Source organism: Chlamydia crocodili, from assembly GCF_018343815.1.
GTDB lineage: Bacteria > Chlamydiota > Chlamydiia > Chlamydiales > Chlamydiaceae > Chlamydia > Chlamydia crocodili.
This window is the reverse complement of the sequence record NZ_CP060791.1, coordinates 922,744-980,414: the sequence shown is the minus strand read 5'-3', so window position 1 is coordinate 980,414 and position 57,671 is coordinate 922,744. Positions and strand designations below refer to the sequence as shown.

The following is a 57,671-nucleotide window of genomic DNA, read 5'->3' as shown; positions in this document are numbered from 1 at the left end:
TTCTTATTGTTGGGAAACATGGAGCTTGGGCCCCTGCAAGATTCTTTATTCCAGCCTATAGACAGCTATTCCTTGGAGGTTTAGCCTTCGGTCTTGTATTCATGGCTACAGACCCCGTATCATCCCCAACCATGAAATTAGCAAAATGGATTTACGGACTATTTATTGGTTTTATGACAATTGTTATCCGATTGATAAATCCAGCATATCCCGAAGGAGTTATGCTTGCCATTCTTCTTGGAAATGTATTTGCTCCTCTTCTTGATTACTTTGCTGTAAGAAAGTATAGACGAAGGAGAATATAAAACTATGTCTTCAGAGAAATCTAAATCCCATCTGAATCAAACATGGTATGTTGTACTTTTCATTTTCGCTTTAAGTTTTTTCTCTAGCGTTTTCCTTTCTACCGTATATTATATCCTAGCCCCTTTCCAAGAAAGAGCGGCTATTTTTGATCGCGATCAGCAAATGCTAACCGCAGCACATGTTTTAGATTTTTCTGGAAAATTTCAGATCTATGAGAAAGGTTCTTGGCAACCCGCTATATATGATAAAATCTCGCACCTACTTAAAGTTGCAGATAAACGTGCGCCTGTTGTCACGAGCTCGGTTTTAGATTCGTACGCACAAGGGTTTGTTCGTCCCTTACTCGCGGATAAACATGGTCAAATGTTTTCCTTCGAAGAAAAAAACATTAATGTTACAGAATTTGTTGAAAAACATCAAAACGGCCATTTTTATCAACAACCCTTACTATTATTCTATGTAATCTTAGCAAATACTGAACAAGCTAGGGCAATGAGTGCTACTGATGTTATCAAAAATCCTTCAGTAGTACGCGCTATTATTATTCCCATTTCTGGATTTGGTTTGTGGGGACCTATTTACGGTTATCTCGCTGTAGAAAATAACGGTGATACCGTTTTAGGGACAGCGTGGTATCAACAAGCAGAAACCCCAGGATTAGGAGCAAATATTGCCAACCCTCATTGGCAAAAGCAATTCTATGGAAAGAAAATCTTCTTACAAGCAGCGTCAGGAAATACAGATTTCGCTACAACACCTCTAGGTCTTGAGGTAATTAAAGGATCAGTACAATCAGCATTTGGAACATCTCCAAAAGCACTATCATCTATCGATGGTATTTCTGGAGCAACATTAACATGTAATGGTGTTACCGAAGCTTATGCACGATCTTTAGCTCCCTATCGTAGTTTGTTAATGTCTTTTGCTAAGCTTAATAACCAGAGAGATCACAATGGCAGCAAATAAATCATATAAGAGTTATTTCCTTGATCCTCTTTGGGACAATAACCAACCTCTAATTGCTATTTTAGGGATTTGTTCAGCACTTGCTGTAACAACAACAGTAAACACAGCCATTACTATGGGGCTTGCTGTAAGCTTTGTTACAGGATGTTCCTCATTCTTTGTATCCTTATTACGAAAAGCTACTCCTGACAGCGTTCGTATGATCACTCAGCTAATTATTATTAGTTTATTCGTGATTGTTATTGATCAATTTTTAAAAGCCTTTTTCTTCAATATCTCAAAAACTCTGTCCGTATTCGTTGGGTTGATTATCACTAACTGTATTGTTATGGGAAGAGCTGAAAGTTTAGCAAGGAACGTACCCCCTATTCCAGCATTTTTAGATGGTTTCGCATCGGGATTAGGCTATGGCTGGGTATTAGTTTCTGTGAGTATAATAAGAGAGTTCTTCGGCTTCGGTACTATTCTAGGATTACAACTAATCCCAAAATGTTTTTATGCTTCTGAAACTCATCCTGATGGCTATGAAAACTTTGGTTTGATGGTTTTAGCTCCCTCAGCATTTTTCCTTTTGGGCATTATGATTTGGGGAGTGAATATTCTTAGATCTAAGAAGGCAAAAAGGTAGCTTTATGTGGTTAGGCGAATATACATGGCTAAATGTCTTTGGCATCTTTTTACAAGCAACCTTCATCCAAAATATCCTTCTATCGAATTTTCTTGGGATGTGTAGCTATCTTGCTTGTTCAGCACGAGTTTCTACGGCTAACGGCTTAGGAATGTCTGTAGCATTGGTTCTGACAGTTACTGGAAGCATTAACTGGGTAGTACATAAATTTATTACAGGACCTAAGGCTTTAACTTGGATATCTCCTTCATTAGCGAATGTAAATTTAAATTTCCTTGAGCTGATTATCTTCATTGTAGTTATTGCAGCCTTCACACAGATTCTAGAATTACTTTTAGAAAAGGTATCCAGAAATCTCTATCTCTCCTTAGGAATCTTCTTACCATTAATTGCTGTAAATTGTGCAATTTTAGGGGGTGTGCTCTTTGGAATCACACGCAACTATCCATTTATCCCTATGATGATATTCTCTTTAGGTGCGGGATGTGGTTGGTGGTTAGCTATTGTCTTATTCGCAACTATTAAAGAAAAACTCGCCTATTCTGATATTCCTAAAAACCTCCAAGGAATGGGGATCTCTTTTATTACCACGGGACTTATAGCTATGGCCTTTATGAGTCTTACAGGTATTGATATCTCTAAGCCATCAGCAACAACGCCAGTATCTGATATCTTAGAAACATCCAATGTTTCTTCTGTAGTAGTAAAAGATCTGAAACCTATGAAAAAAGTACGAACAGTACAACAACAACGTGCAGCTAAAGCCAAAGCAACAAATATAAAGAAGGGGAAATCTCAATAGATTAACTATTAGAGGAGATCTCAATAGTATCTTTAGCAATTTCTGGAAACTGACATAATACGTGTTTCACCATAAACATTGCTATACATACAAGAGTACAGCAGGCAAAGAAAATTGCTGTATACAACGCTGCGGGAGTGATTGTTGGTGATTGAATGGTGAATACTATCATGACAAGTATTGCTAGGGAGGTCATAAGCGCTGATAATACTCTACGAAAAGTACGCAATCCTTCTGATTCACCTAAAGGTCCCTCATGCAGCCGATACAATAGAGTTGCTGTATTCGGAGTGTCTGGAGAAGGTCGTTGAAATCTTTGAATGTTAATCATCATAAGTCATAATTCCTTGTATCTATTCCTGTATCGGCTCCCCGCTACTAAGGAGGTTTTTTTCATAACGACGAAGAAGATGGTATTTCGCACAAGAACAAATCAATGCCACTAAAGTCATAGAGGCACTCATAATCCATATCATTAATTGTGTTGCTATCAGGGGAGTTCCAAAAAGCCCGTAACAGGCAAGACCTATCACAGCTAAAGCCAATAATACCGTAATAGCGGTTAATACCTTAAGCTGCATTGAAAGCCTCAACTGAATACTCTTTATCTCTATAGGAGTAGAGACACTACCTACTATTAACGAGGACATGATAAAATGTGTGTTAAATTCTTTTAGGGAAAAATTTTACTCCTTCAGCAAATAAAAAAAAACTCTTATCAAAACTCAAAAAATATAACTAATGTAAGACTTTTTTTTAAATACTAACCTCACTACTCTCTAAGAGAAAGATTTTCCGTATTCAATTTTTGATTGAGTTTGACAATCATAAACCATCCAGATTCCTCTGGAGAGTTATTAAGAAGCTCTATGTTCTCTTTAAGATTTTCATTAACTTCTATAATTTCTCCCGAAACAGGGCTTAAAACTTCGATAGCAGATTTTGAAGACTCTAGGACAACAAGAATCTCACCTTCCTTACAGAAACTACCTATCGCAGGTAAATCGATATGAAGAATTTGGCCTAAGTTTTCTCCCATCCTAGCTGTCAATCCCAAACGGACAACATCATTATGAATCGGTAGAATCCACACATGATAATCAGAATCCCACATTATCTGACTCCTTCCTCAATAAAATGTTCTATATAATTCCCTAAAATTTCTTCATTTAAATGCCCCTTAGCTAGGAATAGTTTCCCTACACTAGCAGGCTCACCACATATTTGATGTGATAAACATTTATAGAAAAATGGGCCTTCTTCAGGATTGAATTCAATATTTGATAACGTCCCCTCTTCCATAGAAGCTAAAATAGGATAGGATTGAGGGATATTTTGATCTCCACGAGTAAATACTTTTATAGACTTTTCAAGATTCCAGGATAAGGTTCCTGATTGATACGTTCCGTCTTTATATTCTTCTATCAAAGACCATAGACGTTTTTGCCAAAGATCTTTGCCCTCTTCCTCTGGATATCGAGATTTTAAAGCAGAAATCACCTTATCAATATGTGAGGAATTTTTATGTGAAGAAATTAAGGTTTTAGCTAGATCTTTACGCAACACTTCACGATAAGGGATTACTTCTTCACCTTCAAAACACGTATCCACGATAAATGTGTAGTAGTGCTCGCCATCCTGACTGTAGGCTTCTAAAATCTCATTATCTAATAGTAATGTGGCTAGCTCATTTCCATCCAAAATTCCTTCTAAGACACTATCTTTCCCACAAGAAAGGAAAACTTCATGACTCTCGTGCTTACACTGTGCTAGACCTTCCAAAATTCTTTTAGGATGCGCTCTTAAAATCTCTTTTCTGGTAAAGGAATAGATCTTTTCCACAAGAGAAGGTTTAAAAGCTTGGAAATCCTTACTCGAATTACATGTTTCAATTTTAGGAAACTGTTGAAGTAGAATTTGGAAATTCTCAGGATTTTGTTGCCACTGGTGTACTTCCACCATAGGCACCTTCGTTTCCAGATCTTCAAGTTTTATACTCTTATATGAAACTAAAAATCTTCGACCCACTAACTTGGGTTCTTTGGCCTTTATAGTTTTAACAGGCAAAGCAAAACGTGGAACATCAAGACAATCCTTAACTGGAACACCTACGAGATTGATATAAGTTTCAAAAACTTCTAGATCTTCTCTGTTCTTAAATTGGTATTCACGAGGAAGCTTAACCATTTCTACAGATGTAGAATCTTTCCCCATAGAGAAAAATTCTTGCAGAGGACGATAATCAAAAGTTACACTACCCTCTAATTGTAAAAAGGCTCTCTTACACAAAAGTATCTCACGATACATTTTAAAAAATTCTGATTCATTCACTCCAAGGAAATTGAAATAAGAGGCCACAAATTGGTCAAAACCTAAAGTAAGGCCAGCGTGTTTACTCAATTTAGTAAACGCATGTTGAGCTTTATCGTGAAAATCTTGTTGAGCCTCTTTTAAAGAAGGCATAGCAATATTTTTTTTCTGCTCATTGACAAAACGAAGTAAAGCTTCGATAGCAGCAGAAACATACGCATCTCCAAACCAGTCGGCAATATTCTTATAACCAAATAACCGTAGATCTTTCCCTTGAGCCAAGGCAGCATCTTGAGGAAGATTAAACATCTGTCTACGGTATTCAAGCATCTGCTTAAGAATATAATGAGGAAATTTTTTCTCTTCTAAAAAAAGTTGAACTCTGGCAACAAACCCTTCAGGAGACACAGGATTATCTATTTCTTGCAAGGTCGTCAAAGCTTGATATAAGCGAGGAGCTGAAGACTTCCAAACTTCTTCAGAAGAAATAAATGGGGTATCAAATCTTCGATAAGCTTGATATCGCTTCTCTTTACTGAAAGCCGGATAATCTTGAGAGTAGATTTTTAAAAAGAGCTTTTCCCCAATTTTATTTGTTAAAAAGCGCTCTGTAAGTAATCCTTCATTTAAAAAATTCCATTCCTGAGGATTTCCTGTGAAGGGATAAGCCTCATTTATAAAGAATCTCTTAATAGCTAGAAACTCTCTCTCGGAATATTTTTTCCCAGGTACAGAAAATACAACTTTCCTAGAACTATTACGCGCAGATTCTCCTGGATAGCGTCCCCAGCCTATGCCTATTCCAGATACGCATACACCAACAACAACTAAACCAATGAATTTTTTCTGATGCTTATAAAAGAACGCTAGCAAAGCCACCCTCTTGGAATAAACAGTAAAAAACTTAGTGTAAACTATTGATCGGAAAAAACCAAGAAGGATCCCCTGAGAAACAGAAAAGAGAGAACTTCTCTCTTTTCGTTATGGAATTTTATTTGAAGATTAAGCAGGCATAAAATTAATTTGTAAATGACCCATAAGATTGCGAACAGGATTGAAATACCAATCAAAAATCTCAGAATTATCTACAGGTTTGGACAATCTTAAATCTTTTTTAAAGACAATATCGGCTTTTTGAGCAACCTCTGGAGAATCAATTACAACAATACTTTCGTAGTCAAAAAGATCACTTTTCTTACCAAAATTGTAGCTCCCTATTACAAAAACACAATCGTCTACAATCATACATTTCTTATGTAACTGCGTATCCCGAACAAAATATTCACTCACAAAAAAAGAACTATTAGGTTGTCTTTTAGAAAATATGAATTTTTTCCATAGTGAAGGACGCTCGCCATAAGATAAAAAGAAATAGTTCATACGATTGCCCCAAGCATATACTGCTGTAAGATCGGGACTATTTTCCGTACATCCATTGGTAATGATTTCCAATCGGATACCTCGATCAAAACACGCAGATTTTAAACTCTCAATAATCTCATCTTTAGGAATGAAATACATATTTGCAATTTTGATAGATTTCTCTGACCTATTTATTAAATCCACATATTCTTGAGTAATCATATTTTTACTTTCATCAGGACCAGAAAAAATCACACGAATATTTTTAAGATCTGTCGTTACAAGATCAGGACTTTCTTCAATGGCATTGCAATATATAGATTCAGCTTCTTCAATGGTTAATTCAGGATAAGAAAGTGTCCGAAAATCATTGAGATTTTTATTAAACCAGGGTTTTTTTGCGTAGGCATTCCAAAGAGCGTAATGCGCATGAAATTCCTTTCTTAGTTCTGTCCCGAGTTGCGCAGAGCTTATAGTGATATCTTGATCACGAAAAGCTCTAGGTCTTTGAGTTCCCGCTATAACTAAACGTGAAGACTCTACAGGTTCAGGAATCGCATCTCCCTTAGTACACATAAAATCTTCGAAATTCGTTCCCCCCATAAAAATGTACTTCCCATCCACAATAGAAATTTTAACATGACTTTCTATAACATTGGGTGCAAGAATACTCGACCCTGGAGGGCATCCAGTAAATAAATAAAAAAATCTATCGGGCCAATTGACTCTTGCAGTTTCAAGGATTTGTTTATCCTTACTATCAATAAATGTAGGCTGAATAAGGATATAAGCACACAGCTGAGGAGCCTCAGACATACGCCTATCTAGATGCTCAATGATCTCCTCCAGTAAATTTCCACCAGCCATACAGGGACATAATTCAACATAGTGTTCGGCAACATCTATTGCTGATAAAAGCTTTTCATAAACCTCAATACTATTATCATGAACAATAACACCCACATGTTCCTTAGAGGCAGGAAAATGCACCGTAAAGGCAAAAGCATCTTTTGTTATAAATGAACAAAAGAGTGCAATAACTAAACCCCATCGTATTTTATTCATAAATAGCCACTTGAAAATCTTTGAATTAACCCTTCTTTTATTTCTTTTCTTGCCTCTGAAAGATCTGAAGAAGGCGCTGTCAGACCTAGAGGGAAAAATGCCCGTTTTTCAATTGCTGGAACTATAATATCAATAACCCCAGGCAAAAGAAACTTTTGGTAAAACTCTAAAGAACTCCCAGATAAAAATATGGATCCTTGATGCAAGAATCCTTGTTTTACTGTACGCTGAGCAGCGCCCCCCACCTTTCTATCACCCATTAAAACATCATATTTTGAAGCTCTAGCCATACAAAAATTAGATGTCTGAGGATGATGTGCATCCTCGTCAAAAGAGAGCTTACCCTTGATACGGAAAACCTTATTCAAAACCTGCAACACCATCTGATTTACAGTGTAATAATTCTCCAATACAGTTGGTGCGTACATAGGATGTTCCGATGACATTAATAACGAAAATGCGTAGTCTCCGTGATGAAAAACAAAGCCTCCTCCCGTAGGTCGGATAGCTGCATCCATGCCTAAGTCGGCTCTATTATCAACTAAAAATTTTTCTGGACGCATAAAATAGCCATAAGTGAGAGGGTATTGGCTATCCCACTCATAAAGATGCAGGATCACTTCTCCTCTTTTGAGGTGTTCTAGCAAATACTTATCTCTGGCCATATGGGCCTCAGAACTTCCTTTTCCTGAATCTACTATGCTAACAGTCATAATGAAATGGGGAGATGTATCAAAGGTGAATCATTCGTTAAAAATGTAGAAGTAGTATAGCATAGGAGATGGATTCTTTACTATTTTCGTAAAAAAAAATCTTTCGTCTCAGTAATACTTTATCTATTTATCGAAGAGTTGCATCATTATTTTAAATTTCGTATATGCTTAAGGAAAGTTCTACCCGGTCTTTTAGGTTTTTATGTTTGAGAAGTTTACTAACAGAGCAAAACAAGTCATTAAATTGGCTAAAAAAGAAGCTCAGAGGTTAAATCATAACTATCTAGGCACAGAGCACATACTCTTAGGCCTACTCAAACTAGGCCAGGGTGTAGCTGTAAATGTGTTGCGTAATTTAGGAGTGGATTTCGACACTGCAAAGCAAGAAGTCGAGAGATTGATCGGTTACGGACCAGAAATTCAGGTTTATGGTGACCCTGCACTTACTGGCAGAGTAAAAAAATCTTTTGAATCAGCAAATGAAGAAGCCGGTGTTTTAGAACATAATTATGTGGGTACTGAGCACCTTCTTTTAGGGATTTTAAATCAAGCTGACGGTGTTGCTTTACAAGTTTTAGAAAACTTACATATTGATCCTAGAGAAGTTCGCAAAGAAATTCTTAAAGAACTGGAAACATTCAATCTTCAACTCCCTCCCGCATCTTCTTCTAATCCTCGAGGTTCCTCCTCCTCCTCCTCTAAATCTTCTTCTTTAGGCCATACCCTAGGTGGAGAAAAAAGTGATAAGCTATCAGCATTAAAAGCCTATGGTTACGATTTAACGGAGATGTTTCGCGAATCTAAGCTTGATCCTGTTATTGGCCGTTCTACGGAAGTTGAACGTTTGATTTTAATCCTTTGCCGCAGAAGAAAAAATAATCCGGTGCTTATCGGTGAAGCTGGTGTTGGGAAAACTGCTATTGTTGAAGGATTAGCGCAAAAAATCATTTCTAATGAAGTTCCTGACACTTTACGTAAGAAGCGTTTAATTACTTTAGATCTTGCTTTAATGATTGCAGGAACGAAATATCGCGGTCAATTTGAAGAACGTATCAAAGCCGTTATGGATGAGGTACGCAAACACGGAAACATCCTTTTATTTATCGATGAACTTCACACTATTGTAGGTGCTGGAGCTGCTGAAGGCGCTATTGATGCTTCAAACATTTTAAAGCCTGCATTAGCACGTGGAGAAATTCAATGTATTGGAGCAACAACAATTGATGAATACCGCAAGCATATTGAAAAAGATGCAGCTTTAGAACGTAGGTTCCAAAAAATTATTGTCCAACCACCTAGTGTAGATGAGACTATTGAAATCCTACGTGGTCTGAAAAAGAAATATGAAGAGCATCACAACGTTGCTATTACCGAAGAAGCTTTGAAAGCTGCGGCCACATTATCCGACCAGTATGTTCATGGACGTTTCCTTCCTGATAAAGCTATCGATTTATTAGATGAAGCTGGAGCTCGCGTACGCGTAAATACTATGGATCAACCTACAGAGCTAATGAAACTCGAAGCTGAGATTGAAACTACGAAACTTGCTAAAGAACAGGCTATTGGAACTCAAGAATATGAAAAAGCTGCGGGTTTGCGTGATGAGGAAAAAAAGCTTCGAGAACGTCTTTCCAATATGAAACAGGAATGGGAAAATCACAAAGAAGAGCATCAGATTCCAGTAGATGAAGAGGCTGTCGCTCAAGTAGTCTCATTACAAACAGGAATTCCTTCTGCAAGACTCACTGAAGCAGAAAGTGAAAAACTACTTAAATTAGAAGATACTTTACGCAAAAAAGTTATTGGTCAAGATCAAGCTGTAGCAAGTATTTGCCGCGCTATTCGTCGTTCTAGAACAGGAATTAAAGATCCTAATCGTCCTACAGGTTCCTTCTTATTCTTAGGCCCCACAGGAGTTGGAAAAACATTACTTGCTCAACAAATTGCTATTGAAATGTTCGGTGGCGAGGATGCTTTAATTCAAGTAGACATGTCTGAGTACATGGAAAAATTTGCCGCCACGAAAATGATGGGATCACCTCCAGGATATGTTGGTCACGAGGAAGGTGGTCATCTTACAGAGCAAGTACGTCGTCGTCCTTATTGTGTTGTTCTATTCGATGAGATTGAAAAAGCTCATCCCGATATTATGGACTTAATGTTACAGATCTTAGAGCAGGGACGTCTTACAGACTCATTCGGCCGTAAGATTGATTTCCGTCATGCAATTATTATCATGACTTCTAACTTAGGCGCAGATTTAATTAAGAAAAGCGGAGAGATTGGATTTGGATCTCGATCGAATTTTGATTATAAAGTGATTCAAGAAAAAATTGAAAATGCTGTGAAGAAACATCTAAAGCCAGAATTTATCAATCGTTTAGATGAAAGTGTTATCTTCCGTCCTTTAGAAAAAGATGCCTTATCTGAAATAATCCATTTAGAAATTAATAAACTGGACTCTCGTTTGAAAAATTACCAAATGGCATTAAGTATTCCAGACTCTGTGATTTCTTTCTTGGTCACGAAAGGACATTCTCCAGAAATGGGTGCACGACCTTTACGTCGTGTTATTGAGCAATATCTTGAAGATCCTCTTGCAGAACTTTTACTTAAAGAATCTTGCCGTCAAGAAGCACGAAAACTTCGCGCTAATCTTTCCGAAGATCGCGTTACTTTCGAACGTGATGAAGAACAGGCTACTGAAAGTATTGCAGCAACTATACCAAACGGGGAGTCATAGAAACTTCTATGACCCCACCCCCTAGGCACTTCTCCCCATCATAAAAGGCAATTGTTTGCCCAGGGGTGATTGCCTTAATGGGGGAAGAAAATCGCACTTGCACTTCACCATTCTCCTCTGAATAAAGAATTTCACATTTTTCATCGGCAGAACGATAGCGTACTTTTGCACTACATTGCATTATAGATTCTGGAGATACAAACCAGTTCAATTCTTTAGCTGTAAGTTCTTTTTGATAGAGTAAGGGGTGATCTTCTCCACGCACTATATATACAATGTTTTTCTCTATATCCTTACCAACAACATAACAAGGTTTTTCTGAGCCACCCAGATCTAACCCACGTCGTTGCCCTATCGTGTAATAGTGAGCGCCTTCATGTCGACCTACAACTTTCTGAGAATCACAATCCACAATATCTCCTTCTAAGTTTGGCACAAACTTTTCAAGAAAACTTTTAAATGGACGTTTCCCAATAAAACAAATACCTGTGCTGTCTTTTTTCTTAGCGGTAGCTAATCCTGCTTCTTCAGCAATAACGCGCACTTTTGTTTTTGTCATATCTCCTAAAGGGAAAAGTACATTATCCAGGGATTCTCTTCGTGTTCCACATAAAAAATAACTTTGATCTTTTTGGGAATCTATACCGCGAAGTAAATGAACACCATCAACATCTGAAGATAAACGACAATAATGACCTGTAGCTAAGAAATCTCCCCCCAATTCGCGGACTTTTCTCTGAAGAAGATCAAATTTTATTTCTCGATTACAAAGAACATCGGGATTCGGTGTATAACCTTTAGAATACTCTGAAAGGAAACGAGAGAAAACTCTTTCACGGTATTCCTTAGCAAAAGATACTGTGTAGTAGGGAATGTCTAATTGATTAGCAACTCTTTCCACATCCTCATAATCTTTAGCTGTAGAGCACAGGCCATCACTATCTTCTTCCTCCCAATTCTTCATAAAGAGGCCAAGAACTTTGTAAGGAGTAAATCTTTTTAATAGATAGGCAACTACGGAGGAATCTACGCCTCCAGACATAGCAACAACAACAGTTTTATTCATAAAAAACTAAAATAGAAAAGAATTTAAAAAGAATTACTTTATGTTACGTATTGAATAAAATGAATATATTCTTTAAATTTCACCACTATATTTTAAGGAATTTTGTGGTATTAAGTCTTTCTAATTCTATTTCCCCAACTCTTCTATCCCTGCCTAGTCAATGTTCCCTTCTTTTCAATGTAGAACGGGATGCTACAATGTTACAAAAAAAAGTTGCTATTTTCATTGAGCAAAGCTCTCTTTCTTACGTTTTAGCTATTATACTTTTGATCGGTACGATGATAGGTGGAGCCGTAATTGTAGCTTTTGGATGTATTTCTTCTAGTCTTCCGGAAATAATCAGTGGTGTAACTTTAATGGTTGCTTCTTTGGTTTGTATTCTTTTACTTATTAGCACGATTTATTTAATCAAATGCCTACCGTCTAAAATTCAGCAAACTATAACTCTAGTAAAAAATAAAACGTCGTCCTTATCCTCTTTCCAGTTACTTCAAACTGCTTATTCAAAATTGATTTATTCAATCATAGAAAAGGAACAACGCATAGAACAATTAAAACAAGAAGAACAACGTCTTTTGATAAGACTACAAACTTGGCAGGAAATATCAAATTCAGCTCAAGAAATTTATTCTTCCCCGTCAAGCAATCCGAATTTAATAAACTGAGTCACGTTCCCATGACATTAGCACCTATATCTATAGACAAAAAGGTAGTTCTTCTCCTTCCCTGGGACAATTATCGTGCTAATTTAATACTACGCACTACGGTGTGTTTTGCTATATCAATACTTACGTGTTTAGGAATGATAGCCTTAATGAGCTATACCATACTCTATGGTAACTGGCTAATTTTTGGTATCAGCTTAGGTATAATTCTTTTACTTATTTCCGTTGCCCTTATCTTAGATTTACCTGTAAAAAATAAATTTTTTGGCACCTCATTAACTAATGAGATTTCTCAAGATATATCGAATTTAGGGGTAGAATCTATCGAAAAATTCCGCTTAGCGTTTGCAAATATACGGAATACGTTTATTCCAAATATGCGTGACCTACATGATAAACTACAAAACGATTACGACGTAGCCATATCTACAAAAGAAACGCAAATTCACGATCTATCTCAAAACTTGGATTCTATGGTGAATGATAAACGTCGGGAATTAGCAATGTGGATGGAAAGCAATCCCAACTCTCCTCAAGCTCGTGCACTACAAGAGCAATTAAATCGTTGGGATAAATTTGAACAGAAGGGGTCGCCTAGAAGACACTCTACTTGTTAATAGGGAAACTTCCCTTTAGGAACATTTCCCACATTAGGGCGGATTACCCCTCCAGATTCTACAAAAGCTATCAACCGCATTTGCATTCCCACCAAGTGATTGAGGATCATGTGGCAATTGCTACTTACATCAGTCCAAATACCTATGACTTGTTCTGAGTAGTTCTCGAGTCTATTTTTCCCAGCTTGCATCTCAGCAAAGAGTTGCTCAACCTTCTGAATGTCTGCCTTCATTGCTTGTATATCATTACGATAAGAGGTAAGCACTTTATTCACGTCTTCATTTAAAATGAAATAGTCTTCCTCATTCATTACTGCTGGCTTTGCTGACCACATTTTTTCAAGAGCACGTTTACCTGAAGGACTCCATCCACCACTGAATCCTAACTCATCCTCATCTAAATGCTGTTCGTAATCACCTATAAATGTCACACCACTGCTATCCTTTTGTCGTCTACTTCGAGCAGCATCTGTACCTTTAGATACTAATTCATCAAATCCTGCAGTATCATTTAACAGACCTTCTCGATCACTTGCTGGTACCTGAGGATTATAATCATCTTCTTCTTGAGCATTCTTCCTATCAGAAAGGACAGACAATCCTCTTTCCAACCTACTAGCTCGTTGCTGATATTCTTTACTGAGATACTTATATTTAAACTCTATCTCTGCTAGATGTTCATTTAAAAACTGCAATGTATCCCTTACTTTGTTATATTGCGCATAAAAGTCTCTGTTATCCAAGGTCATCTTCTGATCAGTTTGCAGGGAGACTTTCAACATATTCATAAGAACAGATTGATCTCTAGTCATATCTTTAAGATCTTTAATATTAATCGTATCTGCAAGATCTTTAAATAATTGTTTTTTATTTGTCTTTGATCGCTTTAATATTGTCTTTATTGCATAAGACAAGCCTAAAACAGCAAGACCGACTCCTATAGCAGCTGCTACAATCATCGGCAGAGCAAAGATCCCTCCAGGAATGATCGCAGCGATAACCCCTACAGCAGCAATACCTCCGGCCACTAAACCTAGAGTTACTCCTGCATGAACTTTCGACATCGTACTACTTAATTCCTGCATCTTTAAAGAAAAGACCCCGCCACCTTTAGACAATCTCGAAGTGATGCTATCTCCTAATCTAATAAGTAATTCATTTTTCTTAGCAACACTGGGATAACTATCATCGCGCTGAGCATAATCCTCTTTGGAATAAACAGACTGACGCCCTTCAAGTAAACTAACACAAGTTAAGTAATCGCTAGTGATTTGATCTAAGCTCTCTATAAACTCGAGACCTTCTTTTTTACCCATTTGCTTCAAAATACTTTTTTCATGTTTGCCTATTTCTATATTTAAATGAGCAAACCCATCAACCATGTGATCATATCTAGGCCACATTCCTTCTAAGATTTCATTTTTTGGTTTTATTTCTTCTGGTTTTTCCTGAAGTAAAATCTTCTGACGTTTGTTCTCTATAGCTGCTCTTTTCATAGTTTGAGCCAAAGAGTTCACAGAAGTGAATAGCATACTTCCACCGACTCCGAGCAAGACTCCCCCTAATGCCATAGAAATCGGTAAACCTACGGGTGTTGCCAAAATCAAAAATACAGAAGCAACTATAGCTAAGACAGCTAGTGCTATTCCTGTAGCTTGAATAGCCTTAGCAATTTTTGGATTATTATCTAGGGATGATTTTCCAATCTCCACCTGATTTAAAGCAGGACTTTGATATATTGGCTTGGGCTCAGACATAATAAAAATAAAATAAATGAAATACTTTAATTATATAATAATCTTTTGAAGCCAATTAATTAATTATAAAATTAACAAACTCTATTTAAAATAGAGTTTATAAAAATAAAAAAAAAGACAGAAACTGTTAAGTCTCTGTCTCTTTCACATAAAACTCACATTCTAAGTGGGTCTTTATGGAGTAGGTTGAGGATTAGGTGGTGTAGGATTAGGAGGGGTTGTTCCTCCGCCAGTAGTTGTTGTAGAATCCGAGGCATTCGCGATAATGATGGCTCCAACAATCATAGCTATAACTGTAACAACCATGGTGCATACGGAAATACTTGTATGTGTACGACGTTTGGCAACGCATGAAGAACAAGGCCAATCTGTCTCAGAGGAGTCACAACGATATTGCTTAGCATTAAGATAACTATTTACGTTAGTATTCCCTGCTGAAGAAGATACGCCGTAGAAATCATCAGTCGGTGTATTGCTAGCAATTTGCTCTTGTTGATCTGTAGAACCAGGTTTTACATTTTGTGCAGATTCTTGTTGATTCTGACCATTACGGGCATCTCTTCGAGTATTCGATGCTTTTTGAGCACGAACTTGAGGATTTACAGAGGCATTACGTCTAACTTTAACAGCTGCAGCCTTTTCAACATCGTAACGTAGTGTTGAAGTAATTTTCCCGCCTCTAGGAATTTTACTTTCTTTTACACGAGCTTCAAGAGCTTCTCTAGAAGATTTTCTCTTAGCAACTCTCTGCTCTCTGGCTAAATCCTGAATAAGTTTATTTCTATCTTCACGAACTACTTTTACATCAGGACGAACAAAAATTGGTAGTACTGGGCCTTCTTTAATATCATGAACAACTTGAATTGCTTCTTTATCTTCAGAAGAAACCTTTGCTTCCCTATTGACGATCATAGTTTTTAATAATGATCTAGGGGTTTCAGTATTAGGAGCTGCGCGTACTATTGTACCGGCTCTTTTTCTAATTTTAGCTTTTTCTCTAGCTGATAAACGAGGTGGTGTCTTTACAGATTGCTCACTTACAATAACATTTTGATCACGGTTATTAGATCTGTGATATCTTTTAGAATACTTTCCACCACGAGTTAAAAGACTTCCTGTTCCATATTGAACAAGCTCTTCGCAGCAATAATCCACACTTTGTTTAATTTGTTGAGCAAAGGCTCGTTGTTGTTCCTTACGCTCTTCAGTTTTTAAACGACGTTGTTCTCTAAAAGAAACGCGTTGTTTCTTACGCTCTTGGCATCGAGCTTTTTGCTCTTGATTCAATTTTTCTGTAAATGCGAAGGAGATCTTATTAGACTTTTTAGCCTTCTTTTTTGCTGCAGCTTTAGCATTTTTTTTAGCTTCTACAGCTTCTTTTGCTTCCTGTCTCGCACGTCTATTCTCTTGAATCTTTTGGATTCTTTGTTCTTTCTTGCTTTTTTTGCTTTCCAAAGCAATTAAAGAATCTTCAGAATATACTGAGCTAACTTCAAAAGGAGCAACTGCAGCACTTGCGTAACCTACAGAGTGGGTAAAAGTTAACAAAATGGAAAGCATTGCAAGTTGCGAAGTACGCTTAGAACTCATCATGCTGCTATAATCTCCTAGATCAGCCTATGAGATCACCATAACAACAATAGGACTTTTTTCACAACTCGGAGTTGCAAATCTTTTATAGAGATTGATAGTTAATGGATTTGCGACTCCCAATTCTTAATATAAGCAAGGAGTTGTTCTTTTTCTGGATAGCTCGTTAGAAAACTTCGGGCTTCTAAAGACATTCCAAGATGCACAATTTTATTTATTAAATTTAAATGACTTTTATCTTGGGAGGCGAAAAGGAAAAACAATACGTTGACTGGTTTACCATCAAGAGCACCGAAATCAATGCTTGTTGATAAAAACATAGGAACAACAACATCATAGTACGCATTAATTAGAAAATCTTTAGCATGAGGAAGAGCGATTCCTTCTCCTATACCTGTAGACATGAGACTTTCACGATGAGTAAGCATCTCAAACAGCACACTAGCATCCAGGTTAAATTTCTCTGCTATATAAGAAGAAGCATATTGGAGGGCTTCATCTTTGTTTTTTACAGATATATCACGGATAATTCCTCCGCGATAAATTGCTTTATACAAGCTATACTTTAGAGAAAGATCTCGGAACTCTTCTTCTTGTTTTTCATCTTTTTCTAATCCTACTAGAACTTGATTATGTAAGATCCAATCCTCTATTTCTTCTCGATTGAATCTATGCTCATTATTCATGCTATAACTAGGGATAGCCCCCTCATCCAGCCATCGGCGAACAGTATTTTCAGAAACATCTAATAAAGAAGCTAATTCTTCTAATTTTAAATCCATAACCACTACATTCCTAAGAACACATTCATGACTTCTTCAATCGTTGTAACTTGTAGCAACTTCTCACGCCGAGATTCATCTCTAAGTGAAAGAGTCAGTGTGGATAACAGCTTGAGATACTCGGCTTGAGCATTATCAGGCCCTCCAATCAAAAATACTAGACGCACTAAAGCTCCGTCTATCGCATCCCAAAGAATCCCCTGAGAATGGATACCTATAGCGATAAAGAAATCAGAACAACTATGTAATTTACCGTGGGGAATTGCTACTCCCATACCGATACCCGTGGACATGATATTTTCACGAGTCACCAAAGCTTGAAAGAACTCTTCCTTATTCTCTAGTAAGCCAGCAGCACCTGCAAGATCTGTAAGATCTTGGAGAATCTCCTCCCGAGAGTTTTTGTTCAAAAACATAATAAGATTGGGAGATAAAAGAGAAAACAAGGAAAAATCAGGTTGACTCTCACAATAGAAAGGCATGTCACTTCTCTCCGGTATGCCCAAAACCTCTACTTCCTCGAGATGTTGCCGTTAATCCTTCTTCTTGATCCACGACCATAAACTTTGCTTGGACTACAGGAGCAACTACAGCTTGAGCTATACGCATCTTAGGCTCGATAATAAAAGTTTTCTCTCCAAAATTTGCAAGTATAATACAAATTTCGCCGCGATAATCGGCGTCTATTGTTCCAGGAGAATTAACAACCATAATCCCATGTTTCAGAGCCAAACCACTACGTGGACGTACCTGCACTTCATAACCTTGAGGAATTTGCATTTTTATTCCTGTAGGAATTAATACGCGTTGGCCCGGTAAAACAGCAATAGGTTCTTCTATGTTAGCTCGAAGATCTGCGCCCGAAGCGCCTTCTGTGGAATATTCTGGAAGATCTACTCCAGACTCTAATTCACAAAATATAGTCATAAGAACAGTGCCGTGGTTACTACGAGTGTCAGGCATGATGTTTCATTCACTATCATCTGTCAATAAAAAAATTTCTTTAAGGGTCTTAGATAGATCCCTAGGTGCTTTATCTTGGCCGCCAGTGTATTCTTGAGCACAAAAGTAATCAAGTAAACTCTGCAAAGTACTCTTCAATTGTTTCCTCTCAACTACTTTATCAATCATTCCGTGTTCGAGAAGAAATTCAGATTTTTGAGCACCCTCGGGAAGATCTTCACCAATAACTTGGGCAACGACTCGAGGACCGGCAAAACAGATCAGAGCTTTAGGTTCTGCAATAATCACATCGCCTAAAGAAGCAAAAGAAGCTGTGACTCCTCCGGATGTAGGATTAGTCAAAACAGAAATGTAGGGTAGGCCTGCTTCGTGTAATTTTGCTAAAGCTGCAGAAGTTTTCGCCATCTGCATCAAAGAAAACACAGATTCTTGCATTCTTGCGCCTCCGGAAGCGCAAACAATAATTACGGGAAGCTTTGACACTATCGCCTTCTCTACGAGTCGTGTAAGTTTTTCTCCAACGACAGCGCCCATAGATCCTGCCATAAAATTGAAATCCATGACAGCCAAAGCTACAGGATGTTCGCCTATGGCACAAACACCAACAAGCACTCCTTCACTTTCTGTATTATCTTTTCTAGCCTTAGCTAAACGATTTGGATAAGTATCAGTATCAACAAATTTTAACGGGTCTTGTGATTTAAGATTTGTATAAAGAGGACGCCAGGAATCTTTATCAGCTAGTAGTTTTATCCTCTCAGCCGCTGTAATACGGTAGTGATAAGAGCATTTGGGACAACAATTAAAATTTTGTCCCAATTCATTCGCATGAATCATCTCGTGACAATGCGTGCACTTCAACCAACCGCTAAAACCATCAGCCTTTATCTTTTGCACTTTAATCTTAGGTTTATCATAAGAAAATAAACGCACAAGCCACCCAATCCAAACTTTTTAGCAAGAGCAATTTTAAATTAAAGTTATTAACTCTTCAATTAAAAATACTCTTTTAATTAGTTAATTCAGAAAATCTTTTCTCAATATATCCCCAATTAATTACTCGAGGAATTGCTTTTAAATAATCTAATCTAACATTTTTATACTGGAGATAGTAAGCATGCTCCCAAACATCTACTCCTAGAAGGGGCACCTTACCAGTGGTCGCTTCTAGAGGATCTTGGTTAACTGTTGCATGTAGCATAAGCTCCTGTTTTTTGGGACAAAAAGCTAGCCATGCCCATCCTGATCCTTGAATAGGAGCTGCAAATTCAATAAATTCTTTTAAGAAATTATCGAAAGTTCCCCAGAATTTCTCAATTAGCTTGAGCAATCCATGTTTTGGGGGTACGCCTCCACCACGATCTACTGGAGCCAACATCTCCCAAAATAGAGAGTGATTGATATGCCCACCGCCATTAAAACGTATGGCGGGCTCCAAAGAAATAAGACGTGTAAGATCTTGTTGCGCACCGGCAATATCTAATTTTTTCAAGGCATCATTTAAATTATTTATATAACCTTGATGATGCTTCTGATGATGTAAACGCATAATTTCTGCACTAATCACTGGTTCTAAAGCATCATAATCATAGGGTAATTCAGGTAAAGTATAGGGTACAAAGGTCATAAGGAAGTCCTTCATATCTGTCTTGAGTTTATCAAGAGCATGGTTTGGAAATATTCTATTTCATAACGGACACATTTTGACTCAGATCTCGTATAAAAAAGAGATAGGATGAGAACAAAAATCTAGCCAGCTTTCTGCATCGCCAGTGTAGATGCGCTGCAGATATTACTACAAGGGGATTTTAATTTTATTATTCGGTCTGTAAGGAAGAAAACTTCTCTTTAAATTCGGAAATAAAATTTTCTAATTTTTTCTGACTGTCTTGTTCTCTTTGGACTTGTTCTTGTTTCTTTTCTGCTGCCACATCATAACGATTTACAAGTTCAAAATATAATTTTATTTTAGGCTCTGTACCTGAAGGACGCACTATAATCTTACCCCCACTATCGTAGTAGTAACACAACATGAACATCTTCGGAAGATGGAGTTTATAAGTAGTTCCCGAGGGTGTATTAATTCCTACACCCTGATGATAATTTTCAAATGTTACCACACTGTCCCCTACTAAGGACATAGCAGAAGGATCAAGAGCTGCTAACTTCTCTATTTGCGATTTCATAAAACCTTCTTTATCTGGTTCAAAAGATAAAGAGACTGTTTTATTCATAAAATATCCATGAGTCTCATATAAATCTAAAATGGCTTCTCGAAGAGTTTTTCCTTGAAGCTTTTTCTGCAAAGCAGCTTCTGTGATTAATGCTGATGTACTAATAGCATCTTTATCTTCTACATGCGTTCCATAGAGATAGCCATAGGATTCTTCAGCACCAAACACATATCTTTCTAGTTTATTTCTCCAATCTTCTATTTTCTCTCCAATATACTTAAATCCGGTCCCCACATTCACAATATCGCCGCCATAGAACTTTGTGATTGCGGATAACATTTCTGTAGTTACTAAGCTTTTAACTACCTTGTCTTCTTTACCCAAAGGAGAACGAGCTGACCAACCCTGCAAAATATGATCCGCAAGCAAACAAGCAATTTGATTTCCATTGAATATATATGGACAGTTCTCATCCAAACATACAACTCCCAAACGGTCTGCATCAGGATCTGTGGCTATAAAAATATCATCCTGATTCTTTATCATTTGCTGAATTCCCAAAGTTAGCGCTTCAGGATCTTCGGGATTAGGTAAACGTACTGTAGGAAAACTTCCATCAGGAAGTGCTTGTTTCTCAACAAGCTTGACCATAGGGAAATTCCAATCTTTTAAAACTCGAGGAATCATAGTTACTCCAGTTCCATGGAGTGGAGAATAGCTTACGTGAATCGCTGGTCCTGAAAGACGATTATCTTCAGGATATAGCTGTAATTCATGTACGGTTTTCGTGTACAAAGCCTTATATTCTTCACCTACAATATGAATATAGGGATCTTCTAAAGAATCGACGAGTAAAACTTCTTCAATATCTGCTGATTCTCGAATAATCTCCTGATCTAAAGGAGGCAATACTTGTCCTCCTGAAGCCATATAGACTTTATATCCATTATATTCTGGAGGATTATGAGAAGCAGTAATCATCACTCCTGCTAAAGCTTGCTGAGATCTTACAGTAAAAGAAACTAGAGCTAAAGGTTCAGGATCCTCAAATATAAGTGCGTGGATTTTATTGCCCGCGAGAACTTTCGCAGTTTCCTGAGCGAAATCAAAAGAATGATGTCGTGTATCATAACCGATGACTACGCGAATAGAATCGCCTGGATGAGGATTCTGTTTTTTTAATACTTGTGCCAAACCTTGAGTAGCACGTCGCACTGTGAAGACATTAATTCTATTGGTACCCAACCCCATAGGACTACGCAGTCCTCCCGTACCAAAGGCAAGAGTTTTCCCAAATAGTTCCTCAAGACGCTGTGGGTTGTTTTCTAGAAGCTCAGCTATAGCACCCTCGTCATTTTTTCCAAAATCACTAGATAGCCAAGTCAAGATATTCTTTGCAGTTATAGGGTTGCAAAGAGTTTCTATTTTCTGCGGAAGATGCTTCATAAAAGCTCCTAAAAACAAATCGCGATCTTATGCAGTCATAACATAAAAATAGCTCTAGGCAAACAATTTCGTATATTTATCTAAAAGAGAGAAGTGTCTTTAGGAAATAGGAATCCCTGCAGAAGAAAAACCAAGTAAAAGAGCCGTTTCTCCTTTCTCAGGAAAATAAAGCTCTGTAGGATAGGGTCCAACAAAAAAGACTCCCTGGCCAACTTTATCTCCTGATAAAGATAGGAGTAATTGACAATCTTCTTCCCTTTCGATAACGCTATCTTCAGGGAAAACCCAAAAATCACTAACTAATAATAATCGAGGTCGATGCACAAGATTAGCAGCAAAAATATCCAAATGTCGCTTTTTAACTAAAGCTAGCACTTCAGGAAGGGTGCGGAAAATATTGTCTCTCCAGCGCGCATCTAGTGTATTTTTGGAGACGGATTCCACGAATTGTCTTAGTTTTGTTTCTAGAGCAAAACAATCGTCCGCAGAGACCAGATCTTCGAATAATATACTACCTTGATTTTGAAAATGGCGCAGGTGTTCTAAGTGTAGAACAATCCTCATACTTATCCATTTAAGAGAGTGTAACCAAAAGTACTATAGACTTTAAGCCCTTTTCCGCCTATAAAAAAACTCCGATAACTAATGCGTTATATTTTAATAGGGCAACATTTCATAATTTTATGAATAATCTGATCAACATTAAAGAAGTTGAAGCTAAATTAAATTTTACATTTACTCAACCGAAACTCTTAGTTACTGCTCTCACACATCCTTCTTATAGGAATGAGACTGTGACTATTACCGAAGATAGCGAGCGTTTGGAATTCTTAGGAGACGCCGTGTTATGCTTAATCGTAACCGAACACTTATTCCTATTATTTCCTTCTATGGATGAGGGCACATTGTCCACAGCACGTGCAGCTTTGATAAATGCAGTTTCTTGCTGCCAATATACTGACGCATTAGGATTAGGAGAATACTTACTTATAGGTAAAGGGGAAAGAATTCAAAATGAGCGAGGCAGAACCTCAGCCTATGCCAATTTATTTGAGGCTATTTTAGGAGCTGTTTATCTAGATGGGGGCTTAGCTCCAGCAAGACAAATTACGGTACCTTTGTTGCCTTCAAAAAAGGATATCCTTCCCCTTATGCTTGGAAATCCAAAAAACCGTCTACAACAGCTCACACAAAAACAATTGCGTATGTTACCTGTATACCAATGCACCCCGTGGACATCCCAACAAGGCGCTCCGGGTTACCATATTCGGGTAATAGTCAATGATGAAGTTTGGGGAGAAGGATTTGCCTTATCAAAAAAAGAAGCCGAGAAACTAGCGGCTCAAGAAGCTTTAGATGCCCATGACTACGAAGATAAAAACACAATGGACTTGTAATGAATGCGGAACCAATACACCAAAATGGTTAGGTCAATGTCCAGGATGCCTACAATGGAATACATTTAGTGAAGAATTCGTCTCCCCTTCTCAAAATGGAAGACGTTCTCGATCGCAAGCAACTGCAGTATCTTTAAATACTGTAGAGCTTCGCGAAGAAGAACGTTTATGCATAGGAGAACCCGGATGGGATCGGATTCTGGGTGGTGGTGCCGTTCGTGGTAGTCTTACTCTATTAGGTGGTGATCCAGGAATTGGAAAATCTACCTTACTTTTACAAACATCAGCAAAATTTGCTAATCAAGGTCTTAAAGTTCTCTATGTTTGTGGAGAGGAATCTGTAACGCAAACCTCTTTAAGAGCACGACGTTTAGAAATTTCTAATGCAAACATCTATCTATTCCCCGAAACAAATCTTGATGATATTAAACAACAAATAGCAACACTCAACCCTGATATTTTAATTGTTGACTCTATCCAGATCATATTTAATCCTGCACTGCATTCTTCTCCAGGATCTGTAGCTCAAGTACGAGAAGTGACTTCTGAGCTGATGCATATTGCCAAACAATCACAAATCACAACTTTTGTTATAGGTCATGTAACAAAATCTGGAGAAATTGCTGGTCCTAGAGTCTTAGAACACCTTGTAGATACTGTTTTATACTTTGAAGGTAATTCACATGCCAATTACCGCATGATACGCTCTGTGAAAAACCGTTTTGGTCCTACGAATGAATTGCTTATTTTATCTATGCATACTGATGGATTAAAAGAAGTTACCAATCCTTCTGGCCTCTTTCTACAAAAAAAAATTACAGAAACCACAGGTTCCGTAATTATTCCTATTATCGAAGGATCTGAAACCTTTCTTATCGAAATGCAAGCCTTGGCATCGTCTTCTCCATTTGCAAATCCGATTAGAAAAACCTCAGGATTTGATCAGAATCGATTTTTACTACTCTTAGCTGTTCTAGAAAAGCGCGCTCAAATAAAATTCCATACCGCTGATGTTTTTCTATCCATAGCTGGAGGATTAAAAATCACAGAGCCTGCTGCAGATTTAGGGGCAGGACTCGCAGTAGTGTCATCGCTCTATAATCGCCTTTCTCCTCAAAACTATACATTTACTGGAGAAATAGGTCTAGGGGGTGAAATTCGTCACGTTACTCATCTAGAAAGACGCCTTAAAGAAAGTAGGCTCATGGGTTTTGAAGGCGCTGTAATTCCGGAAGGACAAATTCCGGGATTATCTTCTGAAATTAAAGATTATTTAGATATTCGAGGGGTGAAAAATATAAAAGATGCTATCCGACTGCTACACTGATCCTTTTCTTTCTGATTTTTGCGTGGGACGACGTCCTTTACGTATAGCTTCTCGAAAATCTACCTTGGCACAAGCTCAGGTACACGAATGCGTTCGTCTTCTTCGTTCATGGTTTCCTAAACTTTGGATTCAGATACAAACAGTAAATACTCGTGGAGATAAAGACAAGACTACTCCTCTGCGTCTCGTAGAAAATTCACAATTTTTTACGGATGCTGTGGATAAGCTTGTTCTCCGAGGTAACTGCCATCTTGCCGTGCATTCCGCTAAAGACCTACCCGATCCATCCATCACCTCTGTTGTAGCAATAACAAAAGGTTTAGACCCTTCGGACCTTTTAGTGTATAGTGAACGTTATCTTTGGAAACGCTTTCCCAAACATCCTAGACTCGGGAGTTCTTCTTTGCGTCGGGGAGAAATGCTAAAAACTTTATTTCCTAAAGGACAGATTCTAGACATTCGAGGTACAATAGAAGATAGACTCGAGCAGCTTGAAAGCGGAAAATATGACGCTATCGTTGTTGCTAAAGCTGCTATTATTAGACTACATCTAAATTTACCTTATACTAAAGTGCTTCCTCCTCCTTACCACCCTCTTCAAGGACGTCTAAGCATTACTGCAGCAAAAAATATCGAAGCCTGGAAAAAACTTTTACTCCCATTAAATACCTCGAATATTGTTCAAGACAAACACTTAGTCTCTGTTTAATCTAAAACATATAACTTAAAACTATATCTAAAACAGACTTTGTTAAACGTTATTAGAATATCTCAATCGAAATAGCGCTGATAAATAATGTTGCAATCGTCAATCATAAAATTCATGAGGCAATACGATGTTTACCTCGTACGTTACCCTGCCTACTCATATACACACTACAAACAACAATACTTCTATATCTGTTCCTGCAACAAAAATCACTGTGTGTAAAACCGCATATTTTCCTGAAATTAGCATGCGTTTCTTAGTCTTCCCAATTTCAGGACTCATTTTTACAATTTTTCTAATCTATCGTAGATTCACGGTAATGCGTGATGCCTATTCAATTTTAAATTATATACCCAATAAAAGTTGTGCTGATAAACTTTGCTCTCGTTTGCATCCTAAATACCATCTTCCCCTAATTGCATTCGGAATCTTAGGGGGTATAGGAGCATTAACTCCCTTTCTTATTATCGGAGCTATTCTATGCCTGATCCTAAAGATTTTAAAAAAACTCTATATTTTTATTTGAGTTTATGCTAAAATATTTCCGCTTATTTTTTTCTCTATTGAAACAGATAAACAAAATTCTTGAAAAACGTTATATCTGATCTCTAATAAAAAGAAAATCTTTAGAGAAAGCCTTAAAAATAGTCCTTAATTAAACTTTAAAGAAGGTAATTCCCTTATGCCTCTTACCTCTACACTCATTCCTGCGCATACACATACAAACAAAAATGGTTGCGTATTCAATGTAGAAGGATCCCATGTATTACACGCTCCAAGATATCTAGTTGATCCAGATACCAAATTACACCGAGCTCAAAAGCTTGCTTCCTGTATTCCTATTGTAGGTTTATTGATTACAGGTCGTCTCCTGTATCTAAAATTTTTGATGAATAAGGAATATGCAAAACTAAACTATATTCCTAATCAAGACTGTAGGAATCTAACTTGTTCTAGACTAGATCCAAGTCATTTAAATCTTGCTATCGGTGTTTCTATACTTGGTGGATTAGGTCTTTTATTCCCAATTATAATTCTTCTGGGATCCGTTTTACTGATTATGACTCTCTATTCAAAAATTGCGTCACGCTGCCGTGGTTCTCAATCCTATGGATCATTATAAAATCTATCCCGTGAACAGCTGGTGGGCATTCTTAATAAAAATGCCCTTATCTATTGAATTTGAGTTTTGGATAGGACATTTGAATTAAAGTATTCTTAATAAAAAGTAAGATTCTATCAAATTATTTTTTGATTTCTTTTTGTTAATCTACCTTAACTATTTGTTAAACCGGCTCTCGAAATAACAAGACTGTCTGGATCAAGATTTCTTGTTTTTTAAGGAAATCAATGGAACTAATTTATAAACGTTAATAAAATAGTTTTGTTTTAGTTATAAAACCATAATTCTCATTGAAATATAATTTACTACGAATTTTCTAAATTTTTAATATTAAGTAGGGATTGATGGGAATAGTTCTACTTCCTAGACACATTCACGTGAACGAAAACGGTAGCCCTTGTCAAGCACCTACTGTCATATCCTCTGAGATAATTGATGGTTATCCCGTAGCTCTAGAAGCCATAATGACCAGGCTCCAGCATATTCCTATGGTCTTAATTCCTATCGTAGGGTTGATTTACTCCGGAGTGTTCTACCGAAGATATATTCGAGCTCAGGATACCTTCAAAAGAGAGCATGATTTTACACCGAATACAAAATGCCCTCAATGCCGAGAAACAGTATGGATCATGCGTTTACCCATAATCATTAGTGTTCTGGGTGGTTTAGGATTTATGTTACCTCTACTTATTCTTCTTATTCCGATCCTTTTAATTATTGGCTTATCGAAAGCTGTTTTAGGTATTGGTAAGGGTATAGTGGGAGGAATAAAATACTGCTCAATAAGAAAGCTTGATAACGTGGACATTTAAAACCTATCCGCAAGCTTTTATTAGACACAAGGCTTTAAAGCCATTTCAGGATACTTTGCACGAGAATGCAAAGCACTATAGAGTGTTTTGACCATAGTTTCACAGATGGTCGTAAGCTCGTCTAAAGTTATAGGAGAATCTGCAAATTGTCCGTCATGCATTTTTCCAGACACAATCTTATCTACAAGATCCCGTAAAGCTACCATGCTTGTCCCCTCTAAAGAACGCGCTGCTGCTTCAAATGAATCTGCTATCATAATAATTGTAGATTCTTTAGAGGAAGGTTTTCTTCCTGGATAACGGAAAAGTTCCTCGTCTGAAGCCCCTGTATTAGGATTATTTTGTAAATGACGATGATAAGGAGAAAGAATGACTGATGTGCCGTGATGTTCTTCAATAACACGAATAAAAGAATCAGGAAGACCCGCTTTTCTTGCTAGCTCTACTCCTTCAGGAATATGCCGCATAATCATTTTTGCACTCTCTATCGGAGAGAGACTGCTTTTTGATGTACCAAGCATCTGATGATTTTCAAGGAAGAATCCCGGATTAATCAACTTACCGATATCATGATATTGCGCCACCACACGACAGAAAAGCCCATCAGCATGAATAGCATTAGCTGCGGATTCTGCAAGAATACCCACTAAAACTGAATGCTGGTAAGTCCCAGGAGCCTGTTCGAAGAGTCTCTTTAATAAAGGATAGTCAGAGTCTAAATACGCCAATAAATGATTATGAGTACAAGCGCCAAAAGAAGATTCAAATACAGGAATCAAGGCTCCAACACCTAAAGCAGTAATCAAGCTATAAACAAAGCTTCCTAAACAATCAGCGCGGAAAGCTGTTATAGATGCGGCACCGAAGAACAAACGGAATCCTGTTAAAATTGCTGTAGATACCCACCACAACTTCATACAACACCAAAACAGCGAAGATAGACGCGTTACTCGGCTCAATGTGAATAAAATCCTCCATGAACTTAATAGGTTCATAGCGAGGAACCAACTATTATTCCAAATATCTGATTCTAAAGTATAGAGAACCCCTAAAAATGTACAAGAAGCTCCTGCAAGAGGAATGCCTACAAGATGACCAAGGAGAATAGCTGTAAAAGGAAGAATCAAGGGGTAGGAAAGATAAATCTCCCAACTTTGTGAGCCTAATGCACAAAGAGTCTCGGTAATTTTTACCCCGATCAATGACAGGGAAAAGATAGCAATATAGAGCATAAAACGTTTTGGCGACATCAATAACTCAGGACAAAACGTTACCAACGAACGGTAACCCCAAATTAAAATAACTACCACTAAAAGAAGAACTCCCAAAGCTCCGCGGTAAGAAAATAGCGTTGTTGAGGAGACAAGTTGGTGACGTAAGCAACGAAGGATTTTCGCATCTCTCGCACTAATTCTTTGATACTGCCTTATAATAGAACTTCCTTTTGGAAAATGTTCTAATCTTCGTGTTCCAAGTAAATCTCCTTTAACGTAGCCGGATTTTTCCTTATCAACAGCGATACCTAAAGTCTTCTCTTTTAGATTATCTATAATATGCAATCTACAAGATGCCGGACAATTTTCAGATCTTAAGAAGTTATCTACGTGTGCAACACATTGATGTATAACTTCTCTAGAATCAGTACCTACATGAATTCCCAGCAAACGATCTCTTTCTTTCAGAGCTGAGGGACGTAAATGAAGATCTTGGAGACAGGTTTCGGTAGAATTATCTATAAATCCCACAGCACCAAGAAAATCCTGAGTTTTTTTTAGCCACCGCCGTGTTTCTTCTTCTTCGGGTTCTTCAAAACAAGTGTTTTCAGAAATACGATAGACCTTTCCAAATACTTCAGGAACTTCAGCAGTCTTACTATAAAATGCATGCACGTTCCAACTTATGGAAAAATCGATAGGAGAACTCAGAGATACCTGAGCAATATCCCCCTCCTTATATACAGGAATATGAAGAACTCTAAGATAGATAAAAGAAAATAACGTTAAACCAAAAATACCCGTAATACCAAAATATAAAAGATACCTAGACCACGGCCGATCTATTTCAGCAGTAGTACAGCTACGGTAAGTTTGCCTACGGTCTTCCATTTGCTTGATCATATGCTCAATACAGGATATATCTATTATTTTTTTTAGCTATCACACCAAAGAACAAAACACCATTTTTTATTCAAAACGAGCGCTTCTATCTTTTCACAAATAAACTCTGTCACTTGTAAACAAGAAAACTCTAAAAATTTCATAGCAAATGACATCACTTAAAGCACATTATCATGATTTGCGAACTTTGCTCTATTTTAATTAAGAATCTCATACTATTGACTATAACTTGATATATGACAAAGAAAAATGACGATTTCTCGTGGTACTCCATACCTTACCTAGACAACATCATATTCTATCTAATACACCAATATATTCATTAAAGAGGGACAATTTCCAACTCTTTATACTATAGTAAACATAGAAAAACCTTCCCTAATTGCAAGCTCGTTAGTGAGCGCATTTTTGGGACACCTAGTCTAGGAATCCCAGGAAAAATAGTCACCTGAATAAAATAAAAAACTCCTCGCAAGAATTTTTAGAGGCTCAACAAATGACATCTACAACATATCAAGTTTCTTCTAGAAAGTACCGTCCCCAAACATTTTCCGAAATTCTCGGACAAGATGCTGTAGTTACTGTTTTAAAAAATGCTCTACAATTTCAACGTGTAGCCCATGCTTATTTATTTTCAGGAATTCGCGGAACTGGAAAAACGACCTTAGCCAGAATTTTTGCTAAAGCATTGAATTGTATAGAACCAACTTCTAATAACGAACCTTGCAATCACTGTTGTGTTTGCAAAGAGATTTCTTCAGGAACCTCCCTAGATGTTATAGAAGTTGATGGTGCTTCCCACAGGGGCATCGAAGATATTCGTCAGATCAATGAAGCGGTCCTCTTCACCCCAGCGAAATCACAATATAAAATCTATATTATCGATGAAGTGCATATGCTGACAAAAGAAGCTTTTAATTCTCTGTTGAAGACTTTAGAGGAACCTCCTAGTCATGTAAAATTCTTCTTAGCCACTACAGAACACTTTAAAATTCCTGGAACGATTTTAAGCCGTTGTCAAAAAATGTACTTAAAAAGAATTCCCGAGACAATGATTGTGGATAAGTTAGTATCCATATCTCAAGAAAACTCTATAGAGACTTCTCGGGAAGCTCTTCTTCCTATTGCCAGGGCAGCTCAAGGCAGCCTACGCGATGCAGAATCTCTTTATGATTATGTCATAGGGCTATTTCCTAAATCCTTATCTCAAGAAGCTGTATCTGATGCTTTAGGCGTAGTCTCTCAGGACACTCTATGCACTTTGGCGGAATGTATTCGCACACAAAAATATGCCGAAGCTGTACTGCCAGTGACTACCGCAATAAATTCTGGAGTAGCGCCAATAACCTTTCTTCATGATCTCACTATTTTCTATCGCGATGTGCTTCTCAATAAAGATCAGGTAAATTCCCCTCTATCAACAACAGCGATGCATTATTCTAGTGAATGTTTACTAGAAATCATTGACTTTCTCGGAGAGGCAGCGAAACATCTACAACAAACTATCTTCGAGAAAACATTTTTAGAGACTGTAATTATTCATTTAATTCGGATATGCCAACGTCCTTCTTTAGAAACTCTGTTTTCGCAACTTAAAACATCAACTTTTGACACCCCTAGAAATATCTCCCAACAGCAAGAATTTCCTAAACCCATTATACAACCCGAAAAGCACTATGAAGAACAAAGCTTCTTATCTCCATCTTCAAAATCTCCTATTCATAAAGAACCTTCCTATCAAAAAGAGGCTTCCCCTTCTTTAGCAGGATCAGCTACTATAGATACGCTTTTACAATTTGCTGTTGTTGAGTTTTCAGGAATTTTAACTAAGGAGTAACCATGGGCAGTGGATATGCTAAAAAGAAAAAAGAAGCAAAAATCATGGAGCAGCAATTCCTAGAAATGGAAGCTTCTCTAGAACAAAAACGCTACGAAGGACAAGCAGGTAATGGGCTCGTTTCCGTAGTGATCAATGGCAAATGTGATATTGTTTCTGTAAAAGTACAGCCCACATGCCTTGATCCCGAAGAACCTGAAGTTATAGAAGACCTATTCCGTTCAGCATTTAAAGAGGCCAAAGAAGCTATGGATAAAGAAATGTCTATAATGCGCGCAGGGATGCCTTTCTAAGCTAATAGGGCCTGAACTTCTTCACAGGTCCTTGCTCTTAATAATTTTTCCGTATGTTCTACACAATTACTCAAATTTAAAGAGGCTATTTTCTCTCTTAGCTCTACAATAGCCGGCATAGCAACAGACAATTCCTCAACTCCCAACCCCAAGAAAAATGGTGTTAAAGATAGATTTGCTGCAGCCTCTCCACAAATAGACGTGTAGACATCATGCTGCTTAGCATTAGACACTACATGACGAATCATTCGCATTACCGAGGGATGTAGTGGATTATCAAGGTAATAAGGCAGAGCCCTTTCTCTGTTATTTCCTAAGGTATATTGCATAAGATCGTTGGTGCCTATGGAAATAAAATTACATTCTTGAAGAATCTCATCAATCATCAATACAGCTGAGGGAATTTCTATCATACTTCCCCAGACAATATTTTCTATATTATGATCTTTATTGAATGAACGACGTACATTTTCTAATCGACGTTTCACTTCAATAATTTCTATAACATCGGCTGTTCCGGGAATTAATACCTTTAAAGGACCTAATGCTGAAGCTGTTAAAATAGCCCGAAGCTGATCATTGAGCATTTGAGAATTCTTCAATAAGTAACGTATTGAACGCTCTTGAATAGGATCTTGACCGGGGCATAGCTTATCATCTCCAAAATCAAACAAACGTAAAACAGACACACGCTCTGGAAATAAAGCTAAAGATTTATACACCACAGCTTGTTCTTCTTCCGTAGGCAATCTATCTTCAGCAATCGCCAAAAATTCAGAACGAAATAGCCCAATAGACGTTTGAGGGAAAAATTCTGAAAGCATACGCAGTTCTTCAAGACTAGCAGCGTGAGAAGATACTATTGCATGTGGTGATGCTTGTGGATAGGATTTTACACTGTAAGATTTACTTTTTTGTTTATAACAATTCTCAAGTGTCTTTGATTTAGGATTAAAGATAATCTCACCACGAATACCATCAATGAGCACAAGCTTACCGGAATATTCTTGAATACGTTCCCAATTTTCATCAGAAAAATTTGCTAAATAAGGAATATTTTTTGCTCTAGAAACGATAGCGGTATGCGACGTTGGAGCACCAACTAAGGAAACGAATCCTCGAATATAGGAAGGGTTAGCACTAGCAACTTCTGACGGAGTAAGCTCTTGTGAAAAAACGATGATATTTTGATCTGCGTCGCCTAAAGAACTCTTATGCTGACAACATAAATGACCAATCACACGATTAGAAATATCATGAATATCTTGAACACGATCTACAGCTAAAGGAACTCCTTGTACCGCTGTTAAAGATTCTTCTATTTTCCCCATGACAGAAGAGAAAACGTATTCAGCATTCTTACGATCTTTTCTAATAGTGTTCACCACCTCTTCAGTCAAAATAGGATCTTTAATTATCTCTAAATGAGCCTGTAGTATCGAAGATATCTCTTGTTGACCTTGTTTTCCTTGAACTTCTTGTTCTAAGGCAACAATATCCGATTTAGAACGATTTAATGCTTTATAGTAACGATGTATCTCATGTTCTACTTCCTCTTGGGGTAAGGTAAGTTCATGAATTTGCAAAGGAGAGGTTCCTAGGAAAAAAGCTTTCCCTATGGCCACCCCAGAAACCAAGGTCATTCCGGGAACTCGCCATTCTTCATTTTGTTCTATAGAAGGCGCGGGCGTGTTCATCTACAACTCTCCAAAGCCTGAATCAAAAGCATCCTGCACTTTCTGCAATACTCGATTCGCATCTTTTCCTTTAATACGCACAAAAATCTCTCCATTTTGTGGTGCTCCCAACATGAGTATGCTCATTATACTTTTGGCATTCACTGTTTTCCCTGCGTAGGTAAAGCTTGCTTCGCAATCTTCACCATCAAACAACTTAACAATGGCACCAGCAGGGCGAACGTGTATTCCAGAAGTATTTTTCACAATACATACGCATGTCAGTTCATCATTATCTTGAGAATTCTCAGGAACGTCCATATCCTTGACATCTAACACACGTTCTCTACAGTCATCCACCATATACCTCTTCGCTATGTAAGTAGTTTTCCAACCAAGAAAGGAAAGAAGGATAATGACTTGTAGTTAAATGTAAAAGCTCAATACTTTCTAAATTTCTATGAAATAGACTTTCCTCGCTCAATAATATATTCGGTGAAGGAAAATCCCTACGCACTTCGGGATCAGAAAGAAAACATTGGTAAGCCAAAGGTTCTTCATAGCCATAGAAAGGAAAAATTCCCAAAGAAGCACAATTGTCTTCAGGAGAAATCTTTTTTAAACGCAACAACAGCTCTCGCAATTTATGCTGAACTTTAGCTAGAGAACGGTAGGAAAAAATTCCCTCATCTTCCCATTTTCCAAATCCATTATGAATCGTGAAAAACTTCTGATAATCATTATCCCCTAGTCTAGGAAAGCAATGTCTCTCGATCTCTAATAAAGGAGGTCCGCCTTGAAAGCCACAACGGCCGTCGCTAAAAGTATAGAGCATCTTTGCGTCGTAGGGTTCATTAGCAGAGCGATAAATATAAATATCCAGACTATCTAATAGAGAAAAAAAACGACAAATACCTGGAAATTGATTACCATGAATTCCTAAAACAGTAAGCCAATACTCTTGGCAAAAATCTAACCTGTCCTTTTTTGGTAATCCCATCAGCTCGTACCAGCCTCGGGGCAAACGAGGAGCTTTCTTGGAAATCTCTTCCCAAGAGATTTCTTCACGTAATTGCTCTATAGAATACACTTCGAGTTTGGGAAAAGAATGAACCGATGCTAAAACGTTTTGAAACTTTTTCATTCTCTGTCCTTATTCAAACTTTTTATTCCTTATGGATACAGCTAATTCATTCTTGTCGATACTTTCAACAACAACATCCTCTATTAATCTGCGCTCTCTATTGGCTAACAGGGACTCTAGCGCGTCCCTATCCTGTATGTGGGATATTCCTACTTCTAGCTCTTTCTCTTTTTATTCCAAAACAACAACGCAAACAACAACTCTTTATAGGAATTTGTTGGATTATACCTCTGATAACTCTATCAGCATCTTCTTCTATTCATAAAGGGCAATCATCGGGAAGCTTTATCATTAAGTCTGGAAGAGAAAATAGATATTTTGGAGAAGCTGTTCACCTACAATATCCCTGTGGAAAAAAATACCATCATATTCCTTGTGTTATTCTTATAGACGCACATTTAGAACTAAATAAAAAATACTACATCCAAGGAACGACGCTAGATCATACATCTCAAATTGTTTTTAAGTCTAATGGTTGCTATGAAGAAATACAGCCAACAAAAATAGCATTTATTCAAAATAAATTACGAGAATCATGTCATAAACGCATTTTACATCTATTTTCTCCTGAGGAATCAGGAAAATTTGCCTCTAGCCTTCTTCTTGGCACTCCCTTACCAAAACATTTAAAAGAAATTTTTAAAAATAAAGGACTAGCTCATTTATTTGCTATTTCTGGATGGCATTTTTCCTTATTTGCCTCATCTCTGTTTCTTATTTTCGGTATATTCTCATCAAAAATAAAATATTTACTTACTTTTATTGCTCTTTCGGGACTAACTCTTCTATTTCCCTGGTCTCCTTCGGTATGGAGATCATGGATTTCCCTAGCGCTCATTTGTTTTTCTCCATTTTCTTCAGGATACTGCTCTAGTCTAAATCGTTTAGGAATCGGATGTATTTTGTGTTCTTTAGTATTTTCTCCCCTATCTCCAGCTTTTGCCCTAAGTTTTTTAGCTACTTTGGGTATTTTACTTTTCTTCCCTCATCTATTTCGTTTTTTTTATACACCTTGGAAAGAAATAGCTCCTGAGTATTTGCTTCCCTTTATTCGCTATTTCTGGGGAGCCCTATCTATAGCACTAGCCTCGCAGATCTTTCTCTTTTTCCCTATAGTGAACTTCTTTGGGTATTTTCCATTGGAGGGTCTAATCTATAATCTCTTTTTCCCCTTGCTTATCCTTCCAATTTTCTCTCTAATTCTTTTATCTTTGATTCTTCCATTTGTAGCTCCTGTAACAAAATTTTGTATTTCGTGGATCATTTCACATCCTCTTCTTCATAGTCATAATTTTCTGACATCCCTATCCCCCGTTCCTGTGTCTCCAGAAAAACTTACCCTGATTCTCATTCTTCTATTTTTTCTTGGAGTTAGCCTAGAAAAAACAAAAACAGTAGGAAATCTCTTCCCAACCAACTCTATTTCTGAATTATAGAAAAATTTTTCATTCACAATAAAATTACTGTGTAAAAAATTTTTTTATTGTGAAACCTACGCGCTTTGCTTAAACTAGATAGAAAATACGTAAGTATATCATTGATTATATTCAACTTAAGGCAAGATTGTGTCTACTTCACCCACCAATAATCAAAGCACAAATCCCACTCCAGAAACACCAATTACCTATGTGCATCTTGGGAAATTGAAAATACGGCTTACACGCATTCTGCAGACAATTACTGCATTAGGAATCGCATTAAATATTGGGGGTATTGTTTCCCTATGTTTAGGCTCTTCATTAGCCATTGCCCTACCTCTACTTATTATTGGCATTGCCTTATTGATTCTTACTTGTTTCTTTTTAGCTTCGCGTATAAGAAAACCCTCTCTACCAACACCAGCGCCTTCTTCCCCTCCAATCACACCAAAACCTACAGGAGTTAAACCCGGTGGTACGCCTGCACCCACACCTCCAACGACACCACCAACAAAATCTCCGGTGACAACACCTCCGGTTCCTGTAGAAACTCCAACTCCAGTTCCCGTGGCTACACCTCCCATACGCCCTATTGTTACAGTACGTGTTCCTGAAATTCAAATTCCGGGGTTTTTAGACTTCACACCACAATACATAGCTAATTTGTTAAAAATGCGCTTTGGAGTTACTGGAATACATCCGTCAGGAAGTATTAATAAAAATACGCAATACGTAACGGTACGTAGTAATAGACATAATCTACATATATGCTTCCTAAAAGGACATCCTCTTGAAGATCCGTTCTTAAAGAAAACACATTCTGCAATGCTTGTCCTGACAAATTCTGAAAGAGAGAAGCATTTGCTATTAGGGAGATCCTTAGCTTTAGGTCCGCATATAGAAAAAGTTTGTTGGGATGATATTACGAAACCAGAGTCCACTAAATTCCCTCCAGAATCTGTTGTTGCTGGACCTTGGGTAAATAAAACTAAAGATATTCCACCCACAAGTCACCTCATTTGCGTAAATCCTCCTCTCATCACTCTTACACGTGATGTACATCGCAGAGCGATTAACTTTGAGGATTTCGATTATGAAAGAGAATTCAGAGCTACAGTAAGAATGTATCAAGTCATATTCGGCATCTGTAAAGAAAACGGCATTACTTCGATTCAACTTGAACTTCTAGGATTAAATAATATTGGATCAGATCAAGAAGAATACGAAGCTTGGTACTCAGGATGTGCCCTGGCTTTATTAGAAGCTATCCGTATCGAAGAGGAAACCGAGGGAAGCACGCTCACACATATCACTATAAATAGCAGGACAGAACTTCCTTTACTCTCTGCTTTACAACAAGCGTATAGATCTTAACATGGTGTTCTCCGGATCTCTATAATCTGGAGAACCTTCCCATCTTTTATAAAAAGATTTTTTATAAACCATAAAAACTGACGAAATTCTATTGTGCAAGCCTTTGTAAATGGCTTAAAATATGCTGCCAGAAAAAAAGTATAGCGTTGACTATCTTTAACTTATGGCAATCCCATGTCCACTTCACCTATAAATAATCAAAGTCTGTGTTCAGTTAATCCAACTGCAACTACTTACATACATTTAGGGAATATAAAACTACCACTCATACAGATTATACAAACGATTTCTGCTTTAGGAATGGCTTTGAACCTTGGAGGTGTCATAACCCTGGCTTTAGGTTCTTCATTAGCAATTGCTCTACCATTATTAATTATTGGCTTTGCTCTACTTATTCTTAGCTGTTTCATTTTATTAACATGCCTAAAAAAACCTCATGTAGCCCCAATCCCTTCTGTAGAGACAGAGTACATCACACCACCGATATCTCCTGTAGTAAAAAAACCACCAATACCAATAGAAACGCCAAAGACTACTCCAGTGGCCACACCTACGCAACATCCCATAGAAATCTTTATTCCCGAACCTGAAACCCCAAATTTTTTAGATTTCACACCTGAGTATACTGCTCATCTTTTACAAACACGCTTTGAACTTACTGGTATATATCCTGCAGGACGTATGAATAAAAATACGGAGTATGTGACTATACGGAGTAAAAATACTGATCTCAATGTATGTTTCTTAAAAGGGCATCCCTTGGATGATCCATTCTTAAAAAAAACGAATTCCGCAATACTTGTTCTGACAAATGCGGATAGACAGTTGCATCTTTTAGTAGGAAGATCGCTCACTTTGATGGGACAGATAGAGGAAAAATGCTGGAACAAGATCACCAAGCCACACTCTAAGAAATTCCCACCGAGAACTATTGTTTCCGGATCTTGGGTAAATGTATTGGGAGCTCCTCCTGCAAGTCATCTCATTTGTGCTAATCCCCCAGACATTCTCCTTACAAACGAAGTGGACAATAGATTAATTACCTTTACGGATTTCAATTGCGAAATAGAATTCCAAGCTGCTGTAAGAATGTATCAAGCCATATTCAGGATCTGTAGAGAAAATGAAATAACCTCTGTACAGATAGAACTCGTAGGATTAAATAACATTGGCTCACATCAAGAAGAATACGAAGCATGGCATTCAGGATGTTGTCTGGCTTTATTAGAAGCTATACGTCTGGAAGAAGAAAATAAATTCAGAACACTTATCCATATTACTGTAAATAGCCTCTCAGAGTTGCCTCTTAGCCTATCTTTGCAACAAGCTTACCAACCTGAAACATTGTTTGGCATGCTAACCAAATGGCTATCTTTTTCTAATTAACAACAAGAATTTATAAAAAATTCTTATCACTATCAAAAATTTTATTGTTAAGCTCCTTTGCTTATTTTACAATTTTACGACTATATCTCTGATTGTATTTATCTTAGGACTTCTTTATGCCTTTAATTCACCATCATGTGAAAAATCAAACCTTAAGCACTTCTTTAAGGTTATCAGAGGCATATGTAAGCCTATGCAATTTAAAAATAAAAACATTGCATATCATACAAGCAATAGCCGCTTTAGGGTTGGCATTTTTACTAGGAGGTATACTAGCTCTATCTGTAGGGCAATGTTTTGCTTTTTCCTCTCCTCTACTCGCTTTAGGAGCTGTTTTCCTTATCCTTAGCGGTCTGATTTTAATAATGGTAAGAAAACGTCTTTTGTCCATTTCCATACCAACTTTCTTAGATCTCACATTATCGGGTGTTGCAAAACGCTTGAAAAACACTTATGCCTTAGGCTTAGTGCTTCCCTATTCAAATAAAATTAATAAGAATACGGAATATATCTTTGTAAGCAATCCGAAGACCGGTATGCAGCTATCCTTTTATAAAGGACATCCTATAAATGACCCTCTATTAAAAAATAAAAGTTCCGCGATTGTGCTCTGCACAAACTCTGAAAGAGATTCCACTTATGTAATTAATAGAACATTAGCATTAATTGGACGTATAGAAAAGGAATGTTGGAATGATATTACAAAACCTAATTCCACGAAATTTCCCCCGGGTTCTATAGCTTATGGACCCTGGATAAATAAGTCTCAGGAAAGAGCTCCCGCTTCTCATTTGATCTTTATCAACCCACCTACTATTGAAATTCTTCTCCATACTAAGCGGTTACAAAAAGCCATTACCTTTCAAGATTTCAACCACAAGGAAGCTTTTAAAAATCTCGTGGATGCTTATCTAAAATGCTTCCGTATTTGTAGAGAAAATAAAATCACCTCATTGCAGCTTGAACTTCTAGGATTAAACGATATTAGTTCGCATCAAGAAGAATACGAAATGTGGTATTCTCAGTGTGCTTTAGCCTTACTAGAAGCTATACGTATAGAAGAAAAATGCAAAGAACGGACGGTAAAACAAATTACCGTAAACCACCAAAAAGAACTCCCTTTGCTGTCTATCTTACAAAAAGCTTACAACAATTAGAATTCAGCTAAGCTTTTTGCTGCTTGAAGAATTTTCTCCTTCTGAGGAAGAACTTCATTTTCCAGTATCTTTGAGTACGGAACAGGAGCATGTAATCCAGCAACGCGACGGATAGGAGCATCAAGATAAGAATATGCCTGTTCGGCTACAGTCGCAGCAAGTTCACTACCGAATCCACAAAACTCTGAAGCCTCATGAGCAATAAGAAGTTTCCCTGTTTTCTTCACAGATTCTAAAACCGTAGCGAAATCACAAGGAACTATTGTTCTTAGGTCTATAACCTCTACAGAAATATCTAAAGATGCTAATTCCTTAGCGACTTCCATACTCATAACCAATGACATTCCCCAGGAAACAATCGTTAGATCCGAACCTGAATGGGTAATCGCCGCTTTACCAAAAGGTAAAACATAATCCGAAGAAAATACTGGACAGGCACTAAAAATACGTCGTTGATATAACGCCTTATGCTCTAAAAAGACCACAGGATTAGGATCACGAATAGCGGCCTTTAATAAAGCTTTTGCATCCGCAGCATTAGATGGATACGCAACTTTAATTCCTGGGCAATGTGCTAAAAATGCTTCTATACTTTGAGAATGATAGGGACCACCCTGTATATACCCTCCACAAGGAGCTCTAATAACCAAAGGGACTTCCCACTCTCCTGCGGAACGGTAGTAAATACTAGAAGCTTCAGAAAATAACTGGTTAATTCCTGGCCAAATATAATCAGCAAATTGAATTTCAGCAACAGGCTTATGAATACCATCCATAGCCATACCAATTGCAGTTCCTATAATTGTAGCTTCTGCTAGCGGTGTATTAAAACAACGTTCTACACCGAATTTATCAGTAAGATTTCTTGTAACACCGAAAACCCCACCTTTATCCCCGGCAACATCTTCACCGAAAACAACTACTCCCGAATCTCTGTTCATTTCTTCAATCAACGCTTCCGTAATTGCATCGCGCATTACTTTTGGTTGCGTATCACGTAAACGCTGAGCTTCTAAAGAATCTTCATAATCAATTAGAGAAATTGTATGTGGAGAAAATACGTCATGACTTGTAGAACCTTTGCTGGGGAAAGGCATCCCCTCAGCAAGTTCACAAGCACGAGAAATTTCTGCCTCAGCCTCGGCTTTTATTTCCAAGATCTCAGCAGATGAAATACCGCATTCTTCTATCATCTGTCGTTCTAAACGAATTAGAGGATCGTTACTTATGCAATGGTCTAAATCTTCACGACTACGATATTTCTCATGATTATCAGAGTTGCTATGTGGCTCTAAACGCATAACTTTGATAAGAATTAAAGCGGGAATAGAAGCATGTCTAGCTTGATCCACAGCTTTAGAAAATGCATCCACTAAACCGAAGTAATCACCACCATCCACTTCATATACCGAAAGACCTTGATAACTTTCCCCTAAACGAACCAAATCCGTAGAGCATTGATCTTTAAAAGGAACAGAAATCGCCCAAGCATTATTCTGGACTACTGTAACTAACGGCAACTTATGTAGAGCAACATAATTTAACATCTCATGGAATTCTCCTTGAGATGTAGATCCGTCTCCTCCAGAGACATAGACTACTTCTTTAGATTTTGTATGTTTCGCAGCCCAAGCTCGTCCCGCAGCCTGAAGAAATTGTGTACCGACAACACTAGACTGACAACAAATACGCAATTTTTTGTGGGAATAGTGGTAGGGCATCATCCTACCAGAAGAGTGATTAGGAGCTAATCTTGCAAGAAAAGAAGCAAAGATCTCAGCAAAATCACATCCGAGCCCTATAGGGAATCCTTGATCTCTATAATAAGGGAAAGACCAATCTTTGCCCGGTATGAGACTCTTTCCTGCGATAACTCCTGCAAGTTCGTGACCAGCACAGGATAACTGAAAAGTTCCTCCAGAATCGCTTTGTCGAGAAAGAAGGAGCATTTTGTTCTCAGCAAATCTCAAACTCCAGACTAATTTCAGAACTTCCTTAATAGAAGATCCTAGTTCATGCTGTATCGCTACCATATCTGCTCCTCGGATAGACTCGCTATCCCTTATCTATACGGCGAAGTCAGAAAAAAAACCCTTTATTTTATCCAAGAAACTACGTTTCTTAGGGAAATTCTCTGCCTTTTCCGTAGTTGCAAACTTACGGAGTAATTCCTTTTGTTCTTCTGATAGATTTTGTGGAGTCTCTACAGAAACTCGAACGAGCAAATCCCCACGTCCTCTACCATGAACATTCGGAAATCCTTGATTTTTAATCTTAAGAATCGTGCCGCTTTGGATTCCTTCAGGAACGGTAAGGCGACATGTACCTTCCTTCAAGAGAGTGGGGATCTCTTTCTTCATTCCTAAAGCCGCGTCGACAAAACCAATAGGCAATTCTAAAATCAAGTCATCTCCGCGTCTCTCAAAAACAGGATGCGTTTCTACATCAATAAAAACATAGAGATCTCCAGCAGGAGCGCCATTTTGTCCAGCATCTCCATAACCTTCCATCTTTAAACGCATTCCAGAATCAACTCCGGCAGGAATTTGCACATGAACATTTCGTTTATCTTTAACTCTTCCTTGTCCTCGACAATTGGAACAAGGATCTGTAATTACTCGCCCCTCTCCACCGCACTCAGGGCATGTGGATGCCATAGAAAAAAATCCACGACTCTGAACAATTTGTCCAGAACCTTTGCACCGATCACAGCATTTGATTCCCTGTTCACTAGCAGCACCACTACCGGAACAAGTTTCACAAGTTTTATATCCAGAGACAAGGAGTTCTTTCTCTACGCCGCGAGCAGCTTCTTCAAATGTTAGGGTGATATGAACTTTCTTACTAGCTCCCTGACGGGCTCCCGCAGGATCGCCGCGCATGCCAAAAGCTTCTCCAAGACCACCAAATAGACCTTCAAAAAAGCTTCCGCCGCCTCCAAACTCTCCACCGAAAGCCCCCATAAAGGTACGCAGAGCATCTTCCATGTTGCCCATACCGCCCGCACCACCGAAACCACCGGCGCCGGCAAAAGGTCCGTCCTTACCATAGCGATCATAAGACTCACGCTTTTGGGGATCACTCAGAACTTCATAAGCTTCCGAGACTTCTTTGAAGCGTTTTTCTGCCTCAGCATCTCCTGGATTTTTGTCAGGATGATACTTAACGGCCAACTTACGATAAGATTTTTTTATTTCCTCGGGAGAGGCAGTTTTAGAAATACCTAAAACATCATAGTAATCCATAAATCAAACACCACTAGATAGGACATTTTTCTAACGACTGCGGTATTTAGCTGCGGCTTTAGATTTAGCTCGCTTCTTTACTGAAGGTTTATCATAAAACCTGTGTGCTTTAGCAGCCTTTAAGATCCCTTCTTTGTCAACTTTCTTTTTCAAAATTCTCAGAGCTCGATCTACAGGCTCACCAACTCTAACTTTAACACTGGGCATGCATTACCTTATTTCGCATAATAATCACTGTTAAGCCTAAAACAATACAGCTATACGTCTCACTCTGCTATGTTAGAGGCGCCTCGATTGTAACATCAGATCTATTACCCTTCAAGAGTTAGTTGACGCGCAACGCACTGAAAAAGTGATAGGATTGATTTTAATCCATCGTGCCTACTGATTGAAATGTTTTTAAGTTAAAAAAAACAGGAACAGCTACGGTAATCTGGGATTAGTTGATGATTGCACTCTAAAAGCATAAGTTGAGAAACCACATTTCTCCTAATATGGTCAATTGAGGGTGCCGCTTCTTCTACACGGATTCTATTTGAAAAACTATCGATGAAAAGTTGTGGATTGGGAGAGATGACGTGATAGTAATCATTTGCTAAACAATACTCGGAAGCTTCTCCATAGGGCAATAAAATTCCGGGACCAACCCCGTTCTTTTCATAGATAAACCCATCTTCCGAGAGATCTGAGCTAAGAGTTAACACCCCGCCCTTCTTTCCTAAGGGGAGCATCAAAGCTTTTCCCTTATCTTTGGGGGTCAAATACCCCTCCAAGGAACTATAACCTATCATAGGTACCTTTCGAGATAAAGCCAAACCCTGAGCAAAAGACAGTCCAACCCGGGTTGCAGAAAAATTCCCTGGACCAGCAGCAACTCCAATCCCCTGGAAGCACAAAGAACTATTTTTAAAAATAAATTCTAGAACCAATCCTTGATCTGGACCAACGGGTAGATGCCAGTGTTTTAATACTTTCTGGTGATCTACATAAGCTAAAAATGGTTGATACCCAGAAGTATCAATAATAACGTATCTATGAAAATGCATAATTCAAATGAGAATTGAACAGGTAAACTATAGCAATTAAAAAACTTTTAATCAAAAAAAATAACAAAACTAAATAATAAATAAGCGATTCTAAAGATTTAGAAACATTTAAAACCAGCATACAAACACAATAAATCCAAAGTAGATTTATTATGTTTTAAAAAGTCTCTTAAGACTTTTCTTTGATCTAAAAATATTATTATTTTGATTGAACGACCGTTCATTCTCTTTATTGCAAAGAGAATTCGGACTACCTCTTCTAAACCAGGAAATTGATAACAATTTCTTTGATTATCAGAAAATCTTTTAGAGACTTCAGACAATCCAAGTAACTAGTAATAAGAGGGATCCCGATGATCTGAAAGTTATTCTAAATCAAGATCTGATAAAAAAACATGAGAAATTATTTAATCTGAAACATATAGGCAAAAATATTCACGAATTGTTTTTTTAAAAAATCAAGAAAAACGATTTGCGTTAAACCCTCATCTTTTTTAATTCTTATTCCTTGGCTCTGCTATTTCTCTGGTAGTTGTGTAGGTGCACTAATTTCGATTATTTTGTAATATATCGAAAAGAGGATCTTTATTGTTGAAAGTGCTGCTATCAATAAGTTATCAGAGCGACTTAGATAAATGTATCCGATGATTTTAGTATAAGGACAATTGTGGACTCTACAATAAATAACGACTCTCAGATCTTGGATCCTAATCCTGAAGAAGTAGAAAAACTCTTAGATGAATCTGAAGAAGTCGAAGAAAAATCAGATGATCGTTCCTTACCTTCAGAATTATTTATCCTCCCACTGAATAAACGTCCTTTTTTCCCAGGTATGGCGGCTCCGATTCTTATAGAATCCGGACCTTATTACGAAGTTTTAAAGCTTCTAGCAAAATCTTCGCAAAAATACATAGGTTTAGTTCTTACCAAAAAGGAAGACGCTGATATTTTAAAAGTTGGTTTCAACCAACTCTATCGCGTAGGTGTGGCAGCACGCATCTTGCGTATTATGCCTATAGAAGGAGGCAGCGCCCAAATATTACTCAGTATAGAAGAACGCATCCGCATTGTAGAGCCTCTCAAAGATAAATACCTTAAAGCACGGGTCTCCTATCACAAAGATAACAAAGAATTAACTGAAGAGTTAAAAGCATATTCTATTAGCATTGTTTCTGTAATCAAAGACCTTCTGAAACTTAATCCCCTATTCAAAGAAGAGCTCCAAATTTTTCTTGGACATTCTGATTTTACAGAACCAGGGAAGCTCGCTGATTTTTCTGTAGCTTTAACAACAGCCACCAGAGAAGAGCTTCAAGAAGTTCTTGAAACAACGAATATGCACGATCGTATTGATAAAGCTTTGATCCTTCTTAAAAAAGAGCTGGACCTGAGCCGTCTACAAAGTAGCATCAATCAAAAAATTGAAGCAACGATCACCAAAAGTCAAAAAGAATTCTTTTTAAAAGAACAGCTGAAAACGATCAAAAAGGAGCTGGGGCTAGAAAAAGAAGATCGGGCTATTGATCTAGAAAAATTCATGGACCGGTTAAAAAAGCGCCAGGTCCCCGATTATGCCATGGAAGTTATTCAAGATGAGATGGAAAAACTTCAAACCTTGGAAACATCGTCAGCAGAATATACTGTATGCCGCAACTACCTAGATTGGCTAACTATCATTCCTTGGGGAATTCAGAGCAAAGAATATCACGATCTCAAGAAAGCTGAAGTGATTCTTAATAAAGACCACTATGGTTTAGAAGATATCAAACAACGCATTCTAGAATTGATTAGCGTGGGAAAATTATCGAAAGGTCTTAAAGGAAGTATTATTTGCCTAGTAGGTCCTCCAGGAGTAGGTAAAACGAGTATCGGCCGTAGCATAGCAAAAGTTTTACATCGAAAATTTTTCCGCTTTTCAGTAGGCGGAATGCGTGATGAAGCTGAAATCAAAGGGCACCGACGTACCTATATTGGTGCTATGCCTGGAAAAATGGTTCAAGCATTAAAACAAAGTCAAGCTATGAATCCCGTCATTATGATTGATGAGGTTGATAAGATTGGTGCAAGCTATCATGGTGATCCCGCATCGGCTTTACTAGAGGTTTTAGATCCGGAACAAAATAAAGACTTCTTAGATCATTACTTAGATGTACGAGTAGATCTATCTAATGTTCTATTTATTCTAACAGCAAACGTATTGGATACTATTCCTGATCCTCTTCTGGATCGTATGGAAATCCTTCGTCTTTCGGGTTATATTCTTGAAGAAAAGCTTCAGATAGCAACAAAATATCTTGTTCCGCGAGCACGCAAGGAAATGGGACTAACAGCTCGTGAAATTGTATTCCAACCCGAAGCTTTAAAGCACATGATTAATAACTATGCTAGAGAAGCTGGTGTGCGCACATTAAATGGAAATATTAAAAAAGTTCTAAGAAAAGTCGCGCTTAAAATAGTTAAAAATCAGGAAAAAACTCATCCAAAACATACACAATATAAAATTAATGTAAGTAACCTGCAGGATTATTTAGGCAAACCCATTTTCTCTAGCGATCGCTTTTACGATAATACACCTATCGGGGTCGCCACTGGATTAGCTTGGACATCTCTAGGAGGAGCTACTTTATATATTGAAAGTGTTCAAGTCCCTTCAATGAAAACTGATATGCATCTTACAGGACAAGCTGGAGACGTTATGAAGGAATCCTCTCAGATTGCTTGGACGTACCTACATAGTGCATTAGAACGTTATGCTCCTGGTTATAGCTTTTTCTCTAAATCTCAGGTGCATATTCATATTCCTGAAGGAGCCACACCTAAAGATGGTCCTTCAGCAGGTGTAACGATGGTGACTTCTTTGTTATCTTTACTTTTGGACACACCTATTTTAGAAAACTTAGGTATGACAGGTGAAATCACACTGACAGGCCGTGTGTTAGGAGTGGGAGGAATTCGTGAGAAACTCATAGCCGCGCGTCGATCACGGTTAAATGTCTTAATCTTCCCTGAAGATAACCGTCGTGATTACGAAGAACTTCCTGCCTATTTAAAAAAAGGTCTGAAAATTCATTTTGTTGCACATTATGATGATGTTTTCAAAGTTGCTTTTCCACACATTAATTAACTCTTATGACATAATTTAGAGCCGTTTTCTTCATAAATTGACGGCTCTAAACTCTTCCTAGAAAAAAAACTGTATATTTACAAACGTTCCCAAAATTTCTAAACTGCACATTCTTAAAATAAACCCATACAGTAGACTTTCATGACCGTCCCTGGATTAATTCCCGATGTTGCTGTCCAAAAAAATCATACCAACCACACTATAACAACAGATACGGCAAAGAAAGTAGAAGGTAGCAAAGGTGGCAACCTTATTGCTTTAATTTGCATGCTCGTCTTAGCTTTACTAACAGCAGTGATGATAGGAGGTTTTCTAGTTACTCCATTTCTTCCTGAAGGGATTTACATTGGTATTACTGCCTTAGCCTCACTTCTTGTAGGTATGGTACTATTTCCCATAGTGATGAGCTGTTTATCAAAACCTCCCGCTTCTGTACGCCCTAGAGATTTAGATCTGTCCAAACTAGATACACGACATAACCGTCTACTTCATGAAATCATCAAAGATGATGAGAAAAAATATGCCCAAGAACAGGAAGAAAAAGTCCGCAGAAGACGACGAAAAACTGTAAGAGCTCGTCCTCAACAGACGCGAGTTCAAGATACATCTTCTGATGAAACACTACAACCACGGAGAAAAAGCTCAGCAGTCTTAAATCTAATTCGGCCCAAAAGCTCCTCTCCTAGAGCATCTTCTAATCTGTCCTCTTCTGATTCTAATTCAGATTCTGATTCTTCCGGATCCAGAACACAACCTAATGCTATAACGAAACCTTGCTTACCCTCGAAGTATAACGATTACTTCAATTGCGTAGATTAAATTGAAAATAAAATTCATAATATACAGAGGTAAGTTCTAGTAGAGTATTTTTACTAGATTAGTTTATTCTATTTTTTTCTCCGGAAACTTTCTCCTAAATTTATGAGCTGTAGAGAATTAATTATTTTAGGTTGCTCTAGTCAACAACCTACGCGAATGCGCAATCAAGGAGCCTATTTATTTCGTTGGAATAATGAAGGTTTGCTTTTTGATCCAGGCGAGGGAACACAAAGACAATTCATTTTTGCTAACATTGCTCCTACTGTAGTCTCTAGAATCTTTATCAGCCATTTCCATGGGGATCACTGTTTAGGTTTGGGTTCCATGCTTATGAGACTGAACTTAGATAAAGTTACCCATCCTATACACTGCTACTACCCAGCTTCAGGGAAAAAGTACTTCGATCGATTACGTTACGGCACTATCTATCACGAGACCATAAATGTTGTGGAACATCCTATAGATAAAGAAGGAATTATTGAAGACTTCGGAAATTTTCGTATTGAAGCGCGTAAACTCGATCACCTTGTAGATACTTTGGGATGGAGAATCACTGAACCTGACACGATAAAATTCATTCCAGAAAAAATCAAAGCTTCAGGATTACGTGGGCCCATCATGCAAGATCTCATTCGCAATAACCAAGTAACAGTAAATGGAAACACTATATATCTTAAAGATATAAGCTATATAAGAAAAGGCGATAGCATTGCTGTTATTGCCGATACTCTTCCCTGTCAATCTGTTATAGATTTAGCTAAAGATGCAAGAATTATGTTATGTGAAAGCACATATCTTGAAGAACATCGTCATTTAGCAGAAAGTCATTACCATATGACAGCAAAACAAGCTGCTACCCAAGCTTTGGCTGCTGGAGCGCAACAACTTGTACTCACACACTTTTCTGCACGTTATTTAAATTCTAAAGAATTTGAACTGGAAGCTGGGAAAATTTTCCCCAACGTTGCTGCCGCTGAAGAATTCCGCAGTTATCCCTTTCCTAAAAACCCCTCTTCTAAATAAATCTCAGTAAAGAGATACTTTAGAAAAGTACTTAGGGAAACTATGGTCTCAGCTTTTTATGCTTTTCTTGATTATCTAAAAAACATAAAAACGGCATCTCCTCATACTTTAAGAAACTATTGTATAGATTTAAATAGCTTCAAAAGTTTCCTAGAAAAACGGAATAAACTCTCTCCATCTGCACCTATTTGCTTACTCGCACAAGAAAGAGAAGAAGCTGAGATTTCATTCTCCTTATTTACGAAAGATCTAGTACGCCTCTATATTTTAGAATTGATGCAGAAAAATAAAGCAAAACGCACGATAAAGCGTCGCCTATCAGCCATTAAAAGTTTCTCACAGTATTGTATAAAACACCGCATCATCCTTGAGGATCCGACAGAAACAATTCATGGACCTAGACTCCCTAAAGAATTACCCTCACCCATTACTTATGAACAAGTAGAAATTCTTATGGCAACCCCTGATCTATCGAAATATACAGGATTTCGTGATCGTTGCTTATTAGAACTATTTTATAGCTCGGGATTACGTATTAGCGAAATCGTCGCTATCAATCATTGGGATATCGACTTTAATTCTAATCTTATCCGCATACAAGGAAAAGGGAAAAAAGAACGTCTTGTCCCTATTACTCCTCATGCAGCCCAATGGTTACAACAATACTTAAATCATCCCGAAAGAACTACTATAGAGCAAGACTCTCAAGCAATTTTTTTAAATCGTTTTGGGAAAAGATTAACTACTCGTTCCATTGATAGAAAATTTCAAAAATATCTTCGTCAATCAGGCCTGTCAGGGAATATCACGCCTCATACAATCCGTCATACGATTGCCACACATTGGCTAGAGAACGGTATGGACTTAAAAACAATTCAAGCACTTCTTGGGCACAGTTCCTTAGAAACTACAACTATCTATACTCATGTATCTATGAAGCTTAAAAAGCAAACTCATGATGAGTCTCATCCCCATAGTTAAACCTTAGGCAAACCTCTTGTGCTCTAAGGTCCTCTTTGTTATGCTAGACGCTATGAGCATCGTACTTGATAAAATCGGCAAAACTTTAGGCACACGCGTACTATTCGACGACGTTTCTGTCGTCTTTAATCCTGGAAATCGCTATGGATTAACAGGACCTAACGGTGCGGGGAAATCTACATTATTAAAAATAATCACAGGCTTCGTAGAGCCTACTCGTGGATCCATTTCTTTGCCTAAAAAAATCGGCATCTTACGTCAAAATATTGACAGCTTTGGAGACATTTCTGTCTTAGATTGTGTGATTATGGGCAATGCCCGTTTATGGGATGCTCTGCAAAAAAGAGATGCTTTATACTTAGAAGAGTTCACTGATGCTATTGGTATCAAACTCGGCGAGATGGAAGAAATCATCGGCGAAGAAAATGGTTACCGAGCAGAATCTGAAGCTGAAGAGCTTCTCACAGGCATTGGTATTCCTGAAGAATTATTCAATAATAAAATGTCCACGATTCCTATAGATTTGCAGTTTCGTGTGCTTTTATGTCAGTCTTTGTTCGGCCATCCAGAAGCCCTACTTCTTGACGAACCTACGAACCATTTAGATATTTACTCGATCAATTGGCTAGGAAATTTTTTAAAAGATTATGATGGCACTGTAATTGTTGTTAGCCACGACAGACACTTCTTGAATACTATTACTACTCACATTGCCGATATTGATTATGACACTGTTATCATCTATCCTGGCAACTATGATGCCATGGTAGAAATGAAAACAGCTTCTAGAGATCAAGAAAAAGCCGACATTAAATCTAAAGAGAAAAAAATTTCTCAGCTTAAAGAGTTTGTTGCTAAATTTGGAGCAGGTTCTCGAGCAAGTCAGGTACAATCTCGTTTAAGGGAAATTAAAAAACTCCAACCTCAAGAATTAAAAAAATCTAATATTCAGCGTCCTTATATACGCTTCCCTCTATCAGAAAAAGCTTCTGGCAAGGTGGTCTTTTCTATAGAAGGGATCTCTAAAAGTTATAATGATGAAGATCCCGTATTTCATCCTTTCTCTTTAGAGATCTATCAAGGAGATAAGCTAGGCATTATTGGCAACAATGGTCTTGGGAAAACTACATTAATGAAGCTTTTAGCCGGCGTAGAGGTTCCCAATCAAGGATCTATAAAAATTGGTCATCAGGTTGCCTATTCTTATTTTCCCCAAAATCACTCTGATGTCTTAAAAGACTGCGGAGATGAAACGTTGTTTGAATGGTTACGCAACCGTAAAACAGGTATCAATGATCAAGAAATCCGTAGTGTTTTAGGAAAGATGTTGTTTGGCGGGGATGATGCCTTTAAACAAATTAAGGCGTTGTCTGGAGGAGAAACCGCACGTTTGCTTATGGCAGGGATGATGTTGGAAAATCACAACGTACTTATTCTTGATGAAGCAAATAATCACTTGGACTTAGAATCTGTTTCTGCATTAGCCTGGGCCATTAATGATTATAAAGGGACATCCATATTTGTTTCTCATGATAGAACTTTAATCGAAGAGTGCGCAACAAAACTTCTTATCTTTGATAAAGGTAAGATCACTTTCTTTGATGGAACCATGGCAGACTACACAAGCAGCAGCAAGCTAGCCTAAGCTGTGTAACAGTCTAGAACATATTTTATTGAGGGCATATGGAACCACAATTGATCTTAGGCTCTTCTTCTCCACGAAGAAAATCAATTCTACAATATTTTCGTATTCCCTTTACTTGCATCTCATCAAAATTCGAAGAACATACTATTCCCTATCAAGGTGATCCTATTGCATATTCACGGGAATTAGCTGTAGGGAAAGCTGAATCTATAGTCAAAGACCATAATCCTGAAGGTTTGATTCTCACTGCCGATACTGTTGTCGTGTATAAAGGAGCTATTTTCAATAAGCCGAACTCTTACGATGAAGCTATTGAGATGTTAAAAACATTAAGCGGTCAAACACATTCCGTAATCACCAGTGTTGCTCTTTTCAAGGATCAGAAACTAGTAACTGGAGAAGAGACAACGCAAGTAACATTTACTGAGCTCCCTGAAGAATACTTAGGAAGGTATGTCGAGGCATTTTCTACTTTGGATAAATGTGGAGGCTATAGCATTCAAGAAGGCGGGGGATTAATTATTCATAATATCCAGGGCTGCTCATATAACGTCCAGGGTCTTCCTATTAAAACATTGCAACATCTCTTGTTGGAGTTCAACGTTAATTTATGGGATTATCTCGTCTAATCGCACCCCTAGGATTACTATTTAGTTTACCCAGTTTAGTCTTTGGTAACTTTCCTGATCCTTTAAGCCATAAGATCCTTTACACTAGCCAAAAATCTGTAGAACAAGCTCTTATTGCCTATTTAGAAGCTTTAGATACTCATGGGGAACACGACTTTTCTTTATTAAGAAAAATTTCTGAGAACTGCTTGAGACAAGGATTACACTCAGAAGATCCCTATATAAGAAAAAGTACAATTATAGGTGCAGGTATTGTAGGTTCTTCAGAAGCATTAGAGATCCTCTCACAAGCTATGGAAACAGAGGATCCCCTGCAGCAATTATTAGTATTATCTGCTCTATCTTCGCACCTAGGGAAAACATCCGATGAGCTTTTATTCAAAGCTCTAGCCTCTGCCTATCCTGTGATTCGTTTAGAAGCAGCCTATCGCTTGGCAGGTTCAAAAAATATTAAAGTTATCGATTACCTCCATTCTTTCATCTATAAGCTCCCTGAAGAAATCCAATGTCTTTCTGCTGCTATCTTCTTAAGATTAGAAACTGAAGAATCGGACACCTATGTACGTCAGCTGCTCTCATCAACAAAAACTACAACAAGAAATTACGCAGCCCTACTCATTGGAGAGTATCAACAAAAACGGTTTTTACCTACATTACGGCATTTATTAACAAGTGCTTCTCCTTTAGATCGTGAAGCTGCTGTTTATGCTTTAGGCATGTTAAAAGACGGTCAAAGCTACAATGCTATAAAAAAACTCTCAGAAAGAAATGATCCTGATTTATCCTTGGCTGCTGCTCAAGCATTAATTGCTATTGGCAAAGAAGAAGAAGCTCTTCCTATTTTTGAAAAACAGGTACGAGAAGAACGTTCAAATGCTCTCTACACAGCACGATTATTATCAAAAGAAGTGGGAGTTCCTCTGTTGCTTCCAGTATTTTTAAATACCAAAAACAGCGAATCAAAGTTAAATGCTGGTTTAGCATTAATACATTTAGGATGTGATCACCCTCATCTTCTTAACTATATTACAGAATGGTTGATACAGCCGCACTATAGCCAAGCTCTCATCCCAGCATTTTCTAAAGGACGTGCTACACAAGCGTGGAAATGTCGAGGAATTATCCTTCCTCATAATCCTACGGAACGTGCTAAGGCTTTATCGGCAATTCAAAGTTCTGAAGAACAAATTCTTATGTCTCTATTGCAGCTTCCTAAAGAAGCGTATCTTCCCTATATAGAAAAGATATTGTTAAGTCAAAAAACCACCCTCGCTTCTAAGGCAATAACTTTTTTAGCACATTCTTCACATCAACAAGCTTTAGAAATTCTTTCACGGGCTTCCCAGCTCCCTGGAGAACCTGTAATTCGTGCTTATGCTGATTTAGCTTTGTATAATCTTACTAAAGATCCTGAAAAAAAATTATCCTTACATCGCTATGCTCAGGATCTCATCCAAGAAACTTTATTGTTTATTGATACGGAAGATAAACAACCACATCCTGACTCTCCCTATCTTCGCTATCAAATCACTCCAGAAACACGAGCTAAGCTTATGCTAGATATCCTTGAGACTCTGGTAGCCTCGAAAACTCATGAAGATATCCGCTTACTCATCCAGCTTATGACACAAACAAAAGCAAAAAATAGTCATATTCTAGCTGGGTTGTTGATGAAAATCGTAGAATAATGGGAGATGTATGAAGCGCTGTTTCCCCTATCTCCTTGTATCCTCTCTCCTAGCATTTTCATCTTCAGCGGACGCATTAACGCATAAAGAAGCCGCAAAGAAAAAAGTCTCTTATCTTAGTCATTTTAAAGGATTATCTGGAACTTTAGATATCGAAGATGGTGTGCTTAATATTCATAATAATCTTCGTATACAGGCAAATCGTGCCTATGTAGATAACGTCCCTGACCGTGGGATGAAATTAATTGCCCACGGCAATGTGATGGTTAATTATCGAGGAAAGACATTAGTTTGTGATTACTTAGAATACTACGAAGACACCGATTCATGTCTTTTGACAAATGGTAGATTTGCTATGTATCCATGGTTTCTAGGTGGGTCCATGATGACATTGACCCCCGAAACTCTGATTATCCATAAGGGATACATATCTACATCCGAGGGCCCTAGCAAACATATTTGCCTTTCTGGAGATTATCTAGAATACTCTTCTGACAATGTGCTATCCATAGGAAAAACAACATTTAGTATTTGTAATATTCCTATACTCTTTCTTCCACAATTTTCCATTATGCCTATGGAAATCCCTAAACCTCCTATCAATTTCCGTGGAGGTACAGGAGGTTTCTTAGGGTCGTATTTAGGGGTTAGCTATTCACCGATTTCTAAAAAGAATTTCCAATCTACATTTTTCTTAGATAGCTTTTTTAAGCACGGCATTGGCGTCGGTTATAATATGCATTTTTCCCAAAAAGATAATGCTGAAAATGTCTTTAATATGAAAAGTTACTACGCCCATCGTCTAGCCATCGATATGGCAGAACCTCGAGATCGCTATCGCTTTCATGGGAATTTTTCTTTATCACGAAAACAAGCAAAATTATTAGGAGAATATCATGTTAGTGATAGCTGGGAAACCGTAGCAGATATTTTCCCAAACAACTTCTCGTTAAAAAACACGGGGCCTACGCAAGTTAGCCTTACGTGGCGAGATACATTATTTGATGGAAGCCTATCTTCTTCTGTGAAGGTTAATCCTTTTCAGAATGTAAACCAAGAACTTCCCTACTTATCCTTGAAACAGCATCCTGTAAATATTAAAAATACGGGAATCTTTATTGAGAACCTGTTCGAATGTGGGTATTTAAACTTTGCCTTTAGCAATAATATTCCAGGATCTAACTTTTCTTCATTACGGGCTTCGGCATCTCCTAAGATCTACCGTACAATTCCTTTGCTTATAGGAACGCTAACACCAACCGTATCCGCATCTGCAATTTACTACAGTAATGTTCCAAAAACTTCTTTAAGACATACTCAAGCTTCTGCACAGGTAAATTTAGACTATCGTTTCTCTGCATATAAAAATTACCTCCATACAAAACATATCATAGAACCTTTTATTGCCTTTACCTCGGCTACGCATCCTTTAGCAAAAAATCATGAACACCATATCTTTTCTATAAATGATGCCTTTTCCTCTCTACATCTATGTAAGATTGGCTTAGAGTCTTTTATATTAAATAGGGTTTCTCCTAATGCTCCCCGGACATCGATAAAACTTTGGACAACGCAAATCTTTAAAAATACATTTGCTAGATCAACATTTCCAAAAACAGCATGTACGATCTCTCTACCTTTAGATCGTAAAAACACTTTATCTCTAGATGCTGAATGGATATGGAAAAAACATTGCTGGGATCACATGAATCTTCTTTGGCAATGGGTAGGAAGTGATAATGTAGGCTTAACCTTAGAGTTCCTTCATAGAAGTAAATATAGCCTTCTTAAATGCGATAGGGAAAATTATATCTTAGATGTTAGCCGCTCTCCTGAAGAGCTTTTTAATTCCCCTCTATCTGACCGTCGGAATCTCATTTTAGGGAAGGTTTTTATTCGTCCTCATCCCTGTTGGAATTATCATTTAACACTAAGATATGGCTGGCATAGGACGAACACACCAAGTTATCTTGAATATCAGATGATTTTAGGAACAAAAGTCTTTGAACATTGGCAGCTATATTCAGTATATGAGAAACGAGAAGCGGATAACCGCTTCTTCTTCTATCTAAAACTAGATAAGCCTAAACGCCCCTTTAATAAATAATCTTTGAATAAGAAAGATAAGGATCCTCATAAGATTCAGAGAAATCCTTGGAATAATAAATACTAGTCTCAGTTAAGAAGCGCGATCTTCTTCTTTTAAATTAGCATTATAACGACGTCGTATTTTTTCTAATGCTGCCTTAAATTTCTTAGGATCTTTAGGTTCTTCCATCTTATCAATGTACAGAACACCAAGGAGATGATCGTTTTCATGCATGATAATACGTGCTGGGAATCCCTCTAACTTTTCTGTGAATTCCTGACCATCAAGATTAAGAGCTGTTACGGTAATACTTTGAGGGCGATAAACATCTGCACGCAATCCCGGAATAGATAAACACCCCTCCCTACCAATTACAAGATCTTCAGAAGGATCGGAAAGAACAGGATTAATGTACACCTTAGGAAAATCACAAAAGATCAAATCTCCATCCTCTGTTTCTCCCTCAACACACATAACAAAAAGACTTACACTTTCTCCTACTTGAGGAGCAGCTAAACCTACACCTTTATGAGCTACCATAGTTTCATGCATATCCTGAACTAACTGACGAATCTCAGCAGTAATTTCAGGAATTATATCAGCCTTTCTACGCAATGTATGGCTGCCATAATATTCTAATTCTCTAATCATTTGTTTATCACCCGCAGATTAAGCTATTAATTAGCTTCTTCTATTAAATAGAAGGGACAGACCGTAGGTAATGATGAAGGATGCTCTATCTCTTCCTGAACTTCTTCTATAGAAAACATTGTAGCAACAGGTAGTAGACCACAGAGACACAATATATAGAAGATTTTTTTCATAAGATTATGACTGTTTAAAATTTATTTCCTAAGAATAAATGGTGCGCTCCGCATAAAATTTATCATCTTTATATAGATATTATTCGTTAGGGACTTCCTCTCCATTTGGAGAGACTTGTTCTAGAGCATTTACAGGGAGCTCTTGAGATTTTTTTCCTAAGTGTGTTGTAGCAAAAGACAACAGTAGGCAGCTAAAACAAAAAGCTACGGCAAGCCAAGCGGTTACTTTCTTTAAGATATCTGGAGTCGATACACCAAAAACAGAATCTCCAGAATCTACACCAAAAGAAGAACCTAATCCCATGCTCTTGCTTTCTTGAATCAAAATCAGTCCACAAAGAATTACGCATAAAAGAAGAAAAATAAATAAAAATGAATAAAACAAGCCAGTCACGACGCTTCTCCTAAATCAACAAACCTACTCGGGGTGAATCCCTAGCCCTTTAACTTATTGTCTTCTTATCCTAAAGTTTCCGAAAAACGAAGCACTACTCAACATATAAAAATCTGTTTTATGCAAGCTTCTCAAAAAAACTTAAAAATCCCTAAAAAGGCTCAGATAACATTCTCTTATAAAACTAAATTAATCGCCATATTGAAAAACATTTTATTGCTTTGAAACACTATTCTCAGACAGAACCTTAGCATAATTTATGAGAATTTTTCATAAACTACGGCTTCAAAAGCCAATAAATTTTTTAACACACAAAATCTAGAGATTAAAATTCTCTATGACACTGGCAAAAATTTTAGGATCTAAAGAAGCTCCTCCAACTAATAAACCATCTACATCTGGACAATGGGCAAATCCCTCAGCATTATCTGCCTTTACA

At 37.6% G+C, this 57,671-nt stretch carries 55 protein-coding genes (2 of these 55 only partly in view); 27 read left to right on the top strand and 28 right to left on the bottom strand.

What is annotated here, in order from left to right; translation table 11 throughout:
* The 4 genes in view from H9Q19_RS04300 to nqrE are tightly spaced (at most 4 nt apart) and all read left to right on the top strand, a layout consistent with a single transcriptional unit that may run on beyond the window.
* Positions 1-305, top strand: the 3' portion of a protein-coding gene (locus tag H9Q19_RS04300; protein WP_213240644.1) for a Na(+)-transporting NADH-quinone reductase subunit B. The gene continues 1,207 nt to the left of window position 1, outside the view; 305 of the gene's 1,512 nt are visible here — the last part of the coding sequence; its start codon lies beyond the left edge, outside the window; its stop codon occupies positions 303-305.
* A gap of 4 nt (positions 306-309) precedes the next feature.
* Positions 310-1,272, top strand: coding sequence for a Na(+)-translocating NADH-quinone reductase subunit C (locus tag H9Q19_RS04295; RefSeq protein WP_213240641.1), 963 nt, complete (start codon positions 310-312; stop codon positions 1,270-1,272).
* A complete protein-coding gene (gene nqrD / locus H9Q19_RS04290) occupies positions 1,259-1,900 on the top strand; it encodes an NADH:ubiquinone reductase (Na(+)-transporting) subunit D (RefSeq protein WP_213240639.1) in 642 nt (213 codons plus the stop codon). The genes H9Q19_RS04295 and nqrD overlap by 14 nt, the downstream gene beginning before the upstream one ends.
* 4 nt (positions 1,901-1,904) lie before the next feature.
* On the top strand, positions 1,905-2,702 hold the full coding sequence (nqrE, locus tag H9Q19_RS04285; protein WP_213240637.1) for an NADH:ubiquinone reductase (Na(+)-transporting) subunit E: 798 nt from the start codon (positions 1,905-1,907) through the stop codon (positions 2,700-2,702).
* 1 nt (position 2,703) lies between these two features.
* On the opposite strand, the gene H9Q19_RS04280 is transcribed toward nqrE, so the two are convergent.
* The 6 genes from H9Q19_RS04280 to H9Q19_RS04255 form a co-directional block, all read right to left on the bottom strand.
* Entirely contained in the window at positions 2,704-3,036 is a 333-nt protein-coding gene (locus tag H9Q19_RS04280) for a hypothetical protein (protein ID WP_213242066.1), read from the bottom strand.
* A gap of 19 nt (positions 3,037-3,055) precedes the next feature.
* Complete coding sequence (locus H9Q19_RS04275) at positions 3,056-3,352, bottom strand: hypothetical protein (RefSeq protein ID WP_213240635.1); 297 nt, start codon at positions 3,350-3,352, stop codon at positions 3,056-3,058.
* 122 nt (positions 3,353-3,474) lie between these two features.
* Positions 3,475-3,816, bottom strand: coding sequence for a glycine cleavage protein H-like protein (locus H9Q19_RS04270; RefSeq protein ID WP_213240633.1), 342 nt, complete (start codon positions 3,814-3,816; stop codon positions 3,475-3,477).
* Positions 3,816-5,885: a hypothetical protein gene (locus H9Q19_RS04265; RefSeq protein WP_213240631.1), complete on the bottom strand. Its 2,070-nt coding sequence runs from the start codon at positions 5,883-5,885 to the stop codon at positions 3,816-3,818. The genes H9Q19_RS04270 and H9Q19_RS04265 overlap by 1 nt, the downstream gene beginning before the upstream one ends.
* 129 nt (positions 5,886-6,014) lie before the next feature.
* On the bottom strand, positions 6,015-7,439 hold the full coding sequence (locus H9Q19_RS04260; RefSeq protein ID WP_213240629.1) for a phospholipase D-like domain-containing protein: 1,425 nt from the start codon (positions 7,437-7,439) through the stop codon (positions 6,015-6,017).
* Entirely contained in the window at positions 7,436-8,152 is a 717-nt protein-coding gene (locus H9Q19_RS04255) for a lipoyl protein ligase domain-containing protein (RefSeq protein WP_213240627.1), read from the bottom strand. The genes H9Q19_RS04260 and H9Q19_RS04255 overlap by 4 nt, the downstream gene beginning before the upstream one ends.
* A gap of 202 nt (positions 8,153-8,354) precedes the next feature.
* Between H9Q19_RS04255 and H9Q19_RS04250 the strand changes: the two genes are divergently transcribed.
* Positions 8,355-10,895 (top strand): ATP-dependent Clp protease ATP-binding subunit, encoded by a 2,541-nt coding sequence (locus tag H9Q19_RS04250; RefSeq protein WP_213240625.1) that lies wholly within the window; start codon positions 8,355-8,357, stop codon positions 10,893-10,895.
* Here H9Q19_RS04250 and mnmA read toward each other — a convergent pair.
* Entirely contained in the window at positions 10,873-11,961 is a 1,089-nt protein-coding gene (gene mnmA, locus H9Q19_RS04245; RefSeq protein WP_213240623.1) for a tRNA 2-thiouridine(34) synthase MnmA, read from the bottom strand. The two genes, H9Q19_RS04250 and mnmA, sit on opposite strands and share 23 nt — an antisense overlap.
* Positions 11,962-12,065: 104 nt before the next feature.
* Here mnmA and H9Q19_RS04240 point away from each other — a divergent pair, with 104 nt between their 5' ends.
* Together H9Q19_RS04240 and H9Q19_RS04235 are read left to right on the top strand one after the other, a co-directional pair.
* On the top strand, positions 12,066-12,626 hold the full coding sequence (locus H9Q19_RS04240) for a hypothetical protein (RefSeq protein ID WP_213240621.1): 561 nt from the start codon (positions 12,066-12,068) through the stop codon (positions 12,624-12,626).
* Positions 12,627-12,637: 11 nt separating this feature from the next.
* A complete protein-coding gene (locus H9Q19_RS04235) occupies positions 12,638-13,243 on the top strand; it encodes a hypothetical protein (RefSeq protein WP_213240619.1) in 606 nt (201 codons plus the stop codon).
* Here H9Q19_RS04235 and H9Q19_RS04230 read toward each other — a convergent pair.
* The 9 genes from H9Q19_RS04230 to H9Q19_RS04190 form a co-directional block, all read right to left on the bottom strand.
* A complete protein-coding gene (locus H9Q19_RS04230) occupies positions 13,240-15,000 on the bottom strand; it encodes a stage II sporulation protein M (RefSeq protein WP_213240617.1) in 1,761 nt (586 codons plus the stop codon). The two genes, H9Q19_RS04235 and H9Q19_RS04230, sit on opposite strands and share 4 nt — an antisense overlap.
* Before the next feature lie 174 nt (positions 15,001-15,174).
* Complete coding sequence (locus H9Q19_RS04225) at positions 15,175-16,593, bottom strand: hypothetical protein (RefSeq protein WP_213240615.1); 1,419 nt, start codon at positions 16,591-16,593, stop codon at positions 15,175-15,177.
* 98 nt (positions 16,594-16,691) lie between these two features.
* Positions 16,692-17,372 (bottom strand): PTS sugar transporter subunit IIA, encoded by a 681-nt coding sequence (locus H9Q19_RS04220; RefSeq protein ID WP_213240613.1) that lies wholly within the window; start codon positions 17,370-17,372, stop codon positions 16,692-16,694.
* A 5-nt stretch (positions 17,373-17,377) separates the two neighbouring features.
* The gene (locus tag H9Q19_RS04215; RefSeq protein ID WP_213240611.1) at positions 17,378-17,854 is read right to left on the bottom strand and encodes a PTS sugar transporter subunit IIA; all 477 of its coding nucleotides are present in this window, start codon (positions 17,852-17,854) and stop codon (positions 17,378-17,380) included.
* 1 nt (position 17,855) lies between these two features.
* Entirely contained in the window at positions 17,856-18,299 is a 444-nt protein-coding gene (gene dut / locus H9Q19_RS04210; RefSeq protein WP_213242053.1) for a dUTP diphosphatase, read from the bottom strand.
* A 42-nt stretch (positions 18,300-18,341) separates the two neighbouring features.
* Positions 18,342-19,268: an acetyl-CoA carboxylase, carboxyltransferase subunit beta gene (gene accD, locus H9Q19_RS04205; protein ID WP_213240609.1), complete on the bottom strand. Its 927-nt coding sequence runs from the start codon at positions 19,266-19,268 to the stop codon at positions 18,342-18,344.
* Between the two features lie 76 nt (positions 19,269-19,344).
* The gene (locus tag H9Q19_RS04200) at positions 19,345-19,962 is read right to left on the bottom strand and encodes a superoxide dismutase (RefSeq protein ID WP_213240607.1); all 618 of its coding nucleotides are present in this window, start codon (positions 19,960-19,962) and stop codon (positions 19,345-19,347) included.
* Positions 19,963-20,152: 190 nt separating this feature from the next.
* Entirely contained in the window at positions 20,153-21,955 is a 1,803-nt protein-coding gene (locus H9Q19_RS04195; protein ID WP_213240605.1) for a phospho-sugar mutase, read from the bottom strand.
* A gap of 99 nt (positions 21,956-22,054) precedes the next feature.
* Positions 22,055-22,519, bottom strand: coding sequence for a DUF5070 domain-containing protein (locus tag H9Q19_RS04190; RefSeq protein ID WP_213240603.1), 465 nt, complete (start codon positions 22,517-22,519; stop codon positions 22,055-22,057).
* A 119-nt stretch (positions 22,520-22,638) separates the two neighbouring features.
* On the opposite strand from H9Q19_RS04190, the gene rnc reads away from it, so the two are divergent.
* From rnc to H9Q19_RS04160, 6 genes are all read left to right on the top strand, one after another.
* Positions 22,639-23,352 (top strand): ribonuclease III, encoded by a 714-nt coding sequence (gene rnc / locus H9Q19_RS04185; RefSeq protein ID WP_213240601.1) that lies wholly within the window; start codon positions 22,639-22,641, stop codon positions 23,350-23,352.
* Positions 23,318-24,679, top strand: a complete 1,362-nt coding sequence (gene radA / locus H9Q19_RS04180) for a DNA repair protein RadA (RefSeq protein ID WP_213240599.1) — start codon at positions 23,318-23,320, stop codon at positions 24,677-24,679. The genes rnc and radA overlap by 35 nt, the downstream gene beginning before the upstream one ends.
* On the top strand, positions 24,657-25,388 hold the full coding sequence (locus H9Q19_RS04175; protein WP_213240596.1) for a hydroxymethylbilane synthase: 732 nt from the start codon (positions 24,657-24,659) through the stop codon (positions 25,386-25,388). The genes radA and H9Q19_RS04175 overlap by 23 nt, the downstream gene beginning before the upstream one ends.
* Positions 25,389-25,515: 127 nt before the next feature.
* A complete protein-coding gene (locus H9Q19_RS04170) occupies positions 25,516-25,914 on the top strand; it encodes a hypothetical protein (protein WP_249324512.1) in 399 nt (132 codons plus the stop codon).
* Between the two features lie 156 nt (positions 25,915-26,070).
* Complete coding sequence (locus H9Q19_RS04165; RefSeq protein ID WP_213240594.1) at positions 26,071-26,511, top strand: hypothetical protein; 441 nt, start codon at positions 26,071-26,073, stop codon at positions 26,509-26,511.
* 344 nt (positions 26,512-26,855) lie between these two features.
* On the top strand, positions 26,856-27,323 hold the full coding sequence (locus tag H9Q19_RS04160) for a hypothetical protein (RefSeq protein WP_213240592.1): 468 nt from the start codon (positions 26,856-26,858) through the stop codon (positions 27,321-27,323).
* A gap of 20 nt (positions 27,324-27,343) precedes the next feature.
* Here the strand turns inward: H9Q19_RS04160 and H9Q19_RS04155 are convergent, their stop codons facing one another.
* The gene (locus H9Q19_RS04155; RefSeq protein ID WP_213240589.1) at positions 27,344-29,440 is read right to left on the bottom strand and encodes an HDIG domain-containing metalloprotein; all 2,097 of its coding nucleotides are present in this window, start codon (positions 29,438-29,440) and stop codon (positions 27,344-27,346) included.
* Positions 29,441-29,936: 496 nt separating this feature from the next.
* Between H9Q19_RS04155 and dnaX the strand changes: the two genes are divergently transcribed.
* Together dnaX and H9Q19_RS04145 are read left to right on the top strand one after the other, a co-directional pair.
* Complete coding sequence (dnaX, locus tag H9Q19_RS04150; RefSeq protein WP_213240587.1) at positions 29,937-31,277, top strand: DNA polymerase III subunit gamma/tau; 1,341 nt, start codon at positions 29,937-29,939, stop codon at positions 31,275-31,277.
* 2 nt (positions 31,278-31,279) lie between these two features.
* Positions 31,280-31,570, top strand: coding sequence for a YbaB/EbfC family nucleoid-associated protein (locus tag H9Q19_RS04145; RefSeq protein ID WP_213240585.1), 291 nt, complete (start codon positions 31,280-31,282; stop codon positions 31,568-31,570).
* Here H9Q19_RS04145 and ptsP read toward each other — a convergent pair.
* Genes ptsP through H9Q19_RS04130 form a run of 3 tightly spaced genes read right to left on the bottom strand, consistent with a single transcriptional unit; the run spans position 31,567 to position 34,390 of the window.
* Complete coding sequence (gene ptsP, locus H9Q19_RS04140) at positions 31,567-33,267, bottom strand: phosphoenolpyruvate--protein phosphotransferase (RefSeq protein WP_213240583.1); 1,701 nt, start codon at positions 33,265-33,267, stop codon at positions 31,567-31,569. The two genes, H9Q19_RS04145 and ptsP, sit on opposite strands and share 4 nt — an antisense overlap.
* On the bottom strand, positions 33,268-33,567 hold the full coding sequence (locus H9Q19_RS04135; RefSeq protein WP_249324533.1) for an HPr family phosphocarrier protein: 300 nt from the start codon (positions 33,565-33,567) through the stop codon (positions 33,268-33,270).
* Between the two features lie 31 nt (positions 33,568-33,598).
* Complete coding sequence (locus H9Q19_RS04130; RefSeq protein WP_213240579.1) at positions 33,599-34,390, bottom strand: hypothetical protein; 792 nt, start codon at positions 34,388-34,390, stop codon at positions 33,599-33,601.
* Between H9Q19_RS04130 and H9Q19_RS04125 the strand changes: the two genes are divergently transcribed.
* The 4 genes from H9Q19_RS04125 (at position 34,363) to H9Q19_RS04110 (ending at position 39,725) form a co-directional block, all read left to right on the top strand.
* Positions 34,363-35,826, top strand: coding sequence for a ComEC/Rec2 family competence protein (locus H9Q19_RS04125; protein WP_213240577.1), 1,464 nt, complete (start codon positions 34,363-34,365; stop codon positions 35,824-35,826). The genes H9Q19_RS04130 and H9Q19_RS04125 overlap by 28 nt on opposite strands.
* A 129-nt stretch (positions 35,827-35,955) precedes the next feature.
* Positions 35,956-37,182: a macro domain-containing protein gene (locus tag H9Q19_RS04120; RefSeq protein ID WP_213240575.1), complete on the top strand. Its 1,227-nt coding sequence runs from the start codon at positions 35,956-35,958 to the stop codon at positions 37,180-37,182.
* 174 nt (positions 37,183-37,356) lie between these two features.
* A complete protein-coding gene (locus H9Q19_RS04115; protein WP_213240573.1) occupies positions 37,357-38,568 on the top strand; it encodes a hypothetical protein in 1,212 nt (403 codons plus the stop codon).
* A gap of 116 nt (positions 38,569-38,684) precedes the next feature.
* Positions 38,685-39,725: a macro domain-containing protein gene (locus H9Q19_RS04110; RefSeq protein WP_213240571.1), complete on the top strand. Its 1,041-nt coding sequence runs from the start codon at positions 38,685-38,687 to the stop codon at positions 39,723-39,725.
* On the opposite strand, the gene H9Q19_RS04105 is transcribed toward H9Q19_RS04110, so the two are convergent.
* The 4 genes from H9Q19_RS04105 to H9Q19_RS04090 all read right to left on the bottom strand — a co-directional run bounded on the left by H9Q19_RS04105 (position 39,722) and on the right by H9Q19_RS04090 (position 44,016).
* The gene (locus tag H9Q19_RS04105) at positions 39,722-41,758 is read right to left on the bottom strand and encodes an alpha-ketoacid dehydrogenase subunit alpha/beta (RefSeq protein WP_213240569.1); all 2,037 of its coding nucleotides are present in this window, start codon (positions 41,756-41,758) and stop codon (positions 39,722-39,724) included. The genes H9Q19_RS04110 and H9Q19_RS04105 overlap by 4 nt on opposite strands.
* 33 nt (positions 41,759-41,791) lie before the next feature.
* Entirely contained in the window at positions 41,792-42,970 is a 1,179-nt protein-coding gene (gene dnaJ, locus H9Q19_RS04100) for a molecular chaperone DnaJ (RefSeq protein WP_213240567.1), read from the bottom strand.
* Positions 42,971-43,000: 30 nt separating this feature from the next.
* Positions 43,001-43,177, bottom strand: coding sequence for a 30S ribosomal protein S21 (gene rpsU / locus H9Q19_RS04095; protein WP_006343002.1), 177 nt, complete (start codon positions 43,175-43,177; stop codon positions 43,001-43,003).
* A 197-nt stretch (positions 43,178-43,374) separates the two neighbouring features.
* Positions 43,375-44,016: a tRNA threonylcarbamoyladenosine biosynthesis protein TsaB gene (locus H9Q19_RS04090; RefSeq protein WP_213240565.1), complete on the bottom strand. Its 642-nt coding sequence runs from the start codon at positions 44,014-44,016 to the stop codon at positions 43,375-43,377.
* A gap of 667 nt (positions 44,017-44,683) precedes the next feature.
* Between H9Q19_RS04090 and lon the strand changes: the two genes are divergently transcribed.
* The 8 genes from lon to H9Q19_RS04050 all read left to right on the top strand — a co-directional run bounded on the left by lon (position 44,684) and on the right by H9Q19_RS04050 (position 56,032).
* Positions 44,684-47,140, top strand: coding sequence for an endopeptidase La (lon, locus tag H9Q19_RS04085; protein ID WP_213240563.1), 2,457 nt, complete (start codon positions 44,684-44,686; stop codon positions 47,138-47,140).
* Positions 47,141-47,281: 141 nt separating this feature from the next.
* Entirely contained in the window at positions 47,282-47,959 is a 678-nt protein-coding gene (locus H9Q19_RS04080; RefSeq protein WP_213240561.1) for a DUF456 domain-containing protein, read from the top strand.
* 102 nt (positions 47,960-48,061) lie between these two features.
* Positions 48,062-48,982, top strand: a complete 921-nt coding sequence (locus tag H9Q19_RS04075) for a ribonuclease Z (RefSeq protein ID WP_213240559.1) — start codon at positions 48,062-48,064, stop codon at positions 48,980-48,982.
* Between the two features lie 42 nt (positions 48,983-49,024).
* The gene (locus tag H9Q19_RS04070; RefSeq protein ID WP_213240557.1) at positions 49,025-49,963 is read left to right on the top strand and encodes a tyrosine recombinase XerC; all 939 of its coding nucleotides are present in this window, start codon (positions 49,025-49,027) and stop codon (positions 49,961-49,963) included.
* Between the two features lie 52 nt (positions 49,964-50,015).
* Positions 50,016-51,608, top strand: coding sequence for an ABC-F family ATP-binding cassette domain-containing protein (locus H9Q19_RS04065; protein WP_213240555.1), 1,593 nt, complete (start codon positions 50,016-50,018; stop codon positions 51,606-51,608).
* A gap of 38 nt (positions 51,609-51,646) precedes the next feature.
* The gene (locus H9Q19_RS04060; RefSeq protein WP_213240553.1) at positions 51,647-52,237 is read left to right on the top strand and encodes a Maf-like protein; all 591 of its coding nucleotides are present in this window, start codon (positions 51,647-51,649) and stop codon (positions 52,235-52,237) included.
* A complete protein-coding gene (locus H9Q19_RS04055) occupies positions 52,219-53,925 on the top strand; it encodes a HEAT repeat domain-containing protein (RefSeq protein WP_213240551.1) in 1,707 nt (568 codons plus the stop codon). The genes H9Q19_RS04060 and H9Q19_RS04055 overlap by 19 nt, the downstream gene beginning before the upstream one ends.
* Before the next feature lie 10 nt (positions 53,926-53,935).
* Complete coding sequence (locus H9Q19_RS04050) at positions 53,936-56,032, top strand: CT351 family outer membrane beta-barrel protein (protein ID WP_213240549.1); 2,097 nt, start codon at positions 53,936-53,938, stop codon at positions 56,030-56,032.
* Between the two features lie 72 nt (positions 56,033-56,104).
* Here H9Q19_RS04050 and def read toward each other — a convergent pair whose 3' ends face one another.
* The 4 genes from def to tpiA form a co-directional block, all read right to left on the bottom strand.
* A complete protein-coding gene (gene def / locus H9Q19_RS04045) occupies positions 56,105-56,665 on the bottom strand; it encodes a peptide deformylase (protein ID WP_213240547.1) in 561 nt (186 codons plus the stop codon).
* Positions 56,666-56,691: 26 nt separating this feature from the next.
* Entirely contained in the window at positions 56,692-56,838 is a 147-nt protein-coding gene (locus H9Q19_RS04040; RefSeq protein ID WP_213240545.1) for a hypothetical protein, read from the bottom strand.
* A 79-nt stretch (positions 56,839-56,917) separates the two neighbouring features.
* Complete coding sequence (gene secG, locus H9Q19_RS04035) at positions 56,918-57,232, bottom strand: preprotein translocase subunit SecG (RefSeq protein WP_213240543.1); 315 nt, start codon at positions 57,230-57,232, stop codon at positions 56,918-56,920.
* Positions 57,233-57,550: 318 nt separating this feature from the next.
* Positions 57,551-57,671, bottom strand: partial view of a triose-phosphate isomerase gene (tpiA, locus tag H9Q19_RS04030; protein WP_213240541.1) — the 3' end only. Its footprint extends 644 nt past the window's final position; the window shows 121 of its 765 coding nt (coding positions 645-765); the start codon falls outside the window, past its right edge; its stop codon occupies positions 57,551-57,553.

What these genes read in the sequence shown, in the direction of transcription:
- H9Q19_RS04055 (WP_213240551.1), top strand. Translation starts at nt 52,219, where the DNA reads ATGGGATTATCTCGTCTAATCGCACCCCTAGGATTACTATTTAGTTTA.
- H9Q19_RS04295 (WP_213240641.1), top strand. Translation starts at nt 310, where the DNA reads ATGTCTTCAGAGAAATCTAAATCCCATCTGAATCAAACATGGTATGTT.
- H9Q19_RS04170 (WP_249324512.1), top strand. Translation starts at nt 25,516, where the DNA reads ATGTTTACCTCGTACGTTACCCTGCCTACTCATATACACACTACAAAC.
- rnc (WP_213240601.1), top strand. Translation starts at nt 22,639, where the DNA reads ATGAATAATCTGATCAACATTAAAGAAGTTGAAGCTAAATTAAATTTT.
- H9Q19_RS04110 (WP_213240571.1), top strand. Translation starts at nt 38,685, where the DNA reads ATGCCTTTAATTCACCATCATGTGAAAAATCAAACCTTAAGCACTTCT.
- H9Q19_RS04200 (WP_213240607.1), bottom strand. Translation starts at nt 19,962, where the DNA reads ATGACCTTTGTACCCTATACTTTACCTGAATTACCCTATGATTATGAT.
- H9Q19_RS04250 (WP_213240625.1), top strand. Translation starts at nt 8,355, where the DNA reads ATGTTTGAGAAGTTTACTAACAGAGCAAAACAAGTCATTAAATTGGCT.
- H9Q19_RS04260 (WP_213240629.1), bottom strand. Translation starts at nt 7,439, where the DNA reads ATGAATAAAATACGATGGGGTTTAGTTATTGCACTCTTTTGTTCATTT.
- H9Q19_RS04195 (WP_213240605.1), bottom strand. Translation starts at nt 21,955, where the DNA reads ATGAAGCATCTTCCGCAGAAAATAGAAACTCTTTGCAACCCTATAACT.
- H9Q19_RS04065 (WP_213240555.1), top strand. Translation starts at nt 50,016, where the DNA reads ATGAGCATCGTACTTGATAAAATCGGCAAAACTTTAGGCACACGCGTA.
- H9Q19_RS04235 (WP_213240619.1), top strand. Translation starts at nt 12,638, where the DNA reads ATGACATTAGCACCTATATCTATAGACAAAAAGGTAGTTCTTCTCCTT.
- H9Q19_RS04125 (WP_213240577.1), top strand. Translation starts at nt 34,363, where the DNA reads ATGCTAAAACGTTTTGAAACTTTTTCATTCTCTGTCCTTATTCAAACT.
- H9Q19_RS04225 (WP_213240615.1), bottom strand. Translation starts at nt 16,593, where the DNA reads ATGATGAGTTCTAAGCGTACTTCGCAACTTGCAATGCTTTCCATTTTG.
- dnaJ (WP_213240567.1), bottom strand. Translation starts at nt 42,970, where the DNA reads ATGGATTACTATGATGTTTTAGGTATTTCTAAAACTGCCTCTCCCGAG.
- mnmA (WP_213240623.1), bottom strand. Translation starts at nt 11,961, where the DNA reads ATGAATAAAACTGTTGTTGTTGCTATGTCTGGAGGCGTAGATTCCTCC.
- H9Q19_RS04270 (WP_213240633.1), bottom strand. Translation starts at nt 3,816, where the DNA reads ATGTGGGATTCTGATTATCATGTGTGGATTCTACCGATTCATAATGAT.
- H9Q19_RS04040 (WP_213240545.1), bottom strand. Translation starts at nt 56,838, where the DNA reads ATGAAAAAAATCTTCTATATATTGTGTCTCTGTGGTCTACTACCTGTT.
- radA (WP_213240599.1), top strand. Translation starts at nt 23,318, where the DNA reads ATGACTACGAAGATAAAAACACAATGGACTTGTAATGAATGCGGAACC.
- H9Q19_RS04145 (WP_213240585.1), top strand. Translation starts at nt 31,280, where the DNA reads ATGGGCAGTGGATATGCTAAAAAGAAAAAAGAAGCAAAAATCATGGAG.
- H9Q19_RS04165 (WP_213240594.1), top strand. Translation starts at nt 26,071, where the DNA reads ATGCCTCTTACCTCTACACTCATTCCTGCGCATACACATACAAACAAA.
- H9Q19_RS04175 (WP_213240596.1), top strand. Translation starts at nt 24,657, where the DNA reads ATGCTATCCGACTGCTACACTGATCCTTTTCTTTCTGATTTTTGCGTG.
- H9Q19_RS04070 (WP_213240557.1), top strand. Translation starts at nt 49,025, where the DNA reads ATGGTCTCAGCTTTTTATGCTTTTCTTGATTATCTAAAAAACATAAAA.
- dut (WP_213242053.1), bottom strand. Translation starts at nt 18,299, where the DNA reads ATGACTATATTTTGTGAATTAGAGTCTGGAGTAGATCTTCCAGAATAT.
- nqrE (WP_213240637.1), top strand. Translation starts at nt 1,905, where the DNA reads ATGTGGTTAGGCGAATATACATGGCTAAATGTCTTTGGCATCTTTTTA.
- H9Q19_RS04275 (WP_213240635.1), bottom strand. Translation starts at nt 3,352, where the DNA reads ATGTCCTCGTTAATAGTAGGTAGTGTCTCTACTCCTATAGAGATAAAG.
- dnaX (WP_213240587.1), top strand. Translation starts at nt 29,937, where the DNA reads ATGACATCTACAACATATCAAGTTTCTTCTAGAAAGTACCGTCCCCAA.
- def (WP_213240547.1), bottom strand. Translation starts at nt 56,665, where the DNA reads ATGATTAGAGAATTAGAATATTATGGCAGCCATACATTGCGTAGAAAG.
- H9Q19_RS04090 (WP_213240565.1), bottom strand. Translation starts at nt 44,016, where the DNA reads ATGCATTTTCATAGATACGTTATTATTGATACTTCTGGGTATCAACCA.
- H9Q19_RS04060 (WP_213240553.1), top strand. Translation starts at nt 51,647, where the DNA reads ATGGAACCACAATTGATCTTAGGCTCTTCTTCTCCACGAAGAAAATCA.
- H9Q19_RS04135 (WP_249324533.1), bottom strand. Translation starts at nt 33,567, where the DNA reads ATGGACGTTCCTGAGAATTCTCAAGATAATGATGAACTGACATGCGTA.
- H9Q19_RS04230 (WP_213240617.1), bottom strand. Translation starts at nt 15,000, where the DNA reads ATGTCTGAGCCCAAGCCAATATATCAAAGTCCTGCTTTAAATCAGGTG.
- H9Q19_RS04190 (WP_213240603.1), bottom strand. Translation starts at nt 22,519, where the DNA reads ATGAGGATTGTTCTACACTTAGAACACCTGCGCCATTTTCAAAATCAA.
- ptsP (WP_213240583.1), bottom strand. Translation starts at nt 33,267, where the DNA reads ATGAACACGCCCGCGCCTTCTATAGAACAAAATGAAGAATGGCGAGTT.
- H9Q19_RS04155 (WP_213240589.1), bottom strand. Translation starts at nt 29,440, where the DNA reads ATGATCAAGCAAATGGAAGACCGTAGGCAAACTTACCGTAGCTGTACT.
- H9Q19_RS04215 (WP_213240611.1), bottom strand. Translation starts at nt 17,854, where the DNA reads ATGCCTTTCTATTGTGAGAGTCAACCTGATTTTTCCTTGTTTTCTCTT.
- H9Q19_RS04280 (WP_213242066.1), bottom strand. Translation starts at nt 3,036, where the DNA reads ATGATGATTAACATTCAAAGATTTCAACGACCTTCTCCAGACACTCCG.
- H9Q19_RS04115 (WP_213240573.1), top strand. Translation starts at nt 37,357, where the DNA reads ATGTCCACTTCACCTATAAATAATCAAAGTCTGTGTTCAGTTAATCCA.
- H9Q19_RS04080 (WP_213240561.1), top strand. Translation starts at nt 47,282, where the DNA reads ATGACCGTCCCTGGATTAATTCCCGATGTTGCTGTCCAAAAAAATCAT.
- H9Q19_RS04050 (WP_213240549.1), top strand. Translation starts at nt 53,936, where the DNA reads ATGAAGCGCTGTTTCCCCTATCTCCTTGTATCCTCTCTCCTAGCATTT.
- H9Q19_RS04105 (WP_213240569.1), bottom strand. Translation starts at nt 41,758, where the DNA reads ATGGTAGCGATACAGCATGAACTAGGATCTTCTATTAAGGAAGTTCTG.
- nqrD (WP_213240639.1), top strand. Translation starts at nt 1,259, where the DNA reads ATGGCAGCAAATAAATCATATAAGAGTTATTTCCTTGATCCTCTTTGG.
- H9Q19_RS04255 (WP_213240627.1), bottom strand. Translation starts at nt 8,152, where the DNA reads ATGACTGTTAGCATAGTAGATTCAGGAAAAGGAAGTTCTGAGGCCCAT.
- H9Q19_RS04160 (WP_213240592.1), top strand. Translation starts at nt 26,856, where the DNA reads ATGGGAATAGTTCTACTTCCTAGACACATTCACGTGAACGAAAACGGT.
- rpsU (WP_006343002.1), bottom strand. Translation starts at nt 43,177, where the DNA reads ATGCCCAGTGTTAAAGTTAGAGTTGGTGAGCCTGTAGATCGAGCTCTG.
- H9Q19_RS04220 (WP_213240613.1), bottom strand. Translation starts at nt 17,372, where the DNA reads ATGGATTTAAAATTAGAAGAATTAGCTTCTTTATTAGATGTTTCTGAA.
- H9Q19_RS04075 (WP_213240559.1), top strand. Translation starts at nt 48,062, where the DNA reads ATGAGCTGTAGAGAATTAATTATTTTAGGTTGCTCTAGTCAACAACCT.
- H9Q19_RS04130 (WP_213240579.1), bottom strand. Translation starts at nt 34,390, where the DNA reads ATGAAAAAGTTTCAAAACGTTTTAGCATCGGTTCATTCTTTTCCCAAA.